Source organism: Psychrobacter sp. AOP7-C1-14, from assembly GCF_052376135.1.
In the GTDB taxonomy this organism is placed as follows: Bacteria; Pseudomonadota; Gammaproteobacteria; order Pseudomonadales; family Moraxellaceae; genus Psychrobacter.
This window is the reverse complement of the sequence record NZ_JBQSVH010000023.1, coordinates 1-44,567: the sequence shown is the minus strand read 5'-3', so window position 1 is coordinate 44,567 and position 44,567 is coordinate 1. Positions and strand designations below refer to the sequence as shown.

At 41.4% G+C, this 44,567-nt stretch carries 32 protein-coding genes, 1 tRNA gene and 2 pseudogenes; 17 read left to right on the top strand and 18 right to left on the bottom strand.

The features are described 5' to 3' along the window. Positions 1-3,240, top strand: a 3,240-nt coding sequence (locus tag ACT3QN_RS12350; RefSeq protein WP_444523849.1) for a YadA-like family protein, incomplete at its 5' end; no start/stop codon positions are given. Positions 3,241-3,327: 87 nt separating this feature from the next. Further along, the gene (locus ACT3QN_RS12345) at positions 3,328-3,786 is read left to right on the top strand and encodes an outer membrane protein assembly factor BamE (protein WP_444523850.1); all 459 of its coding nucleotides are present in this window, start codon (positions 3,328-3,330) and stop codon (positions 3,784-3,786) included. 248 nt (positions 3,787-4,034) lie between these two features. On the opposite strand, the gene truC is transcribed toward ACT3QN_RS12345, so the two are convergent. The 3 genes from truC to ACT3QN_RS12330 form a co-directional block, all read right to left on the bottom strand. Then, the gene (gene truC / locus ACT3QN_RS12340; protein ID WP_444520559.1) at positions 4,035-4,808 is read right to left on the bottom strand and encodes a tRNA pseudouridine(65) synthase TruC; all 774 of its coding nucleotides are present in this window, start codon (positions 4,806-4,808) and stop codon (positions 4,035-4,037) included. A gap of 583 nt (positions 4,809-5,391) precedes the next feature. Then, the gene (locus tag ACT3QN_RS12335) at positions 5,392-5,670 is read right to left on the bottom strand and encodes a peptidylprolyl isomerase (protein ID WP_102078430.1); all 279 of its coding nucleotides are present in this window, start codon (positions 5,668-5,670) and stop codon (positions 5,392-5,394) included. A 161-nt stretch (positions 5,671-5,831) separates the two neighbouring features. Continuing rightward, positions 5,832-6,467 (bottom strand): TetR family transcriptional regulator C-terminal domain-containing protein, encoded by a 636-nt coding sequence (locus tag ACT3QN_RS12330; protein ID WP_444523851.1) that lies wholly within the window; start codon positions 6,465-6,467, stop codon positions 5,832-5,834. A 480-nt stretch (positions 6,468-6,947) separates the two neighbouring features. On the opposite strand from ACT3QN_RS12330, the gene rutA reads away from it, so the two are divergent. From rutA to ACT3QN_RS12285, 9 genes and pseudogenes are all read left to right on the top strand, one after another. Further along, positions 6,948-8,051: a pyrimidine utilization protein A gene (gene rutA, locus ACT3QN_RS12325; protein WP_444523852.1), complete on the top strand. Its 1,104-nt coding sequence runs from the start codon at positions 6,948-6,950 to the stop codon at positions 8,049-8,051. 14 nt (positions 8,052-8,065) lie between these two features. Then, positions 8,066-8,785: a pyrimidine utilization protein B gene (rutB, locus tag ACT3QN_RS12320; protein WP_444523853.1), complete on the top strand. Its 720-nt coding sequence runs from the start codon at positions 8,066-8,068 to the stop codon at positions 8,783-8,785. Positions 8,786-8,858: 73 nt separating this feature from the next. After that, positions 8,859-9,242, top strand: coding sequence for a pyrimidine utilization protein C (gene rutC / locus ACT3QN_RS12315; protein ID WP_444523854.1), 384 nt, complete (start codon positions 8,859-8,861; stop codon positions 9,240-9,242). Between the two features lie 119 nt (positions 9,243-9,361). After that, a complete protein-coding gene (gene rutF / locus ACT3QN_RS12310; RefSeq protein ID WP_444523855.1) occupies positions 9,362-9,943 on the top strand; it encodes an NADH-dependent FMN reductase RutF in 582 nt (193 codons plus the stop codon). A gap of 32 nt (positions 9,944-9,975) precedes the next feature. Next, positions 9,976-11,334, top strand: coding sequence for a solute carrier family 23 protein (locus tag ACT3QN_RS12305; protein ID WP_444523856.1), 1,359 nt, complete (start codon positions 9,976-9,978; stop codon positions 11,332-11,334). 40 nt (positions 11,335-11,374) lie between these two features. Continuing rightward, positions 11,375-12,874: a CoA-acylating methylmalonate-semialdehyde dehydrogenase gene (locus ACT3QN_RS12300; protein ID WP_444523857.1), complete on the top strand. Its 1,500-nt coding sequence runs from the start codon at positions 11,375-11,377 to the stop codon at positions 12,872-12,874. 178 nt (positions 12,875-13,052) lie between these two features. Continuing rightward, positions 13,053-13,727 (top strand): annotated as a pseudogene (ribB, locus tag ACT3QN_RS12295) (3,4-dihydroxy-2-butanone-4-phosphate synthase); the annotation flags it as partial. Between the two features lie 105 nt (positions 13,728-13,832). Beyond that, the gene (gene rutD, locus ACT3QN_RS12290) at positions 13,833-14,609 is read left to right on the top strand and encodes a pyrimidine utilization protein D (protein WP_444523858.1); all 777 of its coding nucleotides are present in this window, start codon (positions 13,833-13,835) and stop codon (positions 14,607-14,609) included. A gap of 18 nt (positions 14,610-14,627) precedes the next feature. Then, positions 14,628-15,224, top strand: a complete 597-nt coding sequence (locus ACT3QN_RS12285; protein WP_444523859.1) for a malonic semialdehyde reductase — start codon at positions 14,628-14,630, stop codon at positions 15,222-15,224. Positions 15,225-15,791: 567 nt separating this feature from the next. On the opposite strand, the gene ACT3QN_RS12280 is transcribed toward ACT3QN_RS12285, so the two are convergent. From ACT3QN_RS12280 to cadR, 3 genes are all read right to left on the bottom strand, one after another. Next, entirely contained in the window at positions 15,792-17,210 is a 1,419-nt protein-coding gene (locus ACT3QN_RS12280; RefSeq protein ID WP_444529258.1) for a hypothetical protein, read from the bottom strand. A gap of 66 nt (positions 17,211-17,276) precedes the next feature. Next, positions 17,277-19,628: a TonB-dependent receptor gene (locus ACT3QN_RS12275; RefSeq protein ID WP_444523861.1), complete on the bottom strand. Its 2,352-nt coding sequence runs from the start codon at positions 19,626-19,628 to the stop codon at positions 17,277-17,279. 701 nt (positions 19,629-20,329) lie between these two features. Further along, positions 20,330-20,758, bottom strand: coding sequence for a Cd(II)/Pb(II)-responsive transcriptional regulator (cadR, locus tag ACT3QN_RS12270; RefSeq protein WP_444523862.1), 429 nt, complete (start codon positions 20,756-20,758; stop codon positions 20,330-20,332). Positions 20,759-20,922: 164 nt separating this feature from the next. Between cadR and ACT3QN_RS12265 the strand changes: the two genes are divergently transcribed. After that, entirely contained in the window at positions 20,923-23,115 is a 2,193-nt protein-coding gene (locus ACT3QN_RS12265) for a heavy metal translocating P-type ATPase (protein WP_444523863.1), read from the top strand. A 62-nt stretch (positions 23,116-23,177) separates the two neighbouring features. Here ACT3QN_RS12265 and ACT3QN_RS12260 read toward each other — a convergent pair whose 3' ends face one another. Beyond that, on the bottom strand, positions 23,178-23,606 hold the full coding sequence (locus ACT3QN_RS12260) for an MgtC/SapB family protein (protein WP_444520574.1): 429 nt from the start codon (positions 23,604-23,606) through the stop codon (positions 23,178-23,180). Positions 23,607-23,936: 330 nt separating this feature from the next. Between ACT3QN_RS12260 and ACT3QN_RS12255 the strand changes: the two are divergent. Continuing rightward, positions 23,937-24,208 (top strand): annotated as a pseudogene (locus ACT3QN_RS12255) (transposase); the annotation flags it as partial. A gap of 218 nt (positions 24,209-24,426) precedes the next feature. Here the strand turns inward: ACT3QN_RS12255 and ACT3QN_RS12250 are convergent. Together ACT3QN_RS12250 and ACT3QN_RS12245 are read right to left on the bottom strand one after the other, a co-directional pair. After that, positions 24,427-25,818: a GntP family permease gene (locus ACT3QN_RS12250; RefSeq protein WP_444523866.1), complete on the bottom strand. Its 1,392-nt coding sequence runs from the start codon at positions 25,816-25,818 to the stop codon at positions 24,427-24,429. 917 nt (positions 25,819-26,735) lie between these two features. Next, complete coding sequence (locus tag ACT3QN_RS12245) at positions 26,736-27,377, bottom strand: NAD(P)-dependent oxidoreductase (RefSeq protein ID WP_444523864.1); 642 nt, start codon at positions 27,375-27,377, stop codon at positions 26,736-26,738. A gap of 258 nt (positions 27,378-27,635) precedes the next feature. On the opposite strand from ACT3QN_RS12245, the gene ACT3QN_RS12240 reads away from it, so the two are divergent. After that, complete coding sequence (locus ACT3QN_RS12240) at positions 27,636-28,064, top strand: Rrf2 family transcriptional regulator (RefSeq protein ID WP_444523865.1); 429 nt, start codon at positions 27,636-27,638, stop codon at positions 28,062-28,064. A gap of 668 nt (positions 28,065-28,732) precedes the next feature. Here ACT3QN_RS12240 and ACT3QN_RS12235 read toward each other — a convergent pair. Next, positions 28,733-28,803: transfer RNA gene (locus ACT3QN_RS12235), tRNA-Ser, on the bottom strand. A gap of 203 nt (positions 28,804-29,006) precedes the next feature. On the opposite strand from ACT3QN_RS12235, the gene ACT3QN_RS12230 reads away from it, so the two are divergent. The 3 genes from ACT3QN_RS12230 to ACT3QN_RS12220 all read left to right on the top strand — a co-directional run bounded on the left by ACT3QN_RS12230 (position 29,007) and on the right by ACT3QN_RS12220 (position 30,712). After that, positions 29,007-29,303, top strand: a complete 297-nt coding sequence (locus ACT3QN_RS12230; RefSeq protein WP_444523908.1) for an IS630 transposase-related protein — start codon at positions 29,007-29,009, stop codon at positions 29,301-29,303. Further along, the gene (locus tag ACT3QN_RS12225; RefSeq protein ID WP_444523909.1) at positions 29,230-29,802 is read left to right on the top strand and encodes an IS630 family transposase; all 573 of its coding nucleotides are present in this window, start codon (positions 29,230-29,232) and stop codon (positions 29,800-29,802) included. The genes ACT3QN_RS12230 and ACT3QN_RS12225 overlap by 74 nt, the downstream gene beginning before the upstream one ends. A 100-nt stretch (positions 29,803-29,902) precedes the next feature. Then, on the top strand, positions 29,903-30,712 hold the full coding sequence (locus tag ACT3QN_RS12220) for a tryptophan-rich sensory protein (protein ID WP_444523910.1): 810 nt from the start codon (positions 29,903-29,905) through the stop codon (positions 30,710-30,712). A gap of 115 nt (positions 30,713-30,827) precedes the next feature. Here the strand turns inward: ACT3QN_RS12220 and ACT3QN_RS12215 are convergent, their stop codons facing one another. The 8 genes from ACT3QN_RS12215 to ACT3QN_RS12180 form a co-directional block, all read right to left on the bottom strand. After that, on the bottom strand, positions 30,828-31,205 hold the full coding sequence (locus tag ACT3QN_RS12215) for a MerR family transcriptional regulator (RefSeq protein WP_444523911.1): 378 nt from the start codon (positions 31,203-31,205) through the stop codon (positions 30,828-30,830). Between the two features lie 381 nt (positions 31,206-31,586). Then, positions 31,587-32,360: an STAS/SEC14 domain-containing protein gene (locus ACT3QN_RS12210; RefSeq protein WP_444520581.1), complete on the bottom strand. Its 774-nt coding sequence runs from the start codon at positions 32,358-32,360 to the stop codon at positions 31,587-31,589. Between the two features lie 137 nt (positions 32,361-32,497). Beyond that, on the bottom strand, positions 32,498-35,590 hold the full coding sequence (locus ACT3QN_RS12205) for an efflux RND transporter permease subunit (RefSeq protein WP_444523912.1): 3,093 nt from the start codon (positions 35,588-35,590) through the stop codon (positions 32,498-32,500). Further along, positions 35,587-36,723 (bottom strand): efflux RND transporter periplasmic adaptor subunit, encoded by a 1,137-nt coding sequence (locus ACT3QN_RS12200; protein WP_444529257.1) that lies wholly within the window; start codon positions 36,721-36,723, stop codon positions 35,587-35,589. The genes ACT3QN_RS12205 and ACT3QN_RS12200 overlap by 4 nt, the downstream gene beginning before the upstream one ends. 150 nt (positions 36,724-36,873) lie before the next feature. Beyond that, a complete protein-coding gene (locus ACT3QN_RS12195; protein ID WP_444523914.1) occupies positions 36,874-37,695 on the bottom strand; it encodes a MipA/OmpV family protein in 822 nt (273 codons plus the stop codon). Positions 37,696-37,793: 98 nt separating this feature from the next. Beyond that, positions 37,794-38,444: a TetR/AcrR family transcriptional regulator gene (locus tag ACT3QN_RS12190; RefSeq protein WP_444523915.1), complete on the bottom strand. Its 651-nt coding sequence runs from the start codon at positions 38,442-38,444 to the stop codon at positions 37,794-37,796. Between the two features lie 270 nt (positions 38,445-38,714). Next, positions 38,715-42,053, bottom strand: a complete 3,339-nt coding sequence (locus ACT3QN_RS12185; RefSeq protein ID WP_444523916.1) for a tyrosine-type recombinase/integrase — start codon at positions 42,051-42,053, stop codon at positions 38,715-38,717. Then, a partial coding sequence (locus ACT3QN_RS12180; RefSeq protein ID WP_444523917.1) for a hypothetical protein occupies positions 42,040-44,567 on the bottom strand: 2,528 nt, incomplete at its 5' end. The genes ACT3QN_RS12185 and ACT3QN_RS12180, both read right to left, overlap by 14 nt.

Sequence of the window (44,567 nt, the reverse complement as noted above, 5' to 3'; positions counted from 1 at the left end):
CTCACGGACACCAACGGTGTCAGCATCACTGATGGTACAGTTGGTGGCGCCGCTACCACCATGACCGCAGCAGGCACCAGTGTCACTGACGGCACTAACACCAGTGAGTATGGTGCTAACGGTTTCACTGCAACTGACGGCACTACTAGTACTGTCTTTAACCAAGCAGGCGTTACCTTTTTAGACGACACCGACACACAAGTTGGTCCTAGTATCACAGCAACAGGTATCGATGCGGGTACCACTATCATTACAAACGTTGCTGATGGCAGTTTGGCTGACGGATCAACCGACGCCATCAACGGTAGTCAGTTGAACACAGCAGCGGACTCTATAGCGGCTAACCTAGGTGGTAACTCAGCCTTTGACTCTGCTACAGGAGAAGTAACCGCCCCGACTTACACTTTAGATGATGGCGATAATGCAGGCACTACTGCGAACTTCAACAATGTTGGTGATGCACTGGGTAACCTAGATGGTCGTACCACTACCAACACAACTGCTATCAATAAAGGTATCAAATTCAATGTTGACGGTGGCGAGCGAACCTATGCATTGGGTGAAACAATTGGCTTGACCACAGACAGTAACCTCATTACCTCACCAACAACCGATGGTATTAACGTTGCTGTCAATCCTGACCTTTTACTTGATAGTGTTACTACTGGTAACACCCTCACGGACACCAACGGTGTTAGCATCACTGATGGTACAGTTGGTGGCGCTGCTACCACCATGACCGCAGCAGGCACCAGTGTCACTGACGGCACTAATACCAGTGAGTACGGCGCAGAAGGACTAGTTGCCACGGATGCTGCTGGTAACAGTACTATTGTGAACCAAGCAGGCGTTAGTTTCACTGACATGAATGGTGCAACAGGACCAAGCATCACAGCTACAGGTATTGATGCAGGTATGACTCAAATTACCGGTGTTGCAAGTGCTGGTGATATCACCAATATTGCCAATGCTAATAATGCTGCCAACGCAGGAGACGTGAATGCTGCTATCACTGGTGTCACAGAGTTAGGCTTAACGTTTGCTGGTGATAGCGGTAACGACGTACAGCGTAGTCTTGGTCAAACTTTGAACATTACAGGTGGTGCAACTGGCAATCTAACTACAGGTAATATTGGCGTAGTTGCTAATGGTGCAGACGGCCTAAGCGTACAACTTGCTGAAGCTATTGATCTTGGCGCTGATGGTAGCGTTAGAGTAGGAAATACTAACGTAAACAATGCGGGAATAACTATCTTGAATGGTCCAGTCGACACCGTTACTCTTGGTAGAGCAGGGCTTAACAATGGTGGTAATAGAATCACGAATGTAGCTGATGGTGTTGTATCAAACGATGCGGCGACCTTTGGGCAAGTTGAAGCGGTTGATGACAAGGTAGATATGTTAGGTGATAACACCGCAACTAACCTAGGTGGTGGCGCTGTTTACAACGCAGCTGATGGTAGTGTTAGTGCCCCGACTTACACCTTAGATGATGGCAACAACGCAAGCACTACTGCGAACTTCAACAATGTTGGTGATGCATTAGGTAACCTAGATGGTCGTACCACTACCAATACAAGCAACATTGCAACGATTCAAGCGCAAGCTAACCAAGGCTTCAACATCAGTGCAGCAGGTGGTGCTGATGACAACGTTCAATTGGGTCAGACGGTTGACTTCACTAATACTGATGGCAACCTTGTCGTAACCAACGATGCTGACAACGGTATCAACTACGACCTTGCTGAAAATATTGATCTAGGAGCTACTGGTAGCGTTACCACAGGTGACACAGTGGTCAACAACGCAGGGGTTGCTGTTGATGACGGCGCAGGAAACGCAACGACCATCACCACAGGTGGTACTAATGTTGTAGACTCAGCTGGCAACAGCGCTGACTACACCGCTATCGGCTCAACGTTAGCTGACGGTAACGGCAATACCAACGTGAGTACTGCTACTGGCAATACTATCGATGATGGCAATGGCAACGTTACCAGCATCACAGGTGCAGGCACTAGCGTCACTGATGGCACTAACACCAGTAACTATGGCGCTAACGGTTTTACGGCAACTGACGGCACTACCAGTACCGTCTTTAACCAAGCAGGCGTTACCTTTTTAGGTGCCGGCGGCGCTCCAGTCGGACCAAGTGTTACTGCAGCTGGTTTTAATGCTGGTGGAACTGTCATTACCAATGTGGCTGATGGTGTAGCAGCAACAGATGCTGCAACCAAAGGTCAAGTAGATGCCGTATCTGATGGCTTGGCAGATTTAACAGCAGGTGCCGTTCAATACGATACTAATCCAGATGGTACTGTCAACAAAGACAGCATTACATTGGGTGGTGACGCGGGTACTACTATAACCAACGTCAGCGGCGGTGCTATCAATGCAGATAGTACGGATGCCATTAACGGTAGCCAGCTATATGACCTAGGGAACGATGTTGCTGGAATTATTGGTGGAAATGCAGCAATCGATGCTGACGGTAACCTGACAGCCAGTGATATCGGCGGTACAGGAACAGATAACATTAATGATGCTATTGCTACTGTAAACAACGCTAATGCACAGGCCAATGAGGATATTCAGTCCAATACTGATAGACTAGATACAGGCCTAAGCTTCGGTGCTGACAATGGTGATAATGTCAACAAGTCGGTAGGTGATAGCACCGCACTTCAGTTTGAAGGTAGTGATAACATCACGACCACAACGACTGAAAGTGGTATTCAGTTTGATTTGAGTGGCAACATTAGTGTAGACAGTGTTACGGCAGATACGGTCACGACTGGCAATACCACAGTCAATACAAATGGCGTAACGATAGCTAACGGTCCAAGCATGACAACTGAAGGCATTAACGCAGGTGGTAAGACTATCACAGGTGTTGCTGATGGTCTAAATCCCACTGATGCTGTTAACTTTGGGCAGTTGAGTGCTCTAGATGGCAAGTTAAGCAACAGTGTTAATGAGTTAGGCTACAAAATCAACGAAGTAGAAGACGATGCTAACGCTGGTATCTCTGCTGCCATGGCAATGTCTTCACTGCCCCAAGCTTACATTCCTGGTAAGTCAATGGTTGGTGGCGGTGTCGCAACCTACAATGGTGAAAGTGCAGTTGCCATTGGTGTATCTAAAGTCTCGGACAATGGACGTTGGGTAATGAAGATCAATGGTACAGCAGATACCCAAGGGAATGCAGGCGGCGCCATTGGTGCAGGCTTCCATTTCTAATATAGCCACATCTCTAAACTGTTTGACAGCGTTTGCTTGTATACAAGCGCTGTCAAATTACTCATAAAATATATTAAGGGATAAATAATGAAAAAATCTTTTTATCGTTACGGCTTGTTGGCTACGTCTGCTTTACTATTCACAGTCACTGGTTGTGCTCAGAAAAATATTATGCCATCTTGGCATTTAACACCCGGCGCTCAGCATGGATCTGTTGATGCTAATGATTTAGTATTTCCAAATCCAGAAAAAGCATGGCAAAAAGGAGGTACTATCGTTACTCCTGATGAGATTGCCAAGATCCAAGTGGATACCACAAAAGATCAAATTTACAAAGTAATTGGTACGCCTCATTTTAGTGAAGGGTTTAACGCTCGTGAGTGGGATTATATTCTTAAGTTTTATGATGCCAATAACAATGTAGAGACGTGTCAGTATAAAATTATCTTTGATGATAGTTATGAAGGTAGACTGCGCGATGATGAGTTTTTCGCCACTGAGTTTTATTGGCAGCCAGCGTCTTGTGCTAAATATTCACAGTTCTAGTATCAGCTTTAATTAATAGTCATAAAAAAGAGCAAGACACTTGATGTCTTGCTCTTTTTTATTGTGTGCCATAATTTTTGTAGTCAAAGCATTGAGTCTAATAAATATTGTACTGCCAGCACTGAAACACATTCTAATTGGTCAATTCAATCATTAATTACATTTAGATATACACTGATTCAGTCTAAAATCCTATACGTCTAGATATAATTTGACTACCGCTAAAGCTTCAAAGTCCCACTAGGAGCTTAAACCTCAACCCTATCTACCCAAGAGAACGCTTCTAGGATACGCTTCCATTGATCGTCTAATCCTGCTGTTAATACTAAAGGCTCACCAGTGACCGGGTGACTGAGTGTCAAAGTCTGAGCATGCAGCAGCATACGCGTGCAATCGTATTGAGTACGAAAAAATCGTGTGTGACGTATATCACCGTGACTGGTATCACCCACGATATGATGGAATACATGTCTCATATGTCGACGCAGCTGGTGTTTGCGCCCAGTTTCAGGTGTTAAGCGAACCAAACTATAGCGGCTAGTGGCATGCTTCTTTGATACTGCAAATGGCAGCTCAATTTGTGCCAGGCTTTGCCAGTGAGTGACCGCTTCTTGAGCAGGTTTATCTAAGTTAGCAAATTTATCGGCAATGGCATCAGGCTTAAAGCTCAAAGCATAATCAATAGTACCTTGCTCAGACATAAATCCGCGCACTACTGCTAAATATTGCTTGGTCACTCTACGCTCAGTAAACGCTTCGGTAAGGCTGCGTGCAACGGCTGAGCTCTTGGCAAATAACAACACGCCTGATGTAGGCTTGTCTAACCTATGTACGGGAAACACATGACAGCCTACTGCATCACGGGTAAGCTGCATGGCAAAGCGTGTTTCACCTTTATCCAGCCAACTGCGATGCACCAACAGCCCAGCTTCTTTATTGATCGCCACTATATACTCATCTTCATAGATGATTTCTATTTGATCAGTGGTATTGCCTTCTATATCCATGCTTTCAGTGCTCATATTTTAGATACGTCAATTATATATCCTTTTTATCGTACCTGTAGTGGCATAATAAATTTAGATAGTGCTGCAGAGAAAATATGCGGTGTACAGATGAATGGTGATGAAATTGACTATATCAACCAAAAAATCTCTGTAAGAGCGTTTATATCTTTGCCATTAGTAGAAGCATCGATGTAGATAGCAAGGCGTGAAATAACCAGATGATCGCATCTTAATCATTGAGGTACTAATGATTGCTTAATGCTTTTTTACGCTTAATAGCGCAGCGAGATTGAATGTAGAGGAAAGAGTTGAGTACAGTGTTTTAGTTTCAGAATGGGAGAGATAGTTTGAAGGTAATGTCTTTCAGCAAGACTAGTGGTTTCGCTTTTATGAGAACGATGCCGCTAATAACCAAGTGCTACCCAAACAGTTAACATCAACGCATAGAAAGCTGCTTGAGTAAAATAAAACAAGAATAATTTGATGTAAGGGTTAGGTGAGCTAAAGTAAAACCCTGATTGTCATGAGGTTAATCATGTGTGGATCAGGACGATACTTGAGATATACCTCAGTTGGCTTACAATCAGAGGGCCGACTCTTAAGTTCTATAAAGTACTTTTACGACATGCCAGCCAAATTTGGTTTTTACTAAATGCGGGGTAAATAGTTCGCCGGTAAAGCAAACTTTATCAAAAGGCCCTACCATATCGCCTTTTCCAAACTCTCCTAAGCTGCCACCTTTTTTGCCTGATGGACAGGTTGAGTATCGTTTGGCCAGTACATCAAACTTAGCACCTTTTTTAAGCTTGGCAATAATGTCCTCAGCTTGTTCTTTATGTTTTACCAAAATGTGTAATGCGCTAGCGGTACGAGCCATAATGTAACCCTTTCATAGAATATTGATTATCCGGGCATTATATCACTACTTACCTTGACTGCTCACTTAACTTGTAGGCACTGCTTTCTTATAGGTCCTTTATATAATCGCTACTATTGCGGTTTCGGTCGTAGCCGTGCTCATTCAATTTCAATATCAAATCATATAACCAGACTGTCTACAAGCAGTTGAATACTGGTATTTAATGCATCATTAGCAAACTTTTTATTTCTCAAACTATGGTTAGAAACGGCTTCAGTTTGTGTAGAAAAATCAGAATAGTGCTGAGTGACTGCCCAAATATGGAAAATTAAATGGATAGCAGAAACAGGTTTAATCTTATTCTCTGCGATCCACCCATCAATCACTGCTACTTTCTCTTTAACTAAAGACTTCAACGGTCCTTTTAATATAGGCATCAAGTGAGGTGCGCCTTGCATAATCTCTAACGCATATAACCTTGAGGCAGCAGGCGATTTTTTTGAAATTTTATACTTTTCTTCAATATAGGTTTTAAGAGCATTTCTTGGATCTTGATTGATATTCATCCTGTCTAAAGGTGACAACCAATTGCTAAGCACCCTTTCTAAAACAGCAACATAAAGAACCTCTTTACTTTTGAAGTAGTAAAATATATTGGATTTGGATATATGAGCTTCTTCAGCAATTTCTTCCATTCGAGCCCCGTTTAGGCCTTTTTGGGAAAATACGATCAATGCAGCATTGATGATATGTTCTTTCTTCTTCAATACTTTGGCACTCACTTCTGTCTCTTCTCTTAGCGCGTATTCTCTCACTGTAGGGTTCCTCATCACAAAGTTCTATAAATCTAACTTTAAATGATAGTTGATTCAATTTAAAAAAAGGTCAAAACAACCAAGTATCAACTTCATTGAATGACCAAAGTAAGTGCATCAATAGCGGTTAATGCCGTATGGGTTTATAAGTTCATTGGGTATATAACTGACCGTCAACTAGTAGCATATTTGTTACTTATTCAGCCCAAAAACTATTCAAATAATCATTAAAAATGACTTTTAGGCTTTTGTGCACTTTTGCACTATTTTATAACATTTCGCACCATTTTATAACACCTCGCACTATTTTCCTGCATTTTTTTGGACCATATGGTTTAAAAAATTACAACTATAAAAACGATAAGTATTTGATAATTAACATTAAAAAAATATGGCATAGGTTTTGCTTTATAAAAAACGTAAAAGATTTTTATTTCTTTTATAGCTTTTTCTTTTCTCGTCAAACTTACAGGTGAAATTATGGAAATAGGTATTTTTTGTCCGATTGGTAACAATGGCTGGTTAATTTCAAAAAATGCGCCGCAATACAAGCCAACATTTGAGCTTAATAAGCAAATTGTACAAAGTGCTGAACACTATGGTTTTGACTTTGCGCTTTCGATGATTAAGCTACGCGGTTTTGGCGGAGAGACAGAATTTTGGGATTATAACCTCGAAAGCTTTACCTTGATGGCGGGGTTAGCTGCAGTCACCTCCAAGATAAAAATCTATGCCACATCGGCGACCTTAGTCATGCCACCTGCAATTGTCGCAAGAATGGCGTCGACGCTTGATAGCATCTCAAACGGCCGGTTTGGATTGAATGTAGTAACCGGTTGGCAGCAAGCAGAATATGGACAGATGGGGATGTGGCCGGGTGACGATTATTTTGGTAAACGCTATGACTACCTATCTGAATATGTACAAATCTTAAGAGACCTTTGGGCGACAGGACAATCTGATTTGAAAGGCGAGTTCTTCCAGATGGATGACTGCCAAGTGAAGCCTATTCCAAAAGGGGACATGAAAATTATCTGTGCAGGTCAGTCAGATACAGGTTTAGCGTTTTCTGCAAAATATGCTGATTACAACTTTGTCTTTGGTAAAGGTCTAAACACGCCAACTGCCTATGCGGGTATTAATGATCGGTTAAAAGTACAAACAGATAAGACGGGCCGCAATGTTCCGACTTATGTTCTCTTTATGATTATTGCAGATGAGACCGATGAAAAAGCCCAAGCAAAATGGCTCTCATACAATGAAGGTGCAGATTTTGAAGCCATTGACTGGTTACAGTCACAAGGCGGTAAAGACAAAACATCGGGTAAAGATACCAATATTCGCCATATGGCTTCAAGTGTGTCACCAGTTAATATCAATATGGGTACGCTGGTTGGCTCTTTTGAAAATGTGGCCAGCATGTTAGATGAAATTGCCGAAGTAGAAGGCACTGACGGTGTGCTACTTACTTTTGACGATTTTGTACAAGGCGTTGAAGATTTTGGTAATCATATTCAACCCCTTATGACGAGTCGTATCAACGTCGATACTCCAGTAGCCAGCCAAGCTGTCAGCCCAGCCTAATCAAAGGAGCGAATATGAACTCGGTTAACACAATTCGTGCAGATTTTACCAAAGAATCCTCTCCTGTTTTGGAATCAGTACCTGAGTCTATTAAATTAGATCCATCGCAGACGGCACTGATCGTAGTGGACATGCAGAATGCTTATGCCAGTCAAGGTGGTTATCTAGATTTGGCTGGGTTTGATGTCACCAAAACCAAACCTGTCATAGATAAGATAAAGCAAGCCGTGGATATTGCCCATCAAGCTGGCATACAGGTCATCTATTTTAGAAATGGTTGGGACAATAAATATGTAGAGGCTGGTGGTAGTGGATCGCCTAATTACCACAAATCAAATGCTTTAAAAACCATGCGCAAAAACCCCGAAATTGACGGGACATTATTGGCAAAAGGTGGTTGGGATTACGAGTTAGTCGATGAGCTTAGCCCTGCACCTCAAGACATCGTCATAGACAAGCCTCGATATAGCGGCTTTGCTAACACCAACTTTGATAGTGTACTGCGATCACGTGGCATACGTAACTTATTACTCACTGGTATCGCGACCAACGTTTGCGTTGAATCTACGCTTCGAGATGGATTTTTTCTTGAGTATTTTGGGGTTTTATTAGATGACGCTTGTTATCAGGCAGGACCGCCAGAGTCTCATGAGGCCACACTCTACAACGTAAAAAACTTTTTTGGTTGGGTTTCTGATGTTGCGAGTATGCAGCAGTGTTTTTCAGATAGCTAATGTTTTAAACAATCAGCTAAGCAATCAAAACCAAACGCTTAATATTTAATTTAACCAGTATAGGAATACAGATATGTCTAAACAAGTCGTTATACCTGAAGGTACCAGCAAACCATTAGCGCCTTATGTACCCGCTACCAAGGCCGACAATATTGTTTATGTCTCTGGCACGTTGCCTTTTGATGAGAACAATGACGTCGTACATGTGGGTGATGCAGCCGCCCAAACCCGCCATGTTTTAACGACGATCAAAAACGTTATTCAAACCGCTGGCGGAGACATGGATGATGTGACGTTTAATTCAATTTTTTTAAAAGACTGGTCAGATTATGACGCTGTCAATCAAGTCTATGCAGAATTTTTCCCCAATGAAAAGCCAGCCAGATTTTGTATTCAATGTGGGTTAGTCAAACCAGAAGCCCTAGTCGAAATCGCGTCGGTAGCACACATTGGATAAGAAGTCTTATTTAAAAATAACTGCAGTTAGTGAATTCAAGGTTACCTAAGATTTAACCGTAGTAGGGCGCTTTAGTTGACTACATATGTGGTGGGATATTGTTTAAAAGGAAATGACAGATGAATACAGCAATGAAAGAAAGCCAAGTAACGCAATCCTCATTAATGAAACATAAATCTAAAGCATCATTAACCTCTACGGCAGATCACTTAACCGACATGCAGCAAACTTTTAGAGACGCTATGAGCAAGTTGGCTGCTGCAGTCAACATCATTACCACTGAGGGTCCAGCAGGGCGGGCAGGATTTACAGCCTCAGCGGTGTGTAGTGTCACTGATGAACCGCCAACCCTATTAGTATGTTTAAACAGAAGTGCTTCTGTATACAATTTTTTTAAAGAAAACATGGTGTTATGTGTTAACACCCTTGCTCTTGAACACCAAGATTTAAGCGGTGTGTTCGGCGGTAAAAAATCTCTAGAAGAAAGGTTTGATCAAGGCAATTGGTCGACCTTATCAACGGGGTCACCTGTATTAGAAGACGCCAGTATTTCTTTTGATTGCAAAATCAAACTCATTAACTCGGTAGGAACTCACGATATTCTTATTTGTGAAGTATTGGATATCAAACACAAGCCTGATTGTGAAAGTCTCATATATTTTAATAGAGGCTATCATCAATTGAGTAAGTGCAAAAAATAAGTATCACACTTTACTTTTTAAGGATATTTAAAATGGATAAATGGTTTGTGAAATGGCGTCCATACACTGGAGACCTAGAAACGACACCGGTAGGTATCAACGAATATCTGCCAATGGGTAAAAGTGTGGTTTTAGGTGCACAGCATTCATTCGCAATGTTTGGTGCAACTATCTTAGCCCCTTTACTGATGGGGTTTGATCCCAGCCTAACCATGCTCATTACAGGTATAGGCACAATACTTTTCTTTCTTATTACTGGTGGTCATGTCCCCAGTTATTTAGGCTCAAGCTTTGCATTTATCGGCGCGGTCGCAGCAGTAACAGGGTATAGCGGCACTGGTATCAATCCAAATATTGGCATTGCCCTTGGCGGCACGTTGGTTTGTGGGGTTTTATATGCACTGATGGGTCTGCTGGTGATGAAGACAGGTGCAGAGTGGATTGAGAACTTGATGCCCCCTGTTGTCACTGGGTCTATCGTCATGATTATCGGGTTGCACTTAGCGCCCGTCACGATACAAAGCGTCATCGGCAATAGCTTTGATTCTTGGATGGCGTTGGTCACTGTGTTGTGTATCTGTGCAGTCGCCGTATTTACCAGAGGTATGGTAAGACGCTTGTTGCTGTTAATTGGGTTAGTCGCTGCATATTTTGTTTACTTCCTCTTAACCAATGTCATGGGCATGGGCACGCCAATTGATTTTGCACCAGTTGCAAATGCCGCTTGGTTCGGTATGCCAACTCTATACTCTCCTGTATTTGAAACCAGTGCCATATTGGTTATTGCACCTGTCTTTATCATCCTAATCGCCGAAAACCTTGGACATTTTAAAGCAGTAGAGGCCATGACTGGCAAAAGTATCTCACCTTATATGGGCAGAGCCTTCTTCGCTGATGGTCTGTGTACCACGCTATCGGCCTCGGTAGGCGGTACTGGTATGACGACCTATGCAGAAAACATCGGCGTGATGGCCGCGACCAAAATTTACTCTACAGTCGTCTTTGTCATAGCAGGTGTTTTCGCCATTCTATTGGGTTTGTCTCCTAAATTTGGCACCTTGGTTAGCACCATTCCTGTGGCGATCTTGACGGGTGCTTCAGTCGTTGTCTTTGGTTTGATCACGATTGCTGGCGCACGTATTTGGATGAATGCAAACATCGATTTTAGTAAGAATGGCAATATGTTGGTCGCTGCCGTTCCAGTCATCCTAGGCACTGGTAACTACTCACTAAACATTGCGGGCTTTGATTTGGGTGGTATCGGTACAGCGACTTTTTTGGCCATTCTGATGAACCTCGTTTTTAATTTTAAAAACAAACAAAAAGAGATGAGCGTGACCACTGAGGAAGAGGTCGTTACACCAGAGCCGCTCATGAAACTCAATACATAAATTTAAACGCCTGTTTTACATCTATTTAAGGAAGCAAGTCATGAATACAGAACCACACAGCGTACAACAACTGATTAACGGCGAATTTACGGAATCAACGACTACCGAATGGATTGATATCACCAATCCTGCCACTCAAGAGGTAATCGCCAAAGTACCGCAATCAACCCCTGAAGAGATTGAGCAAGCCGTTAAGGTCGCATCTGAAGCATTTCAGAGCTGGCGTACCACACCTATCAGCAAAAGAGCTCGTGTCTTTTTGAAGTATCAAGAGTTGATACGTGAGCATATGGATGAGTTGGCGGCGCTATTGACCGAAGAGCAAGGCAAAACGCTGGCAGATGCTAGAGGTGATGTGTTTAGAGGACTTGAAGTTGTAGAACATGCATCAGGTATCGGCAACTTGCAACAAGGTGGATACATTGAAAACGTTGCCAGCAGCGTTGATATGTATACCGTTCAACAACCATTGGGCGTCTGTGCAGGTATTACTCCTTTTAACTTTCCTGCCATGATACCGCTATGGATGTTTCCAATGGCCATTGCCACAGGCAACACATTTATCTTAAAACCCTCTGAACAAAACCCAATCGTTACCATGAGATTGATCGAGTTGGCCCTTGAGGCAGGTATACCGAAAGGGGTGTTAAATGTCGTCCATGGTGGCAAAGATACAGTCGATGCGCTGTGCGATCACCCAGACATAAAAGCAATGTCTTTTGTTGGTTCAACCGCAGTGGGCAAGCATGTATATGACCGTGCAGGTCAGGCTGGCAAACGTGTGCAATGTATGATGGGCGCGAAAAACCATGCCGTCATCATGCCTGATGCGAATAGAGAGCAGTCTCTGAACCAGTTAGCCGGGGCAGCATTTGGTGCAGCAGGACAGCGCTGTATGGCACTGTCTGTCGTCGTGTTGGTTGGTGAATCTAAGCAATGGGTGGATGACATTGTAGAAAAATCAGCCCAGCTAGTGGTATCCGCTGGCAAGGACGACAAAGATTTGGGCCCATTAATATCTAAGCAAGCCAAAGCACGTGTAGAGCGCTTAATCCAAGCTGGTATTGATGAAGGCGCAACTCTCAGACTAGATGGTCGTGGTTGTCAGGTAGCAGGCTACGAAGACGGTAACTTTGTAGGTCCAACTATCTTAGACAATGTGACAGCAGATATGAGCTGTTATACCGAAGAGATTTTTGGTCCTGTCCTGTGCATTATGTATGCCGATACCCTTGAGGAAGCCATCGAAATTATCAATACCAATCCAAACGGAAACGGCACTGCCATCTTCACCCAGTCTGGCGCCCATGCGCACACGTTCCAGCAACATATAGACGTCGGACAAGTCGGTATTAATTTACCAATTCCAGTACCGCTGCCAATGTTTTCTTTTTCAGGGTCTAGAGCCAGTAAGCTCGGTGACTTAGGCCCTTATGGTAAGCAAGCGGTGCAGTTCTATACGCAGACTAAAACCGTGATATCACGCTGGTTTGATGAAGATGCCAGTGAAGGTGTGAATACCACTATTTCTATGAAGTAGGTATACGGCATATTGAAATCAGGAAATCATAATAGAGCATATTATTAATTAAGCTACGAGGCTAAGAAGAGCAGATATTTTTAGCCTGTAGGTGTCATTTTAGTAGTTAGTAATATGTTCTAAATAAAAAATATATAAAAATTAGTCGTTGTTTTTATAACAATACATGGTGAGTTTTATGAATCTTAATACAATACCGGAAATCATTGCAGATATTAAAGCGGGCAAAATGGTCATACTCATGGATGATGAGGATAGGGAAAATGAAGGTGATTTAGTGATGGCAGCTTCTTTAGCCAAACCTGAAGATATCAACTTCATGATTACACACGCCAGAGGTTTGGTTTGCTTAACGCTAACTTCCGAACGTTGCAAAAAATTGAACTTACCTTTGATGTGCAAAGACAACCAAGCACCTTATAGTACGAACTTTACCGTTTCGATTGATGCAGCAAAAGGCGTCAGTACTGGAATATCAACGGCAGACAGAGCTCAGACTATCAGAACCGCTGTGTCTCAAGACGTTACCTCTGAGGACGTAGTGACCCCAGGACATATTTTCCCGCTGATGGCGAAAGAGGGCGGTGTCTTAGAGCGGGCAGGTCATACTGAGGCTGGTTGCGACTTAGCCAGATTGGCTGGTTTAGAGCCTGCGGCGGCCATTGTCGAAATAATTAATAAAGATGGTGAGATGGCTCGTAGAAACGATTTAGTTAAATTTGCCGATACTCATAACTTAAAGATAGGTACTATCGATGAGCTGATTAAATATATTGAGTGTCAAGAGACCACTAAACACACCGCTAATAATTTTGAAGAAGCGCTAACGTATGATTACTATGACAGCGATGAGCGTACCGTTGAATTGATTTAGTAAATTGGACTTAATGTTAGAACGTTACAAACCATTAGATGCTTTTACCGCAATTTAAATTCTACTGAAATTGGGCAGGTACATATGTTAGTTAAAAAATATCCTTGTAAAAACGAGACTTCAAAAACAATTGTCTTTAGTTCAGGCTTAGGCGGGCATGCTGATTTTTGGTTGCCTCAAATTGAGTGTTTTACTGAGCATTATCATGTGATTTGCTATGAACAAGAGGGCGTATTACCTGACAGTGAGCTCTTACCCGATAACTATTCTATGCAAGATTTGGCAGATCAATTAATCAAAATCTTAAAAAAAGAAGGGCTGTCTAACTGTCATTTTGTCGGTCACGCACTTGGTGGTTTTATCGGTATTGAGGTCGCTCACAAAGCGCCAGAATTATTAGATAAGATCGTGGTTTTAAATGGTTGGGAAAGCTTAGATCCCCATACTACCAAGTGTTTTAGTATGCGAACCAGTTTGCTACAAGATACAGGGGTAGAGGCATTTGTACGCGCGCAAGCGATATTCTTGTATCCACCGATCTGGATCTCAGACAACATAGAAGCACTCACGCAAAAAGAAGACAAAGCCATTGCTAACTTTGCACCAGTTGAGAACGTCGCAACGAGATTAAAAGCTTTGCAGGCTTATCAGCCCTTGATAAATGCTCAAAATATTAAAAACAAAACGTTAGTGTTAAGCAACCTTGATGATGTTTTGGTGCCATGGCAACGCGGTCTGGCCTTGGCTGAAAATATGCAAAACGCCCAATTTGAGTTGATGGTAACGGGTGGACATGCCAGCACAATCTCAGAGACCTGCTCAGCCAATAGCAAAATCCTTCAGTTTTTATCTAAAGTTTAATATCAATTAGGAAGTGTTATGAATAATTCATCATCGTTATCTACCGAAGATTTTGATCAGCTATTTGGCAAGGCCAGATCCTTTAATGCTTGGCAACAAAAAGAGGTGCCAGATGCACTACTTGAAGAGATTTATCATTTAGTTAAAATGGCGCCTACCTCGGCTAACTGTTCACCTGCCAGATTTGTATTTCTTAAATCTGATGAAGCTAAAGCGCACTTAGAGCCTGCACTATCATCAGGGAACATTGAAAAAACCATGACAGCACCTGTCACAGTTATTGTCGCTTATGATAATGAGTTTTATGAAAAACTGCCTAAGCTATTTCCACATACTGATGCTAGGTCATGGTTTAACTCTAGCCCTGAACTGATAAAGGAAACAGCATTTAGAAACAGCTCTATGCAGGCAGCTTATCTCGTCTTAGCTTGTAGAGGGTTGGGCTTAGATACGGGTCCGATGTCGGGCTTCAATAATGAGTTAGTAGATAACACCTTTCTCAAAGATAGCAATTGGACCTCAAACCTACTGATTAATATAGGTTATGGCGAACTTGATAATTTATATCAACGTCTACCAAGATTAGATTTTGATGAGGCTTGTCAGATCTTGTAAGGACACAGTTGTTTATCTACTCAACTGTCTCATTATATGAATAGTAGAGTGAATTGATGACACATGCAGCGATAGCTGTCTTTGGCTGAATTATTAAGTAAACTCTGAGAACTTTTAATAGATATTTTTGCTTATAGAGCTTCAAAGCTAAATGTTTGTCAACACATCTGACATCTTACTAGATTCAAAAAACCCCAGTCATTTAGCTGGAGCTTTTTGAATCTAGTAGGCGTAATCAGAATTGAATGACTACGTTATGAGTTGTCATAGAATAAAGCTTTGGACGTCTTTGGGCATTATTGTTTAAATAATAATCAAGTAGAGTCTATTCTTACGCTATATTTAACAAAAACGGTATTAGAAATTTCGAAACGGTTTTGTAGTCGCTCAGATAGTAAATAGCTTAGATTGCTTAAATGACTTCGTCTTTTCGAAGAGTAAGAACTTCATAGCCATTAGAAGTAACAGCAGTTGTATGCTCCATCAGCTAAAAAAGACGCTTCTTAATTTAAGAAGCGTCTAGTTAAAGACTGCTTGTAAGGCTAAAGGCTATTTGAATATTTATGATTAATGGGTATGTTCATCATCATGTTCCGCTTTTATACCGAACCATGCTAACTGAGAAGGAGTGAAGTTTAGAGTTATTTTTGACTCGATTTCACCATCATCAGGATCAATTTCGATAATCTGTTTATTTGAGCTGTCTATCATATACACCACTTCAGTATTTGGATTGACAATAAACTCTGGTACGCCATCTTCTGCAAGACCATTTGGGAAAATATCCAATACAGCCGTTTGCTTATAGTCTTGTTCAGTATCCAGTATGTATAGCTTGCCAGTATCGTCAAGTAGCATGAGGTGTTCTCCATGTGCATCAAAATCATAGCTGACGACACGGCGACTGCTATCTGTTGTCCAGACAATAGGCGTTATATTTTTACTAATGGGATCAACATGGTAAGGCTGACCACAAGCAGTACCAATGACGTAGTCATGATGATGGTTGGTGATAAATGAGCCAATTCGAGCAGGACTACTTGCCCCATCACATTGCATATTGGTTAAGCTAATAGGATAGGTAATTTTTTCAGCACTGAATGTATCTTCAGTCTGCTTAACACTTAAAACACCATCGCTACAAGCAAAGACACTATAATCTGTGACACTGCCACTGCCATGTAGTCCCATGCACTTTGTATCGAAAGTCTGGCTTATATGATAGTGATCATCATGCTGTTTAAAGACAGAGAGTGTGTCGGCTAGTGAGCTACCAGTTGTCTGATAACGTTGTGAGGCAATTACATAGTCTCCTCTAGGTTCTGCTGTACCATGTATGTTGGTATTAAGCTTTTGATAAGGCAGTTTGCCATCAGCAATATCGGTATCTGTGACGAGTGCGAATCCAGCTTCTTGTACAGGGTTTTCTATGGGGTTACCTTCCGCACCTAGGCCATCAAAAAATAATCCTGCTTGCTCTCCAAAGGTTTGAAAATGTACTGGACGGGTATAGTTTAGCTGTAATGGAATTTTTGTGACATCACGAGCATACGGGTGATCATGATCGCCATGGTTTTCGATATCAAGCCCACTATGGTAAAAGTTGACTGTGTTATTGGTACGATCCATGACGACTGCGTAATTAGCATTTGGACTGGTTTTTATAGCATCGATCGGTCCTGTTAGGGGTAGGGTTTGAATCACTTTATTTTGAGCAAGGCTATAAACATAAGCCTGACTATCATCCTTTGCCGTCATGAATAAACGACCTTGATCTATTTCATCTGTGACGGCTGTTGAGCCATCATCGTCATGGTCGTCATGGTCGTCATGGTCGTCATGGTCGTCATGGTCGTGCTCATCATCTGTTTCTATGGCAGACGTTTTTCTATCATCTGATGAGCCGCATCCGCTGAGGGCTGATATAGCGATTAGAGAAGAGAAAGCGATTGCGATTGCACGGCTCAACGTAGTTATTTGATTCATAAAAGACTCCAGTCATGAGTTGTTTGGCTCATGATCACTGATGGTTAATTAAAAGAGAGTTAGCTACTAAAAATTGTATGTGATACCTGCGTTTAATGAGCGTTCTGGCATGGGTACTTGTTCAGCCAAATAAGACGCATGGTTATAGGCAAGCTCGTTGAAAATATTTTCGACTTGGAAAAAAGCGGTGTAATCATGAGCGCTTGAACTATGGTAGACAAGTTTGGCATCAACCATGTTGTAGCTTGGCGTATTGGTTTCAAAATCAGCAATGTTATCTTGCTCAAAACGATGGTATCCAGAGAGAATTAAATCAAACTGTCCAAATTGAGAGGTAATATCACCACCAATTCTGGGCGATACTAGTCTTGGCGCGTACTTTCGTGTAAGACTTGAATCATCTAGTGTTATAAGTGCGATATCGGCAAAGCCACCAATACTAATATTGTTATTAAGATAATAGCGTGATTGAATTTCACCACCATAATGCTTGGCGTCGCTTTGAACATAATCCACTAAGCGAAAACCTGCAGATTCTCCTTCAGTGACAACATCTTGGGTCTTAGCGTAAATATAATTTGCACTGTCGTTATAAAAGACAGAAATACTACTATCAAAACGATCGCCATCGTCGTAGCGCAGAGTAAGCTCTACGCCATCAGTGGATTCTTTTTCCAATTGCCCGTTGCCACGCTCCCAAGTGTTGGTTGCAAGATGAGCACCGTTAGAAAATAACTCTTGTGGAGAGGGCAGTCTTTCGGAGTGACTGATTCTGGCAGATAACTGCGTATTAGGCGTCAGATATTTGCCACCTTCTAAACTGACAGACGTTCCGGCATGTGTTTTTTCAATATCATTGTCATTATCCGTCAAGTTTTGAAAATCCTGTCGGCCACCAAACTCAATATACCAAGGGCTTTTGCCTTGTTTTCTTAAAATACTAGATGTATCGAGGGGCGTGTTGGTAGCCACCGCTGTCTCACCATGATTATGACCAGCATGTTCATCGCTTTTAGATAGCGGCTGACCTGCAAACTTATCAGAATTCTGTATTTTTGCGCCGAAATAATCTGGTGTGAGTCGTTTAATGAAGTATAGGCCGACTTGTGTGCGGTCGGTCTGCGGCAAATACCCTTCTAGCCCGATAGCAGAAAACCTACTGTTTGTGTAGTCTAGACCGACCACTCCTTTCATAAAGCCCAAATTACCTGTTTTATATGTGCTGTGTGTGGCTTGGGTTTTAGCGCTAATGGCTTTGTTCTCAAAAGTCGTGCCAACAGAGCCTTCATCTATTTCATCGTGACGATAGTCGGTATAGCTGATTTTAGTATTGATACGATCAACACCTATCATGGGCAATTTTTGCTCTGCATAGAGCTGATAGATGTTTGAAGTCATATCGACATAAGGTGCAGCACCATGTTCGTGGTCGTGGTCGTGGTCGTGGCCTGACTCACAGCTTAATTGGTTAGTTAACGTGCTATCAGGTGAGCATGAATTATGAACATGGAAGGGCAGTCCATATTCTGAGGATAGACGTTGATACGATGCTCCGATATAGCCCATATCGGTCACATAAGACAAACCAATACTGCCATTGTCTTGTGTGTACCAGCTGTTGGTAATCTCGTCAGTATCTAAGTGTGGTGCTAGGATATTGCCTTTATCTGTCTTTTGGTAATAGCCACTCCATAGCCAGTTTTCACCGATACTGCCATTGAGTCCTGCATATCCTAGATAACCGTCTGTGGCTTGTTGACCAGTCAATGCCACCTTTCCGCTGATACTTTTTTGCCCTTTCTCTTGAGGAATAGAGTCATTGACAATATTGACCACACCGCCTATAGCACCGCCGCCATACATCAAAGCTGATGTGCCTTTGATGACTTCAACTTGTTTGGCACCTAGTACAGGTACGGCCACTTGATGATCTGGTGAAATTTGTGAAGCATCTTGTACGTTTAAACCATTTTGCATGACTTGGACACGCGGCGCGCTTTGCCCTCTAATAATTGGACGACTTGCACCTTGTCCAAAACTATCAGCAGATACCCCAACCTCACCTGCTAACGCATCGCCAAGCGTGCTGTTTACCTGAGTAGTGAGCGCATCGCTAGTAACGATACTAGTCGCAGTTGCCATTTCGTTTGTCTGAGGCAATAAAGGGTTAGATGTGACAAATATCGTATCTAGAGTCACCGATGGGTCACGAACGTCAGAGGAGTCTGAGTAGGAGGATGAAGATATAATGGGGTCTATATTGACCGTCGTATCTTCTGCATTGACTGAAAAACTTGCTATACCTAAAGCTGTTGTGACTGAAAATACAGTCGTTGCGTGACGAAGCCTGAAATTGACTGAAGATACAGAGTTGTAATCAGGTTCTTTTAACTTGTTGACATAAAAAACTGGAGACATGAGATTACCAAATGAAAGTTATATGAAAATAAGTAGGAACATAAGCGATGTATATTGTTATGTTATACTATAACATAACAATATACAAAAATTATATTTCAGAAGGCTTCGTATGTTAGCTACGTCTACACGAGGTAACCTCAATACTGACTTTTTGTGTGAGTGATGAATGGACAGTCATGGAGTGAATGATCTGGTGCTGGGATACTGATGAGCATGTCGAGATTTAGAAAATGGATGTGTTAAAAACTGCCAACGATAGGCAGTTAACTAACAGTGGATGGTCTAGCTTATTGAAAATTTGCAGGAATTTGACATGACTGTTTAAGATGTCATATAGCTGAAGGGATCAGGTTCTAGAGTTTTAAAATCAACTTTGAGTGATAGTTTGAATAAAAAATAGCGAGTCTAGATCTAGTCAGAGTGGCGAAGAGCAAACGTTATATAGAAGGGTAGGTTTTAGAGTCGATTTGTTTTTATTTGTGAATGTGACTCTATACATTTGGCACAGTTGAACAGAGAGAGAATAGGAGATAGCGCGAAGTCTGTTTGCGATATTGATATAACTGAACACATACAGCATCCCTGAGCACACGAATAATCGTATGCTATTAAATGGTAGCAAAATAGTTAATAGGTAGTGGAGACGTTATATATAACGATAAAAAAGTACTAATTACTTGTATCCATACAGACAATATTTAATATGCTTCATGTAGGTTTTCATGACAGGAATTGTCAGCAAGGGCGTCCAATATGCCACATGACTTCGCTGGAGTTTCACTATCGCATTTCTTCCGTAAAACACTCAGATGTTTTTTTAACTGTTTCAGCTCTTTTATACGTGTTTCCACAGCCTGAATATGTTCATCTAACAGGTCATCTACATCACCGCAGCCTCTGCTAGGTTCTTCCCAGTACTTAAGTAACGTTCGTACTTCATCCAATGTCATATCGAGTGTGCGACAGTGCAAAATAAACTGTAGGCGCTCAATATGACTTTCGCGATACAAGCGATAATTCCCTTCGCTACGGAAAGGCTCTGGTAATAGCTTCTCTTTTTCATAATAGCGAATGGTCTCTACTGTTGCACCCGTACGTTTAGCGAGCTCTCCGATTTTTATTAGCATAGCTTTCTCAACGTTATCTTAAAATTAAAACATTAAAGCAACTATAAGGTTTGGTATTACGAAAATCAAGTTTATACAGCCATATAAAAGTGGCCTTGACTCTGAAGCCACTAGAGGGTTCACAATACGTTATCAAATGAATTCTTATAATGAGGCAGTTGTTTATGCAATATCATATTGAAGGTATGGACTGTGCCAGTTGTGTCAGAAAGATTGAAACTGCACTAGCACGTATGCCGGGTGTTTCTGACATACAGCTTAATTTTGCTACTGAAAAGTTAGAGCTATCGCTTGCCCCTGATTCAGATACTCAGTACCGCGATATCGAAAAGACCATCAAGCGTCTGGGATTTGGTATATCTGCCACTACTGATCAAGCAAATGCAGCAGATAACGATAGTGACAATCAATTGAATACGCAGCAACAGCGTTGGTGGCAAACTAAAAAAGGTAAGCAGGTAATTGGTCTCGGCGTATTGATGAGCGTTGCCTACACGCTAGCACTAATCTTTCCTGATTACGGCACGTGGGTATTTGCTATTGCCGTCATTGTGGGTGTTTTCCCCTTCGCTCGAAAGTCTGTAGTTCTAGCGATGACTGGTAGTCCTTTTTCGATTGAAATGTTGATGTCTATCGCGGCAATTGGCGCGCTTATCATTGGTGAAGCTGAAGAGGCGGCGGCGGTTGTCTTTTTGTTCTCTGTCGGTGAATTGTTAGAAAGTGTGGCGGCTGATCGTGCCCGTGCTGGCATCAGAGCACTGGCATCATTGGTTCCCAAAACTGCGATTCTACTTGATGCACAAGGCAGGCAGCATACCGTTCCTGTAGGCTCGTTGCAGGTCGATGACTTGGTATTGGTACGTCCTGGAGATAAAGTATCTGCTGATGGTGTTATTGTTCAAGGTAACTCTAGTCTAGATGATTCTCCAGTAACGGGCGAATCAATACCCGTTGCCAAGGCGATAGGTAATACGGTATTTGCAGGGTCCATCAATGTGGATGGAGCGCTGCAAATTCGTGTACAAAAGACAGCTGCTGACAATACCATTGCACGCATTATCAATCTGGTAGAGCAGGCGCAAGCCTCTAAAGCCCCTACGGCGCGTTTCATTGAAAAGTTTAGTCGTTATTACACCCCAGCGGTGATGGCTATTGCTGCACTGGTTATCCTTGTTCCGCCGCTAGCGATGGGAGGTGAATGGTCGACGTGGCTATATCGTGGTTTTGCACTATTGCTAATCGCGTGTCCTTGCGCGCTGGTACTATCCACTCCAGCAGCCATCGCGTCAGGGTTGGCTGTCGGTACACGTCGCGGATTGCTGATCAAAGGTGGCAGCGCTTTAGAGACTATGGGTCGTGTGAATGTCGTCGCTTTTGATAAGACGGGCACATTAACTGAAGGTAAGCCTCGAGTTACCGACGTTATTGCCTTTACACAGAAACGCCCAGACCAAAAATACATAGGATCTGAGAAACAGAGTGAGCTGCTGGCACTGTTTGCTAGCGTTGAATCCGCCTCTAGCCATCCACTTGCAAAAGCCATTATTGATCATGCTAAAGCCGCTCATATATCTATACCAGTGGCTTCCAAAGCTTATGCTACCGCGGGGAAAGCAGTACACGCAACGGTAGCTGGGCGTCCTCTAGCCATTGGGTCACCAGTTTACGTAATTGATGAAGGTCTGCTGTCAACCGACCAACAGGCAGACATTGAAGTATTGCAAAAGGAAGGCAAGACTGTCTCAGTTTTGTTCGATGAGCAAAGCGGTGAAGTGCTTGGATTGATAGCGCTACGAGATGAGTTGCGGGATGATGCTCAAGAAGGAGTGGCCCAGCTCAAAGCGATGGGTGTGCATTCCATGATGCTGACAGGTGACAACTATCTGACCGCTCAGGCTCTTGCTAGTCACTTAAATATAGAGTGCGAAGCTGAACTCTTACCTGAAGACAAACTACACTTGCTCAATGAGAGGAAAGGTAATAGCAAGGTAGCGATGATTGGCGATGGTATTAATGATGCGCCAGCATTAGCAACAGCAGACGTGGGCATTGCCATGGGAGGCGGGACGGATGTTGCTATCGAAACAGCCGATATTGCACTATTGAAAAGCCGTGTTACAGACGTGGCTCATCTCATTGCATTGTCGCGTGCAACCATGGCTAACATACATCAAAATGTGGTTTTTGCTCTAGGATTAAAGGCCGTGTTTCTGATCACTACTTTACTAGGTATTACCGGACTATGGATTGCTGTGATAGCGGACACTGGTGCAACGATACTAGTGACTCTCAATGCTTTGCGCCTGCTAAGGTTCAAAGGAGCTCAACCACTAAACGCTCTGTCCAAAACAAAGTAAGTATGAAGTTCTTGTTAAAATGGCGGTTTGATTCTCTGTTGCTATAACTAAGAGTTATGTCGTTAAGGTTTTGGTTTAAAAGGTTTTGAGAATTGTAGGATTAAAAAACCAACAACTGACAAGATGATGGCAATCTCATAGCGACCATAAGCCACTGATATTCCAATGGCAGCTGTATTCCACAATCCAGCCGCAGTAGCAGTACCCTTCGCGCCATCTTCATTCTTGAAGATGGCGCCACCACCAATAAAACCCATTCCAGTGATTATGCCGTACATAATTCTAGCCTCAGCATCGGCCTCTTGGTAAATATCCATGCCAACTAGCATGAAAGCACACGAGGCTATTGTCACCAAAGGAAAAGTCCTTAAACCTGCACCATTATCTGCAAGTTCACGGTTGAGAGCGATTGGTAGTGACAATATAAAAGCAATACCTAATTGGAAGGCATGATATAGCAGAACATTTAGACTAATATCGAAGTTAAACATAGTGGTAACTCATAAAGTATGGATGCCATGACTTACTTTAGAAAAATGTGGTAATACAGCGTCAACGTAGAAGGTGTTTGAACAGCCTGTAATAAGTATCAAGGTTTTAATAGTCTAATATCAGTCGTTCCACTATAGCAATCTACAATTGTGTTAGATATTGATAGAGGTCGATCGCGACTTAGTTACCATAACTTTTTTAAGCAATCTAGAGTTGATTAAATAGTTATGAGTATAAGTTGATGTAAGCAAGAGTTTCTTCTATTGAGCTGTGCTGAAAAAACTGTACAAGTAAATTCGGTAAGCTAAGCATATTCACAGCATTTTATCATGACCAACGAAATCAAAACCTACAGTGCAGAATTCAAAGCCGAAACCGAAGTTGTCAAAAATATAGCAGATAATAATGGCGATATTTCAGCTACTGCAAGGCAACTTGGCATCGCTATGTAAATACTATCGAACTGGCATAAAAAGCCAATCAAAACAAGCTTGGACGGACTGAGTAGTACGGTCTATAGTTTATGGCCGTGATGGAAGAGAGCAAGCGCCTCAAACGACAGATAAGAGTTACCGAGAAAGAACGAGGAATATTGAATGAGTAGGGATAGGGCGAAGTGCTACTTCGCCCGGACGCAAGATGAGAGCTATGCTCGCAGTGAAACGAACATTCAAAAGATTTTAGGCTATAGACAGCTAAAGTAGGTGCGGTTTGACTTTCATTGTCGGGCTGCGTAACTAAAACTTCCAAGTTTAACTCTACGGAATTGATTGCAAGGCTAAACAACCCCTTCTATAGTTCAGATACTGGTCTGTCTTTCTAAAAAGACCCAAATATAGTGCCGAGTATGATAACAAGAATGAGAGCAATTAAAGGAATGATCACAGCAGTAGCAAATATGTCTTTGTAGGACTCTCTATGGGTCAAACCACAGATAGTTAGCATTGTTATTATTGCCCCATTATGTGGTAATGAATCCAAACCGCCAGAGGCCAAAGAAGCAATACGATGCATTAATTCGGGGTCAATATTATATTGTTCCGCCAGTTGCATATAGCTTGCACCCATAATTTCTAGCGCTATCCCCAATCCACCTGAAGCTGATCCAGTAATACCAGCTAAAACGTTGACCATAATCGCTTCTGATATAAGAGGGTTTCCAGGTGAAATGCCCATAAGAGATTGTTTGATAATAGCGAAACCTGCAAGAGTGGCAATCACAGAGCCATAGCCTACTTCTGAAGCTGTATTAAAAATAGGTAGTAAAGATCCGGTGGCACCTTTGTTTAGGCTTTCTGCCACACTATCTATTCTTTTGAAACTCGAAGCAATAACAAACACACAAGCTAAGAATAACGATAAAATAATGGCCCAAATACCAATAACTGAACTTAACGCTACACCACCAAACTTTTCGTCAGCTAAGTAACTATTGTTCCATAACGGTATTATAATTTTTGAAAAAGCGTAGTTGCCTATTATCACAATGAGAATAGGAGACAATGCGAGCCAAAAATTGGGTATATCGATACCTGAGTGAGGCTCTTTTTCATTTAACGTATGATTTCCATAACCTTCATTATTTGCACTCGCAATACGCGTTTGGCGATTCATCCACAACATACCTCCGCCTAGCATAACTATCGAGGCAATAATTCCTAAACCAGGAGCTGCAAACGCATCGGTCTCAAAATAAGGCATCGGTATAACATTATGAATAGCAGGTGAACCAGGTAGTGCGGTCATGGTCAAGGTTAGAGCGCCAATACAGATGGCTCCGGGTATCAGTCTTTTAGGTATGTTTGTTTGCTTAAATAGGGCGGCAGCAATGGGATATATTGCGAAAGTAACGACAAAGGCTGATACACCTCCATACGTCAAGATTGAACAGGCTAAGACTACGGCCAACAAAGCATGTTTGTCTCCCAGCTTATCCACTATGTTACGTGCGATGCTATAGGCGTAACCAGAATCTTCCATCAACTTGCCAAAAATAGCACCTAAGATAAATAGCGGGAAATATTTCACAGCAAAGCCACCAAGCCCCTGCATAAATACTTCAGTATAAATACCCATGGTTTGACTACTATCGCCACTTAAAACAACAGCTAAAATAGCGAGTAAGGGCGCCAAGACTAATACGCTGACACCTCTATAGGCAAAATATATTAAGAGTGACAAAGACAAAAAAATAGCAAAAATGCTCATAATTTCAATTTCCTTCCATGGAAAAATACGCTGTAAAATTAAACTCTGCTCGTAAGATAATGCTTCTGATAAACAGAATTTAGTCTAGTTATTATTTGATAAAACTTTCTCAGAAGTTGCTATTTAGACGGGAAAATGTCGTAGCGAATGACGAAAAAATGAAAGTACTTCATGTCATAGCGTAAAGGCTCTCTGATAGCTAACTATTCCTCAGACATAGCATTAGGGCTAGTGACTATAATGTTTACAGCGATATATACGACTCGACTTATTCTCGATATAAAAGAGTACTCATAGCATCGAACATATATAACTGGGGCTTTATCATGCAAGTCAATACTGTTTGAGCGGTACTTGAAGAGTTTTAACTTGTAAGAGTTTTAACTGAATTATTGTTCATAGTAGCTATCCTTAGCATGAACGAAATATGACTCATACAACTGCTATAGCAACATGATGTGCAAGCACTAAATGGTTAGGTATTATTTAAATACATCTTCATATAAAACGATACATTATGTATCGAGTTAAAATCTAACAGAGATATAAATAAATATCAACTATTAAACTTTAGCAGTCATTAGATAGTCTCAGTGGTTCACTGTGAAAAATAAGACGTACTATACTGCAGCGATCGTAGAGACGATTTTGATAAACAGATGATGCGATGACAAGTGTGCCATGAGTAGGGGCAAGCGACGCAATAGCCTGGCATTTTCAGAGTCGTTACTTGATGATTAGAGACAACATTATAAATATCAAACCACTTTAATAAAATCTAATAATTAAAAGCTGATTTCATAATCATGACTATGACTCGATGTGAGCAAGTATTTTTCTCTACAGCCCATATTTCACGGACAAAAAAGCCCTAATCTTAAGATTGGGGCTTTTCGAATCTGGTAGGCGTAATCGACTACTTAAGACTCAGAGACCACCGCATAACGCTCGTTACGGTGTTCAGGCTGCTCAATCTCGTCAAGCATAGCAATAGCAAAATCAGCATAGCTGGTATAAGCTTCACCTTTGCTATTTACTAAGGCCACATCGGTACCCGTATCATAACGGCCTGTACGCTTACCTTCTGCATCGAATAGACCGCAAGGGCTGAGATAGGCCCAATTCAAATCTGACGTACTTTGAAGCTCTTCCAAATTTTTGCGCATCTGTAATGCCGTATCTAAGAACTGAGCAGGGAAACCGGCCGATTCATGAACACGCTCGCTGCGACTCTCATCAGTGAACAAGCTACCACCGCTACCGACAACAACAAGGCGAGTATTGGTTTGGCCTTTTAGCGCCTCAATCAATACATGACCTGCGCTTGCGTGTTGCTCTTCCGTACCAAACGTCGCATTAAACGCATTAACCACTACATCGTATGGCGTCAAATCTGTAGTGGTCAACGTAAATATATCTTTTTCGACCACGGCGATCGGACTTTCTTGTGCCAGTTTTTCTGGACTACGAACAATAGCGGTAACACTGTGGCCGCGATCTAAAGCTTCTTGCATAACCAAACGTCCAGCCTGACCTGTAGCACCGATAATTGCAATTTTCATAATATATTCCTATTTATTAATGATGAGTATTGAAATGTTGAGGTTAATATTGAAACCAATATTCAATAATAATTTAACCTGTAACTATTTAAGTTACAGGTATGATAAAATGAAGACTCATTAAAGTCAACTAATAATTTTCATTGGACAACTATTGTCTTTTTATAAATATGTTTAGACCGTAAAATGTTAAAACTAGTGAGTTGCTCAAAATGTTACTCTGTAGATTATTAAATAAACAAGTAGGGAAGAAGCGCTATGTCTATTACGACACGTTTTTCAGTCGGGATTCATATCTTGGCGGTATTGGATATCTATCAAGATGAGGTAACGTCATCAAGCTTTATTGCCTCCAGTGTTAATACCAATCCAGCGGTGATTCGTAAGATCATGAGTCTATTAAAAGCAGCAGGACTGATTCATACACAAGCTGGGGTTGCTGGTGCGCGTTTAACGAAATCACCAGAGCAGATTCCACTATTAGCGGTATATGATGCGGTATATGCAGACAATAAGTCGCAAGCATTGTTTGATGTGCATCAAGATACCAGTGAGCGCTGTTTGGTAGGAATGCATATTCAATCAGCAATTAATCCGATCTTGCATCGGGTAGAAGATGCTTTAAGAGAAGAGCTAAAAGGTTCAACGCTTGCGGATGTGATTCAGCAAATTCGCAGTCAAGAATAGAGGTTTTTGGGACATGATTTATGATTTTTCATAAGAAAGGTTTATAGAAATAATTGTGCTGAATAAATCTTATAAAAGACAACTATAGGTTAGGACTTATAAAATGATTTTAAGCTTAAAATCACAACAGGAATCATTAATACGATAATAATGAACCGCCTCGGGATTGTCGGAGACTTATTTAGTTAGGTCAGCGTTTACCATTACATTGGAATATGTTCCCATAACGGTGGTTGTGGTAAAGGGTTTTGAGACAAAAAACTTAATTCGTAATAGAGAGTTTCTCATCTTTAATCAGCATTATATGCACAAAAAAAACATAGTAGCGGTGAGTGCTGCGACTTGTTCGTTTGATCTCTATGGTCTTAACTAGCAATACCGATATGGATAGCATTTCTCAATTCATCAGATTGCCGCTTAAAGAGAATAAAGAAAAAATACTAAGAAATAGGTTCTAGCCTAGAGTTTAAAGTAGAGGTCAAAAAGAGGATTTTAACTTTAATAGTTTTTAAGGGTCGGTCACGTTTTGGTCACCGTCACTTTTTTGAATGATTTAAATCTGATTGTATACTCATGACTATGAGTCGATGTAAGCAAGTATTTTCCGCTACAGCCGATATTTCACGGACAAAAAAAGCCCCAATCGTGAGATCGGGGCTTTCTAAATTTGGTAGGCATAAGCAGATTCGAACTGCTGACCTCTACCATGTCAAGGTAGATCTACCAAAGTGTATATCCTGACAATATCTTACAAACATTGATATTAATAGCCTGTAAATATTATCCGATTGAATAATCACAATGTAAATTACAATATAATAAAATTTAACTCGTATTTGGGCACTATATTTTTATAGTATTTTTACCTCTACTCAAGCCTCTCTTAGAACAAAAAATATGTGTGTTCGTTGAGAATCTATTCTTATTGCATCTACTATTGTAGTGACCTTTGCTGAAGCTGCTATTTTCTATAATCTCAGCCCAACCACCATACAAAACTGGAAGAAACGTGTTCATAGCAAAACGACAAGGCAAACCAAACCCTATAAAATACCTGATGACCTGCTACTTAATGATGTCAAAGAACATCCTGATGATTACCAGTATGAGCGAGCTCGTCTCTTAAACTGTAGTAAAACAGCAGTTTATCACGCCTTAAAGCGCCTTGGAATCAGTCAAAAAAAAGATCTTGGAACATCCAAAAGCCTGTCCGATAAAAAGAGCGGTATATCAGAGTAAGCTTGATAGCTTTCTGCAGCAAGGCTATCCCATTGTGTATATGGACGAAAGTGGCTTTGAGGCGGAAACCATTCGCCCTTACGGATATGCACTGATAGGCAAACCTTGTATTGATAGTTACAACTGGCAAGCAAGAAAGCACACTAATGTCATTGGTGCTCTTTATGAAAAAATGCTATTTGCGCTTGATTACTTTGAGACCAACATTAATAGCAGCATATTTTATCATTGGTGCAAACACACATTGATCCCAAGTCTTAAAACAAAATGCATGATCGTGATGGACAATGCTAGATTTCATAAGAACAAATGCATTCAAAAACTCCTGAATAGGCATGGCCATCGTATTCTTTGGCTGCCGCCTTACAGTCCTGACCTGAATCCGATCGAAAAGAAATGGGCACAGGTGAAGTTTCTACGCCAAGGCTGGATGCAAAATGACTTATCTAAATTACTTTATGATATTTGTCCTGGCCATAACAGTTCTATTTTGAACTGACTATATTTGTAATGTTTATAATAATTAAAAAAAATGTTGTCATATTTCAGGTTTTCTAGATACTGTTGTCAGTATCATAATATAAAGGGGCGCATAAATAATGATTGAGTCAAACTATAAAAAAGTTACCGTGTGGACAGTTGTCAATTTACTCGTTCTTTTTGCCACTTTAGCAGTCAATTATCTAGGATCGTCTGGATTTTTCAATGGCATGGGGCAGGCGGCTGTCTCAGAGAAATATAAAACGCTTCTTACCCCGAATGGTTTCGCTTTTTCAATTTGGGGCGTCATTTATACTCTTATATTTGCAACACTTGTGACTCTTTTTTTAAAGAGAAAAGATCCAGCAGTCACTAAGATTATTGCACGAATATCTGGGTTGTTCGTTATCAGTAGTTTATTTAACATGGCATGGATCGTCGCTTTTTCTTATGAGAGAGTAGGGCTATCGACTATTTTTATAGTAGGTATATTAGTGTCTCTAATGACTATTGTGCATAGAACCTATAACGCGCGAGTTGGTATGGTATCTACTTTAGCAGGAACCGCTTTTACCCTTTATGCTTCTTGGGTGTTTGTAGCAACTATTTTAAACAATGCTATATTTTTAGTTCAGCAAGGAGTAGATGGCTTTGGTATTTCCAGCTCAGTTTGGACGATTGTAGTATTGATATTTATAGTCGCTGTCGTTGTAGGATACGTAATGCGCTATCGCAATGCAGTCTTTCCTATTGCAGTGGCTTGGGCATATTTTGGTATCCATAGCTCCTACGCTAACGGTTTAATTGCGCCCTCGATGGCATGGATAATTCAGCTAGTTTTACTTTTTGGAATTGCGGTACTTATCGCTTTATCGTGCTATACCTTTGTTAAAAACAGCTATTCTATCTTTCCACCTACTAAAGCATAATAATTTTTTGCTGCTATTATGTGTGACAAAGCTCCATCACCCTATAAAACAATAATGGAAATTTTTAGCTGGTTATTTTATTAGTAGCCTTTTTCGGAGCAGGTCTACTAGTGTCTTATTTCATTTGTTTGAGACTCTTTTGATAAGCACTGAGCTGATCGATAATGCTTAACAAGTTAGCTTGTTGCTGTTTTGCTTGAGCAATCTTTTTGGAAATTACATCCATTTGCTTATCAATATCGAGAGTGCCATCGTAATAATCATTCAACCAGACTTTGAGTTCGTTAAGATTAAAACCGACAGCTTGTGCATTTTTGATCAGGTCGATACGCTCGACACATTCCGGATGAAACTCAGTGTATAGACGTGAACCTGCTTGGCGCTTTCGGGATCTTAGTAAGCCCATATCATGATAATGGCGCACAGTGTCTTTGGTAGTATTGGCTTGTAAGGCTAAACGACCTATTAGTAAATATGACGTGTCAGCTATCATGGAATTACCTATAGAAAGTAGAGGTGATGCTCTTTAAACTAGATGTAAAAATGTTGGTTATATTAAGCAGATAATCAACCAATACCAAACAGTATCCTTATAGCCCATAATATAATGAACGCCGTCAAAATACTGGTTATAATCACAAAAGCCCACGTAGTTTTAGCGTGTTTCCTCATCATTTAATCGTGTTCCAAGTCATATCAATAGAATATAAGAGCATTAATTTTTAACATATGAGAGCATATCAAAACGTTTTTAACGTAAGTATGTAAGTGTCTCGTTGAGCCAATATTATTAGTTCGACTTACAAATAGAGCAGCTCTTCTTTTGAAGAGCTGTCCAGTAAAAGCAAATATGTCAGTTATCGTTCTATAAAGGCTATTTCACCAGCTCAGCATCAAGCCAAGCAAGCGCCTCATTTTCCTGATCGGCAGTAAAGGTTTTGATGTCCACTTGTGGAAATACTGGATTTGCCGTTTCAACGATTTTGTTTATCCAGTTAGGTGCGCCAACGATGGCGTAACGCTCGACTTTATTCATCGCATCAATTTTCATTGACAGTAAACCGCTACTTTGTATAAGAATAGAGGGATCGAAACCATCGAAATTTTTCATTCGAGCCATCAATCTTACTTTGTCATGACCGCTAAGAAATTTCTCAAGTTTTTTCGTAATGCTCGGCATCTCATTTGCAGACAACACGCCATCAATCTCAAAAGCAAGCACGTCATCTTTGTTGGTAGGCAAGAAGCGGATAGCCCCTTCTTTACTTACAGGCTGCTCAATCTTTTCTGCTGCCCAGCTCAAAGCTTCTTCTTTTTTACTCGAAGGAAATACTTTCATCTCTATGGTAGGAAAAAACCGATCTGTTACTGAAATGACGGCTTCTGGCCATTCTTTGTCAGATATAAAAGCACATTTATTAAGCTGCTTGATATGACTAAAAAGCTCCATATCCGCTTTAGTGCCTTCTACTATCGAATTTGCAGTCATGTCGGTGAGGTTTGTAATATCGACGTAGAGGCCAATGTGGTCATAGGCTTCTAGTTTCTTTTCAAGAACCTTGCGATACTCTTGTAGACCTTCACCCGTTAGTGTGCCATCAAGAGATAGCGCGATCACATGGTCTGGAGCAGTTATTTGTTTTAACATAATTTCATCCTTATATTATATTTATCAACTTTCAAGTTTTGCAAAACCTCGCGGACGCTTCTCAATAGCTGTCTGCTAAAGGTTTTGACTATAAACGCTCAAGTGAGCGAATGCTTTTACTAAGTAGAATATTACTCCTACTCATTGTTTGCTTTTTTTGCGGCGGCTGCTTCCAGGTCAGTCTTTTCTGGCAGCACAACCAATTTAGCCAATTTTGGCTTCATCCATATTTCAAAATCTTCAATCAACTCATATACCACTGGTACTAATACGAGCGATAGCAATGTCGAGCTGATGAGTCCGCCTATAACCGCAATGGCCATAGGCGCACGAAACTCTGACCCTTCGCCCAGTGCTAGGGCAGTAGGAACCATCCCTGCAGCCATTGCTATCGTTGTCATCACAATTGGACGCGCACGTTCACGGCAAGCCGAGAGTAATGCTTCTCTTTGTGAAGCGCCTTTATTTTCAGCTTCGATGGTAAATTCGACTAATAAGATGGAGTTTTTAGCTGCTAGACCCATAAGCATTAATAAGCCAATCAAGGCCGATAGATCAAGCGAACTACCTGCTATCAATAGACCTAAAAAGGCACCTGCTAGTGATAAAGGTAATGCCGCCAAGATTGTAATTGGCTTAAAGAAACTTTTGAATAACAACACCATTACTCCGTAGATCAAACCAATACCAGCAAGAATTGCAAAGCCAAAGCTAGCAAAAAGCTCATTCATGGTCTCACTCTCACCAAAAGCTGGTTGAGTCACGTCAGATGGCAAATTCTTAAGAGCTTCTAACTCGTTAACGGCAGCCGTCGCCTCTCCTAAGGTGACACCATTGAGCTGTGCCTCAATCGTTGCACGGCGTTTACGATCATAGCGGTCAATGCGTGACGCTCCAGGCTGAAAGCTGATATCAGCAACTGCCGACAAGGGCACCGAGGTACCATTGGATGTTGGTATCTCTAGATTTCCGATTGTTGTTAAGTCTGTACGGGCACTATCAGGCAAACGCACTCGAATAGGTAGGCGCTGATCACCAGTATTGAATTTTGCAGTATTAGAATCTACATCGCCGAGAGTGGCGACCCGAATAATCGAGCCAAGCGTGCTAGAGGTTATACCTAGACGAGCTGCTTCAGAAGGCTTAGGTGTTATGATCAGCTCAGAGCTTGGTCTGGGTGTGACTTGGTGCACGTTGCTAAGCTCATTAAGACCTCGCATTTCGCGTTCAAGCTTGAGAGCCGACTCAGACAGTGCATCGGCATTCTCACTGGCTAAGACAATTTGTAGCGTCGTACTACCGCCGCCACCTGCCTGACCAAACCCAATACGTACGTCGGGGACACTTAGTAATAAAGCATCTAATGAACTTTGGAAAGACTGGGTCGATTGAGATCTATCCTCGTTAAGAAGTACAGTTGCTTGTCCAGAGCCCACATCTCCATTATTCGAACTTGAGCCGATAGAGGTAAATACTGCTTTGACATCACTTAGATCCAGTAGTTTGTCTGTTAAGACGTTATTACTACGGCGCATGTCCTCTAAGGTGGCACCAGGTGCGCCTTCTATTGAGAGTTGCACGATACCGTTGTCTTGTGGTGGCGTCACGCCAGTTGGTAGTAATGTGGCTAAAAAGACAGAGCCTCCGAGTAATATTCCTGCTAGTCCAAGTGATGTCCAGCGGTATACAAGTGCAAGATCAAGCACTCTACGATAGAGACCTTTAAAAGGTTTTGGTTTGTGTGGTTTTGTCGATGGTTTCAACAAATATGCCGCCATTAATGGAGTCAATAAGCGTGCCACTAATAGCGAGAACAATACTGAAATAGCGACGGTAAAACCAAACTCTTTAAAAAACTGCCCAGCGAAACCACCCATCAAGGATACTGGCAAAAATACGACAACAATCGTTGCTGTCGTCGCCACAACCGCGAGTCCAATTTCATCAGCACCTACTAACGATGCTTCATATGGACTTTGACCTGTTTCAATACGTTTTTGAATATTCTCGACTTCAACGATAGCATCATCAACCAAAATACCGATGACCAATGTCAAAGCGAGTAGGGTGATCATGTTTAAGCTAAAACCCATCCAGCTCATTACTGCAAAAGTAGGGATGAGAGAAATGGGCATTGCTGCAGCAGCAATTAAGGTTGCACGCCAATTGCGTAAAAACAAAAATACCACGATAGCAGCAAGCAACATGCCTTCTATTAAAGCACTTAAAGTCGCCGTAAAGCTATTTTGGGTACTGGTTGCTGTTGACACAATGCGCTCAAATGTCACATCAGGATAGTCTTCTGCTAATTGCTTGGTCGCATTAGCAATTGCTTCTGCAACCGCTACATCAGAAGCGGCTTTGGTTTTTTTAACTTGGAAACCGACAACTGATTGTCCGTTTAGTGAGGCGAAACCGCGTCTTTCGGCTGGGCCACTAGAAACGGTAGCAATATCAGATAACTGAACGGTGTTGCCACTGACACTAGGAATAACCAAATCGTTTAATGCTTGTACAGACTCAGCAGCACCCAATACGCGTACGGTTTGTTCTCGTTCACCGATTTCAGAGCGTCCACCAGGTACGTCAGTACTTGACGTACGTAATGCATCGTTAATATTGGGCGCTGTCAAACCTAATGCTTGAAGGCGACTGGGATCGAGTGTGACGTTAATCTCTCGGTTAACACCACCCACCAGATCAACTTGTGCCACCCCTTCTTGTGTAATCAAATCGCGTGCAACTGTATCTTCCACAAACCAGCTTAGCTCGACATCGGTCATGGTTTCAGTAGATACGGCATAGGTAACGATAGGTGCCGAGTCAACATCAAAGCGTTGTACAATAGGCTCTTCAATACTGTTAGGAAGGCTGCTTCTGATACGATCAATGGCTGAACGGACTTCATCTGTTGCTTCTTGTGGATCTTCGCCAATTTCAAACTCGATAGTACTTGATGAAACACCCTGTGTGACAACGGACTGCACATGTTTGACACCAGAAACATTAGACACTGCGGCTTCAACGGTTCGGGTAATCTGAGTTTCAACTTCGCTTGCTGCTGCGCCTGACAGTGTCACGTTTACCTGCACAATTGGAAATGAAACGTCTGGATAAAGTTTAATAGGTAGCGCGCGATAACCGCTCATTCCTGCAATAATGAGTACAATAAACAAAAGGGCAACTGGTATCGGGTTACGAATTGCCCATGCTGAAATGCGCAAATTCATGAATTCACCTTTGTGTCTGAGTCAGTATTGTCAGATATATCATCAGGTGTACTTGCTTTGCTAATTGGTTTAACTGGGTCGCCATCAAGTAAGAAAGCGCCGCCCCCTAATGCGACACGGGTACCTACCGCTGGTCCTGTTTTTACTTCAACAAAACCATCATTTCGAGCACCCGTCTCGATTGCGACGCGACGCGCTAGGTTGTTGTCATCAATAACAATTAATAACGAACCGCTGGCCTCAAACTGCACCGCTTTTTCAGGTACTGCAGGAACTGGTGTAGAGACTTGCCCAAAAACAACTTTTGCATAACCACCGGCTCTTAGTTCAGGGTGAGTCAAAAGTTGCACCCGCACACGACCAAGTTTCGTTTGTGGATCAATGCGAGGGGATAGTAGTCTTACCTTACCTTGTAACTCAGTGCCTGAGGGCAATATTACTGTTGCTTCTTGACCAACAGTAATAGTAGCAAGGTCATCTTCCGGTACTTCTGCATCCATTTCGATCAAACTATTACTAGCAAGGCGAAACATTGGTTGAGATTGACCTGAAACATCGCCAAGGCGTACTTGACGCTCAAGCACGAATCCATCAACTGGAGCACGTATTTCCATACGTTGCTTCTGTGTTTGTAATTCATTCAGCTGGGCCTGAGCGACATCAACACCAGCCTCTGCATTCTCTGCTTTGGCAACTCTAGTAGCGATCTCTTCCTCCGAAAAGGCACCTATATCTTCGTAACCTTTAAGACGATCAGACTCAGCACGTGACTGGTTTGCAGTGGTTTTTGCTTGAGAAAGATTGGCTTCAGCTTGAGCAATCTTAGCTAACAGTAGACTTGGATCTAGGCGCGCCAACACTTCGTTTTTTTTAACGGTTGCCCCCTCATCAACCAATAATTCGGAAACTCGATAACCTGATATCTCGGAACCAACAGCTACTTCTTCACGTGGCAACAGTAATCCAGAAGCAGTCACGCTTCCCGTCATAGGGCGCAGAATTATAGAGTCTACGCTAACTGTTCTTGTACCTAGTTCTTTAGTATTGGTTTCAGGGGCATTTTCTTCTTTTGAACACCCTATCAGGAGGATCATCACGAAACTGAAGGGTAGAATCCAGTATTTAATATTCATTGTAATTCTCTATATATTGCAGCGTAACAAGGCACACTCTATTGATTACCTTGTGGTACTTATGGAAGCTTTACTAAGCTTTAAGGCACACCAAACTGAGATATTATTTGTTGCCGTATACACTATGTCCGTTAGATAATAAATTGATTATTAAAATTTATAACCGACACTTGCACCTATTAGACCACCCGTATCTGACGTCGTAATAGGACTATCCGCTGCTTCACTACCTAACTGATAAATCCCTGCATTTAGCGTTGAAAATACGTTTGGAGTAAATGTGTGTACCCAAGAAGCCCCTAGACCATAGCGTCTGATACCGGAGCTCACCTCATACTCGTCTAGACCAGAGCGGCTCGACTGTACTGGAGAAACACCGAAGTAAGCTTCCATTACTTCTTGATCAGACCAGTCTATAGACGCTTCAAAATTAATAATATCCTTCGTATTAAGAGGTAGCGTATAACCAGCACCTAGTTTGATCTGAGCACCGTTAGCATCGCCGCCTAAGCTGTGTTTGACAGTACTGTTCAAAGAAAATGGTTGTAAATTCCAACGTGCAAAAGCTCCAAGAGTAGCACTAGGGTCAATATCACCAAGACCTTCTAAACGCTCATTGTCACTTTCTTCACGTCCGAACTGATAAGAGAGGACAGGACCAAAAGACAAGTTCTCTTTGCTTGAGAGGTCATAACCTATACCACCTAGGGCCCCTGCAAAGAAACGTCCATTACGGTAACTGATCACTGGTAAAGCACTGACCTTATAATCCTCTGATCCCTCATACTCTGGTACGTAAGCTACACCTGCACCAAGGGTAAAAATTGATTTAGAATCATTTTTCTTGACTAATTCTGCTTCAGCATTAGCGGTAGTAGTCATACCTAAAGTTGTTATCATCACTAGCATAGTTAGTGGTGCATTGACGAAATAGTAAGGTGAGGTTTTGACGGTGTTTGTATGAGGGTTCATGATTATTTTCTCTTAATACTAATGGTCTATATGTGACTGTCAGTCACCAATGAATAAAAAAATTCTATAAGTTATATCAGTACAAAATCAAAACTGTTCTAGCAGTTTTGATTAGTTGTAGGGATAGGTAAGTTGTGATGAACCAGGCCAGCTATCATAAAACTAGTGACTTCCTCTAAGTGCTCTTCATGATCAATGTCGCCAAGATAACCACTCCAAATAAGCTGTATCGAACCCCAAAATATAGATTGAAGTCCAAATATCAATAAATGAATAGGTTTGTTTGCAAATAAGCCTTGCTCTATACCTTCAGTCATCAGCTGATAAGTATAGCTACCGACTTGTAATTCAGCGTCCTGCATATCGCTAAGTAGTTGACTAGGCAGTTGCGAGCGAAACTCAGCTCGACTACAAAACATAAAGACCCGATGTAGTTCTTTGCTAGAGAGATGTATCTCCCATGCTACCTTTATGTAGCAACGCAATCGGTCAAGTACGGGTAAGGAAGTATCGATAAGATTTATCTCGCTAGCTATATGCTTTTGAAAACGAATGGCAAGCCGTACATAGATCTCACTCTTACTCTCAAAATGTTTATAAATAGTGCCTTTACCAACTTCAGATTTTTGCGCAATCTGCTCAACCGTAACCTGTTCCCAGTCATCTGATTCAAATAAGCTCAAAGCTGCATCTAGAATTTCTTGACCACGGTTCTCAAACTCACGGAGTTTGCGCTCTTGAATTCCCATATATATTGCCCAATTGTTTCTGTGACTGTTGGTCATATTATAGACTGATAGTCATGATTACAAATTTTTTAATGTACTAAGTAGTTATTTTTTCTATTAACCAAATAGTTTGAATAGCTCGATACATACACTTTGGAGCACACCACTAGTATATCAGCAATTCAAATTCCGATATTATTAGACTACAGTGTAATCTTTAAGCTCCTATTACAGGATCATCCATTGTTCCCATAACGGGTCTTATGACAAATGACTTTGGATACAAAAAACTTAACTCACAATAGATAGCTTTTCATCTGTAATCAGCATCATATGTACAAAAAACCGTAGTAGCGGCGAGTATTGCCATTTATTCGTTTGCTCTCTATGGTCTTGACTAGCAATACCGATATGGAAAGCATTTTTCGACTCATTAGATTGCTGCTTAATGTCTTGATAGTCAGTAGATGACATGGTTTTCATCAATAAAGCTTCGTTGCTACTCACCAGCCAACGTTTCAAAGGCAGCAGTTTCTTAGCGATATCAATGAACCGCTGCAACTCTTTCTCATTTTCTTTTCTAAATGGTAGGTGTGCTCTGCTAACAGACAGTTTTTCACGACATATCTCAATAAACCAAGTCCAGTCAGTTCCTGACTTTTCTCGTAGACGGTAGGCATTACTTAGCAAAAGCGATAGCAATCTTAAGTCACTTTGGTATTGAATGTTCAGTGGACTTAAGACAGTAGTTTCTGAGTCTATGAACTTTACAAAGCGAGGTTTACCACGTTTGGTAGTGATGTTGGCAACCTCGCTCGCACGTTCTATTAGAACCTTTGCATCGTGAATAGAAATATTTGCTAACTGGGCTGCTTTACTTAAAGGCATCTCTTTATCATAGGTCTGTAGTAGCAGCTGTACTCGGTTTAGACCATAACGACCAAACAATTCATCAGTGACTGGCGTATTGGTACTCAAGAGAAATTGCTTATCACGGCTTTCGACCGTAAATTTCGGTGACTTGCGTTTGCCCTCTACGATATTTTTAAATAAAAGTGTACGAATACTAGGTATGCTGACGCTACTATTATGGACAGTCGCATTATTTTCCTTAAGCTTTTTATTAGTGAAATCTGTTATGTTATACAGCGTTCGATTTGGCAGTTTTATATCTGCTTTACTAAGCGCATAGGTCGCCATCAGCGTGGCAAAATGGTTGTAATACTCAAAGCTCCGCTCAGGCGATAAGTGCCCCATAATACCTGATAGAGCGTACCAACGATCTTGTCCCTTGATATGCTCCCCGAGTAGGCCTTCTTTTATACGCAGTACGTCGCTTTCGTCATAATCGGTGAGGGCTTCTACGAGATCTGAATGGCCTACTAGCACCAGAGATAGGTTACTCACTGCCGTATGCCTAAACCCATGAAAGGTATGCTCTGTAACATTATCATCTACCGAAATGTCTTTTAAGACTCGTTTGAGTAATTGTAAAGGAACATGGTCATCAATAGGACGTTGATCTGATGATAAGGTAAAGATAAATTTGTTTGAACTATCGCCAATATTACTCTGCACAAAGTTAATAAAAAAACTTAGCTCATCAGGTTTGAGGAGGGCAAATAAGGGAACGCGGCGAATACTACTTTGAGTCTTAGTTGGACGATAGCTGCTGGGCCTGATTACCACTGATGGTAAAGCTGTTTTCAAGCCTTCGAGATCGTTATACTTAAGTCCCAGCAGCTCTTTTTTGCGCATGCCAGTACGATAGACTAAGATAAATAAAAGCGCGAACATCTCTCGCTCCAATATATCTACAGAACCCAGTATCTGTATGATAATGGCTTGGTACGCTTGCGGTGATATCAGCTCTGCACGTACACGCCGACCATTTTTGGTATGTTGGAAGTTCACGGAGGGTAGGTTGTATTTGCTCTTAGCAAAGTTGTGCATACTCTTCAATAAATTGGCAGAATATACAATGTCAGTATTATTACGTACGACAGCTTTATACTCTAAAATATCTTCATAGAGCTCTTCAAACTCTTCCTCTGACCAAATATCAAGCGGCTGCGCTGTCGTGAAATATAACCATTCATAGCCTATAGTTTTAATATATTTTAAAATAGACTCATTACTAAGCGATTTTATCTCTTTTCGATTGAGTAAACTTAGTACCCAATCTAATAAAATTTTTTCACTTAAGTCATCGTATTGTTCATAGCGTTTTTGTACTCTTTCGATAAGAGTAGGCGGCTTTTTGCTGGTTTTTTTCTGTTTCTGTTTTTTATCTATTTTGAAGTCTTTAGTCAGATTCATAATTAAATCAGACTTTCTAACCTCTATCTTTTTGGTAGAACTACTACTAGATGTCTCGTTTTGATTAACAGAGTTTTTGCTGATAGACAGCGTCAAAATATGTTCTAGATCATACGGATCCTCTTTATACTGATATGTTTGGTTCAAAAACCGACCAAAGTCCTGCGTACTCAGTCCTGCAGTATTATGCATACCTCGCAGTACGCCAACTGAAGCATGATCTATATCAGCACCTTCTAGCTCCTCCCAGTAATAACTGGCGTAATATAAAAATCTTGAAAAGGGAAGTGGCTTAATACCCAAAGGCTTGATCACGTTAGATAAAGCCACGGTCAAATATTGTTTTATCTTATCTTCTGACAGCTTGGCAATGATATGTGTAGTCTCTGCTGGACTGCTGCTTTTATGGTAACGCATCAGCCAACACTGACTGACCATATCTACAACGATTTGCTTGGTGTTATAAAGCTGGTCACTTTCTTCTTCTCGTTCGTTACCAAAGCGCTTTTGTACAAAGCGCGGCGAGACCATTATCCTTTCTTTGATGAATGGCTGATATTCTTTGGTGAGCAATGAGATAAGCCACCCTTGAAGCATTTGTATCTCGTTGATGCCACCATATACAATTCCTGAGAATATCAGCCAGCCTATAATCTGATCTTGGCTATAATCGGCTGTTTGCTTCCAATTATGCTCTACTGCGCGAATAATTTTGACCAGCGCCTTACCGTCTTTTAACCAAGCTGTATTTGTAATTAGTGGATTGATTTTAGTAGGCTGTGGCGCGATTATCTTAGGATAGTGATGCTCAGCAAGCATATGGTACTTGTTTTGATAGTCAACAAACTTAACGACGACTTGCCAGACATGTTTGAGTGTTCTAGATGACTCGTAAGCTTTTGCAATTTTGTTTTCAATGATTGACTGAAACTCATCAAATCCTTCTTGAGACAATGGTTCCAGTTGCTTATAAAGCGCTCCCTGAAACTGGCTTAAAGATTGACTCCAAGATAGCCATGACAAATCAAAATAATCGCTAGAGCTTGGCGAAAATGAAAAGATGCGTTCATTGGGCCAAAGTGCTTGTTGATAATATTTACTGAAAGACTTTATGAATCCGATCCTTCCAGGATGAATCTTTTTCAACGACTCCCATTCGGTTTGTAAGTCGGCGAGTAGCTGTATCTCACGTGTCCTTGCCGTGTCACTGTCTTTGAGTATAGATGGGTAAGGCACGTAGCGCTTTTTCCTACCATCAAACTTTGCTAAGCCATCAATAATTTTTGGCAGCTGTATTTCATTTATTAGCATGGTCAACCTCTGCAGTGCTTGTGCCAACATGATTTGAATTAGGGTAATGGTTGATTGTGATATCTGATAACCCAAGCTGTGCTGCGATCTTTTCAAACACGGACGCCACACGCTTAATATCTGCTTTACTACTTGATGAGAAGCGCCCCAATACTTCTTGACGAGCTTTTTCGTGACCAATAACCGTGTTAATCAGCGATAAGGAAACGCCAAGCTTTTCAAGCTGCGTACGAACAAAGTGGCGTGTCCAGTAGGGATTGGCGTCAATGATGTGCTTCGTCATATGATAAGCATCGCCACGCTTAATGTCTTTAAGAGTAGGGGAGTTAGCAGTAGGAGCTCGCTCATACAACAGCTTTAATAGTGCTTCATCATTACCCAAACGGATATTGTCAATGATAGCGCTGATGTCATGATAATCTTGGTGCTTTGCCTGATAATTAATCAAATACGCTCTATAGTCTGTTAGATGGCGTATAAGTGTGGGGCATAGCGGAATGAGACGATCACTTTTGACCTTCTTAACAGGCTTGTCATTGATGAGCAGCCAACCCATATCAAGATCGATATCGTACATCTTGCCAAGACCGTTGTTTGGTCGCACGCCGGTTAAAAGGCAAAAGACAAACCATACAAAAATACTGGTTCTGTTAAAGTGCTCCTCATCATTTGAACTTTGATCGGTCCAGTACTTCATCTCATTTATGATGTCGCAAACTGTTTCAATCTTCAACGCAAACCCTGATCCCACTGTATATTTGCGCCAAGCGGTGATATAAGTTAGGTCAAAATTGCTACTGCTATTAAATATGCTCAGTGCTGATTTATAGTGATCCATAAGTGCTTCGCTAGTGTGGCTACTATAGTACATCGCAGGAGCATGGGACGCAGGCGTGCGACAGATGATATCAGCGATATGCGCATGACAATCAGGTGTATAACGAGAGAGCACGACATGTAGTGCGGTCTCTATACGATTGACGGACAGGTAAGGCAATCCAAGGCTGCTACGTAAGGTGGCAAGATAAGCCGTAAAATCTTCTTTTAATGGCAACTCACAAGCAAGTAAATCATCTATCAGCCACAACGGCAGTGGAACTTTGATGGTATCAAAAGTATTTTCATAATCATTTTCGAGCAATGTTTGGCTTGTGGACTTTTCGGTAATACCTAAGCTGTGTTCAATGTAATACTTTTTACCTTTAATTTTGAAAATATCAGGATGACCGATATAGCCAGGTATTAGTAAGGATTTAACTGGCAGTCCAGTAATCATAGATAACAGTAAAATACCCGCACAGGTTTTATCAGTCTCTGTTTCTGGTAAGGTGCTGGCGTCTTGGTTGAGCGCAGCAAATAACGCTTGGTAGCCGGCAAGAGAGAGTAAGCGCGTGTTAGAGTTAAGCGCGAGATTGCGCTGAGACATATAGTTTTGCTGTAGCGATAAATCTATAGTTTGGAGCGGTATAGAGTGTTTGATTAACGGGTTTGGATATTCGCCATAGCTGACATAGGGTGCCTCATGGTGGTCAATACGCTCTTCAAAGCTGGTGGTTAACCCTTCATGGCTTTCAGTATTAGCGTCTAAAAATGCAAGATCTATGGCGATAGCGCTGTGTTCTATATCATCACGTGTGTTACTCCATGTATCATTGCTAGGCGTGGTATTCCAGTTGTGACTCGTTGCAGTAGAGTCTAAGGGTAATCTCGATGTTTTATCTGCTAAGTTGATGGCTATAATTTTAATATGTTTAGGCGGTTTCTTATACTTAGGTCTAGGCTTGCGTGACGTATGCGCATTTTTATAGGCGGTCGTTATTTTTTCTATTTGGCTCAGTTTATCTTTTGCCACTTTCTTTTCTTCGGTATGAGTAGCTTGCTGATCATTTAACAATTCATATGCACTTTTTTGCTGCTCTAATAGAACAGTGAAAATGGTGAGTATGCTTTCCACACTCATGGTCATTTGAGGTAAATCAGGTAGTTCACGCCAAATCCATGTTCGTCTAGAAGATCCTGAAAACTGCGCCTGTTTGAATTGCATTAGTATATTTTTGGTTTGCTGTTTTGGCCAGTGCTGCGTCAGCATCACACTGGTGTGCATTGCTATGGCTAGCCAAATTAACCGTTTCTGTAGGTAGTCATGCTGATGTTCATTGATAGAATGTTGCATAAGAATGAGCAATTGCATGATGAGTGGTTTTTTTGCTAATTCTGATTTACTAATAGTCATAGAAAGCCGAGGGACTGGCCTTCTTTGTAATACCTGTAATATTAATCTCAGTAGGTTTTGAGGATTATCATCTGGCTGTCTATAGCTATTGTGTACTGCTAGAGTGATCTCAGATATGGCAGTCGATACTGCTTCTAGATATATAAAATTCTGGTCATTATCAATTTTTTCAATGTTTTCTGTTAATGCTTGCAGATTAAGCCCACGCTCTTCATGATTATTCTCAGCATTCTCAGCATTCTCAGCATTCTCAGCATTCTCAGCATTCTCAGCATTCTCAG

Coding starts and splice junctions, on each gene's coding strand:
- ACT3QN_RS12345 (WP_444523850.1), top strand. CDS start 3,328: ATGAAAAAATCTTTTTATCGTTACGGCTTGTTGGCTACGTCTGCTTTA.
- truC (WP_444520559.1), bottom strand. CDS start 4,808: ATGAGCACTGAAAGCATGGATATAGAAGGCAATACCACTGATCAAATA.
- ACT3QN_RS12335 (WP_102078430.1), bottom strand. CDS start 5,670: ATGGCTCGTACCGCTAGCGCATTACACATTTTGGTAAAACATAAAGAA.
- rutA (WP_444523852.1), top strand. CDS start 6,948: ATGGAAATAGGTATTTTTTGTCCGATTGGTAACAATGGCTGGTTAATT.
- rutB (WP_444523853.1), top strand. CDS start 8,066: ATGAACTCGGTTAACACAATTCGTGCAGATTTTACCAAAGAATCCTCT.
- rutC (WP_444523854.1), top strand. CDS start 8,859: ATGTCTAAACAAGTCGTTATACCTGAAGGTACCAGCAAACCATTAGCG.
- rutF (WP_444523855.1), top strand. CDS start 9,362: ATGAATACAGCAATGAAAGAAAGCCAAGTAACGCAATCCTCATTAATG.
- ACT3QN_RS12305 (WP_444523856.1), top strand. CDS start 9,976: ATGGATAAATGGTTTGTGAAATGGCGTCCATACACTGGAGACCTAGAA.
- ACT3QN_RS12300 (WP_444523857.1), top strand. CDS start 11,375: ATGAATACAGAACCACACAGCGTACAACAACTGATTAACGGCGAATTT.
- rutD (WP_444523858.1), top strand. CDS start 13,833: ATGTTAGTTAAAAAATATCCTTGTAAAAACGAGACTTCAAAAACAATT.
- ACT3QN_RS12285 (WP_444523859.1), top strand. CDS start 14,628: ATGAATAATTCATCATCGTTATCTACCGAAGATTTTGATCAGCTATTT.
- ACT3QN_RS12280 (WP_444529258.1), bottom strand. CDS start 17,210: ATGAATCAAATAACTACGTTGAGCCGTGCAATCGCAATCGCTTTCTCT.
- ACT3QN_RS12275 (WP_444523861.1), bottom strand. CDS start 19,628: ATGTCTCCAGTTTTTTATGTCAACAAGTTAAAAGAACCTGATTACAAC.
- cadR (WP_444523862.1), bottom strand. CDS start 20,758: ATGCTAATAAAAATCGGAGAGCTCGCTAAACGTACGGGTGCAACAGTA.
- ACT3QN_RS12265 (WP_444523863.1), top strand. CDS start 20,923: ATGCAATATCATATTGAAGGTATGGACTGTGCCAGTTGTGTCAGAAAG.
- ACT3QN_RS12260 (WP_444520574.1), bottom strand. CDS start 23,606: ATGTTTAACTTCGATATTAGTCTAAATGTTCTGCTATATCATGCCTTC.
- ACT3QN_RS12245 (WP_444523864.1), bottom strand. CDS start 27,377: ATGAAAATTGCAATTATCGGTGCTACAGGTCAGGCTGGACGTTTGGTT.
- ACT3QN_RS12240 (WP_444523865.1), top strand. CDS start 27,636: ATGTCTATTACGACACGTTTTTCAGTCGGGATTCATATCTTGGCGGTA.
- ACT3QN_RS12220 (WP_444523910.1), top strand. CDS start 29,903: ATGATTGAGTCAAACTATAAAAAAGTTACCGTGTGGACAGTTGTCAAT.
- ACT3QN_RS12215 (WP_444523911.1), bottom strand. CDS start 31,205: ATGATAGCTGACACGTCATATTTACTAATAGGTCGTTTAGCCTTACAA.
- ACT3QN_RS12210 (WP_444520581.1), bottom strand. CDS start 32,360: ATGTTAAAACAAATAACTGCTCCAGACCATGTGATCGCGCTATCTCTT.
- ACT3QN_RS12205 (WP_444523912.1), bottom strand. CDS start 35,590: ATGAATTTGCGCATTTCAGCATGGGCAATTCGTAACCCGATACCAGTT.
- ACT3QN_RS12200 (WP_444529257.1), bottom strand. CDS start 36,723: ATGAATATTAAATACTGGATTCTACCCTTCAGTTTCGTGATGATCCTC.
- ACT3QN_RS12195 (WP_444523914.1), bottom strand. CDS start 37,695: ATGAACCCTCATACAAACACCGTCAAAACCTCACCTTACTATTTCGTC.
- ACT3QN_RS12190 (WP_444523915.1), bottom strand. CDS start 38,444: ATGGGAATTCAAGAGCGCAAACTCCGTGAGTTTGAGAACCGTGGTCAA.
- ACT3QN_RS12185 (WP_444523916.1), bottom strand. CDS start 42,053: ATGCTAATAAATGAAATACAGCTGCCAAAAATTATTGATGGCTTAGCA.